The organism is Kordia jejudonensis (genome assembly GCF_001005315.1).
Classification (GTDB): Bacteria; Bacteroidota; Bacteroidia; order Flavobacteriales; family Flavobacteriaceae; genus Kordia; species Kordia jejudonensis.
Genome location: NZ_LBMG01000015.1, coordinates 1 through 57,671, shown reverse-complemented (window position 1 = coordinate 57,671; position 57,671 = coordinate 1). Strand labels below are relative to the sequence as shown.

At 34.4% G+C, this 57,671-nt stretch carries 51 protein-coding genes (1 of these 51 running past the window's edge); 17 read left to right on the top strand and 34 right to left on the bottom strand.

Annotation, left to right across the window (positions count from 1 at the left end):
• Together AA089_RS10050 and AA089_RS10045 are read right to left on the bottom strand one after the other, a co-directional pair.
• Positions 1-1,518 carry the 5' portion of a LodA/GoxA family CTQ-dependent oxidase gene (locus AA089_RS10050; RefSeq protein ID WP_046756812.1) on the bottom strand. Its footprint begins 456 nt before the window's first position, so only the first 1,518 of its 1,974 coding nucleotides appear in the window; its start codon is at positions 1,516-1,518; its stop codon lies off the left edge, out of view.
• 14 nt (positions 1,519-1,532) lie between these two features.
• Entirely contained in the window at positions 1,533-4,199 is a 2,667-nt protein-coding gene (locus tag AA089_RS10045; protein WP_053002321.1) for an FAD-binding protein, read from the bottom strand.
• A 240-nt stretch (positions 4,200-4,439) separates the two neighbouring features.
• Here AA089_RS10045 and AA089_RS10040 point away from each other — a divergent pair, with 240 nt between their 5' ends.
• On the top strand, positions 4,440-5,747 hold the full coding sequence (locus AA089_RS10040) for a DEAD/DEAH box helicase (protein WP_046756828.1): 1,308 nt from the start codon (positions 4,440-4,442) through the stop codon (positions 5,745-5,747).
• Positions 5,748-6,196: 449 nt separating this feature from the next.
• Here the strand turns inward: AA089_RS10040 and AA089_RS10035 are convergent, their stop codons facing one another.
• From AA089_RS10035 to hisG, 10 genes are all read right to left on the bottom strand, one after another.
• Complete coding sequence (locus AA089_RS10035) at positions 6,197-6,982, bottom strand: tRNA pseudouridine synthase A (protein ID WP_046756811.1); 786 nt, start codon at positions 6,980-6,982, stop codon at positions 6,197-6,199.
• A gap of 79 nt (positions 6,983-7,061) precedes the next feature.
• The gene (locus tag AA089_RS10030) at positions 7,062-7,445 is read right to left on the bottom strand and encodes a hypothetical protein (protein ID WP_046756810.1); all 384 of its coding nucleotides are present in this window, start codon (positions 7,443-7,445) and stop codon (positions 7,062-7,064) included.
• A 128-nt stretch (positions 7,446-7,573) separates the two neighbouring features.
• On the bottom strand, positions 7,574-8,173 hold the full coding sequence (gene hisIE / locus AA089_RS10025; RefSeq protein WP_046756827.1) for a bifunctional phosphoribosyl-AMP cyclohydrolase/phosphoribosyl-ATP diphosphatase HisIE: 600 nt from the start codon (positions 8,171-8,173) through the stop codon (positions 7,574-7,576).
• A 287-nt stretch (positions 8,174-8,460) separates the two neighbouring features.
• Positions 8,461-9,216 (bottom strand): imidazole glycerol phosphate synthase subunit HisF, encoded by a 756-nt coding sequence (gene hisF / locus AA089_RS10020; RefSeq protein WP_046756809.1) that lies wholly within the window; start codon positions 9,214-9,216, stop codon positions 8,461-8,463.
• A gap of 69 nt (positions 9,217-9,285) precedes the next feature.
• On the bottom strand, positions 9,286-10,041 hold the full coding sequence (gene hisA, locus AA089_RS10015) for a 1-(5-phosphoribosyl)-5-[(5-phosphoribosylamino)methylideneamino]imidazole-4-carboxamide isomerase (protein WP_046756808.1): 756 nt from the start codon (positions 10,039-10,041) through the stop codon (positions 9,286-9,288).
• Between the two features lie 288 nt (positions 10,042-10,329).
• Positions 10,330-10,911: an imidazole glycerol phosphate synthase subunit HisH gene (gene hisH, locus AA089_RS10010; protein ID WP_046756807.1), complete on the bottom strand. Its 582-nt coding sequence runs from the start codon at positions 10,909-10,911 to the stop codon at positions 10,330-10,332.
• A 186-nt stretch (positions 10,912-11,097) separates the two neighbouring features.
• Positions 11,098-12,234, bottom strand: a complete 1,137-nt coding sequence (gene hisB / locus AA089_RS10005; protein WP_046756806.1) for a bifunctional histidinol-phosphatase/imidazoleglycerol-phosphate dehydratase HisB — start codon at positions 12,232-12,234, stop codon at positions 11,098-11,100.
• Positions 12,235-12,392: 158 nt separating this feature from the next.
• On the bottom strand, positions 12,393-13,469 hold the full coding sequence (hisC, locus tag AA089_RS10000; protein WP_241479993.1) for a histidinol-phosphate transaminase: 1,077 nt from the start codon (positions 13,467-13,469) through the stop codon (positions 12,393-12,395).
• A 38-nt stretch (positions 13,470-13,507) separates the two neighbouring features.
• Entirely contained in the window at positions 13,508-14,794 is a 1,287-nt protein-coding gene (gene hisD / locus AA089_RS09995; protein ID WP_046756804.1) for a histidinol dehydrogenase, read from the bottom strand.
• On the bottom strand, positions 14,794-15,651 hold the full coding sequence (gene hisG, locus AA089_RS09990; RefSeq protein ID WP_046756826.1) for an ATP phosphoribosyltransferase: 858 nt from the start codon (positions 15,649-15,651) through the stop codon (positions 14,794-14,796). The genes hisD and hisG overlap by 1 nt, the downstream gene beginning before the upstream one ends.
• Positions 15,652-15,998: 347 nt before the next feature.
• Here hisG and AA089_RS09985 point away from each other — a divergent pair, with 347 nt between their 5' ends.
• Positions 15,999-16,835, top strand: coding sequence for an OmpA family protein (locus tag AA089_RS09985; protein ID WP_046756803.1), 837 nt, complete (start codon positions 15,999-16,001; stop codon positions 16,833-16,835).
• Between the two features lie 4 nt (positions 16,836-16,839).
• Complete coding sequence (locus tag AA089_RS09980; RefSeq protein WP_046756802.1) at positions 16,840-17,403, top strand: hypothetical protein; 564 nt, start codon at positions 16,840-16,842, stop codon at positions 17,401-17,403.
• Between the two features lie 113 nt (positions 17,404-17,516).
• Here the strand turns inward: AA089_RS09980 and AA089_RS09975 are convergent, their stop codons facing one another.
• From AA089_RS09975 to AA089_RS09915, 13 genes are all read right to left on the bottom strand, one after another.
• A complete protein-coding gene (locus AA089_RS09975; RefSeq protein ID WP_046756801.1) occupies positions 17,517-18,332 on the bottom strand; it encodes a prohibitin family protein in 816 nt (271 codons plus the stop codon).
• A gap of 19 nt (positions 18,333-18,351) precedes the next feature.
• Positions 18,352-20,388, bottom strand: a complete 2,037-nt coding sequence (locus tag AA089_RS09970; protein WP_046756800.1) for a vWA domain-containing protein — start codon at positions 20,386-20,388, stop codon at positions 18,352-18,354.
• Positions 20,389-20,391: 3 nt separating this feature from the next.
• Complete coding sequence (locus AA089_RS09965; RefSeq protein WP_046756799.1) at positions 20,392-20,934, bottom strand: hypothetical protein; 543 nt, start codon at positions 20,932-20,934, stop codon at positions 20,392-20,394.
• A 20-nt stretch (positions 20,935-20,954) separates the two neighbouring features.
• The gene (gene fabG / locus AA089_RS09960; RefSeq protein WP_046756798.1) at positions 20,955-21,701 is read right to left on the bottom strand and encodes a 3-oxoacyl-[acyl-carrier-protein] reductase; all 747 of its coding nucleotides are present in this window, start codon (positions 21,699-21,701) and stop codon (positions 20,955-20,957) included.
• 218 nt (positions 21,702-21,919) lie between these two features.
• Complete coding sequence (locus tag AA089_RS09955) at positions 21,920-24,895, bottom strand: M16 family metallopeptidase (protein ID WP_046756797.1); 2,976 nt, start codon at positions 24,893-24,895, stop codon at positions 21,920-21,922.
• A 270-nt stretch (positions 24,896-25,165) separates the two neighbouring features.
• Positions 25,166-25,420: a hypothetical protein gene (locus AA089_RS09950; RefSeq protein ID WP_046756796.1), complete on the bottom strand. Its 255-nt coding sequence runs from the start codon at positions 25,418-25,420 to the stop codon at positions 25,166-25,168.
• A gap of 153 nt (positions 25,421-25,573) precedes the next feature.
• The gene (gene sucD / locus AA089_RS09945) at positions 25,574-26,446 is read right to left on the bottom strand and encodes a succinate--CoA ligase subunit alpha (protein ID WP_046756795.1); all 873 of its coding nucleotides are present in this window, start codon (positions 26,444-26,446) and stop codon (positions 25,574-25,576) included.
• Positions 26,447-26,533: 87 nt separating this feature from the next.
• The gene (locus AA089_RS09940) at positions 26,534-27,478 is read right to left on the bottom strand and encodes a UDP-3-O-(3-hydroxymyristoyl)glucosamine N-acyltransferase (RefSeq protein WP_046756794.1); all 945 of its coding nucleotides are present in this window, start codon (positions 27,476-27,478) and stop codon (positions 26,534-26,536) included.
• A gap of 80 nt (positions 27,479-27,558) precedes the next feature.
• A complete protein-coding gene (efp, locus tag AA089_RS09935; RefSeq protein ID WP_046756793.1) occupies positions 27,559-28,125 on the bottom strand; it encodes an elongation factor P in 567 nt (188 codons plus the stop codon).
• Between the two features lie 12 nt (positions 28,126-28,137).
• A complete protein-coding gene (lpxA, locus tag AA089_RS09930) occupies positions 28,138-28,923 on the bottom strand; it encodes an acyl-ACP--UDP-N-acetylglucosamine O-acyltransferase (protein WP_046756792.1) in 786 nt (261 codons plus the stop codon).
• A gap of 152 nt (positions 28,924-29,075) precedes the next feature.
• Positions 29,076-30,497 carry a bifunctional UDP-3-O-[3-hydroxymyristoyl] N-acetylglucosamine deacetylase/3-hydroxyacyl-ACP dehydratase gene (locus AA089_RS09925; protein ID WP_046756791.1) on the bottom strand — a complete coding sequence of 474 codons (1,422 nt, stop codon included), beginning with the start codon at positions 30,495-30,497 and terminating at the stop codon, positions 29,076-29,078.
• Positions 30,490-31,518: a UDP-3-O-(3-hydroxymyristoyl)glucosamine N-acyltransferase gene (gene lpxD / locus AA089_RS09920; RefSeq protein ID WP_046756790.1), complete on the bottom strand. Its 1,029-nt coding sequence runs from the start codon at positions 31,516-31,518 to the stop codon at positions 30,490-30,492. The genes AA089_RS09925 and lpxD overlap by 8 nt, the downstream gene beginning before the upstream one ends.
• Before the next feature lie 24 nt (positions 31,519-31,542).
• The gene (locus tag AA089_RS09915) at positions 31,543-32,772 is read right to left on the bottom strand and encodes an HD domain-containing protein (RefSeq protein WP_046756789.1); all 1,230 of its coding nucleotides are present in this window, start codon (positions 32,770-32,772) and stop codon (positions 31,543-31,545) included.
• 89 nt (positions 32,773-32,861) lie between these two features.
• On the opposite strand from AA089_RS09915, the gene porX reads away from it, so the two are divergent.
• From porX to AA089_RS09880, 8 genes are all read left to right on the top strand, one after another.
• Positions 32,862-34,409, top strand: a complete 1,548-nt coding sequence (gene porX / locus AA089_RS09910; RefSeq protein WP_046756788.1) for a T9SS response regulator signal transducer PorX — start codon at positions 32,862-32,864, stop codon at positions 34,407-34,409.
• Positions 34,410-34,499: 90 nt separating this feature from the next.
• Complete coding sequence (tsaE, locus tag AA089_RS09905) at positions 34,500-34,907, top strand: tRNA (adenosine(37)-N6)-threonylcarbamoyltransferase complex ATPase subunit type 1 TsaE (RefSeq protein WP_046756787.1); 408 nt, start codon at positions 34,500-34,502, stop codon at positions 34,905-34,907.
• A gap of 290 nt (positions 34,908-35,197) precedes the next feature.
• The gene (locus tag AA089_RS09900; RefSeq protein WP_241479992.1) at positions 35,198-35,749 is read left to right on the top strand and encodes a hypothetical protein; all 552 of its coding nucleotides are present in this window, start codon (positions 35,198-35,200) and stop codon (positions 35,747-35,749) included.
• Positions 35,750-35,916: 167 nt separating this feature from the next.
• Positions 35,917-36,069, top strand: a complete 153-nt coding sequence (locus AA089_RS25170; RefSeq protein WP_162200433.1) for a hypothetical protein — start codon at positions 35,917-35,919, stop codon at positions 36,067-36,069.
• Positions 36,070-36,166: 97 nt separating this feature from the next.
• Positions 36,167-36,559 (top strand): hypothetical protein, encoded by a 393-nt coding sequence (locus tag AA089_RS09895; RefSeq protein WP_241479991.1) that lies wholly within the window; start codon positions 36,167-36,169, stop codon positions 36,557-36,559.
• 233 nt (positions 36,560-36,792) lie between these two features.
• The gene (locus AA089_RS09890; RefSeq protein WP_241479990.1) at positions 36,793-37,374 is read left to right on the top strand and encodes a hypothetical protein; all 582 of its coding nucleotides are present in this window, start codon (positions 36,793-36,795) and stop codon (positions 37,372-37,374) included.
• A 57-nt stretch (positions 37,375-37,431) separates the two neighbouring features.
• Positions 37,432-38,631 (top strand): alanine dehydrogenase, encoded by a 1,200-nt coding sequence (locus AA089_RS09885; protein ID WP_046756785.1) that lies wholly within the window; start codon positions 37,432-37,434, stop codon positions 38,629-38,631.
• Positions 38,632-38,634: 3 nt separating this feature from the next.
• On the top strand, positions 38,635-39,021 hold the full coding sequence (locus AA089_RS09880) for a DUF4258 domain-containing protein (RefSeq protein ID WP_046756784.1): 387 nt from the start codon (positions 38,635-38,637) through the stop codon (positions 39,019-39,021).
• A 19-nt stretch (positions 39,022-39,040) separates the two neighbouring features.
• Here the strand turns inward: AA089_RS09880 and AA089_RS09875 are convergent, their stop codons facing one another.
• A complete protein-coding gene (locus AA089_RS09875; protein ID WP_046756783.1) occupies positions 39,041-40,207 on the bottom strand; it encodes a proline dehydrogenase family protein in 1,167 nt (388 codons plus the stop codon).
• A 97-nt stretch (positions 40,208-40,304) separates the two neighbouring features.
• Between AA089_RS09875 and aroB the strand changes: the two genes are divergently transcribed.
• The gene (gene aroB / locus AA089_RS09870) at positions 40,305-41,372 is read left to right on the top strand and encodes a 3-dehydroquinate synthase (RefSeq protein WP_046756782.1); all 1,068 of its coding nucleotides are present in this window, start codon (positions 40,305-40,307) and stop codon (positions 41,370-41,372) included.
• 133 nt (positions 41,373-41,505) lie between these two features.
• Entirely contained in the window at positions 41,506-41,781 is a 276-nt protein-coding gene (locus tag AA089_RS09865; RefSeq protein ID WP_046756781.1) for a hypothetical protein, read from the top strand.
• 6 nt (positions 41,782-41,787) lie between these two features.
• Here AA089_RS09865 and AA089_RS09860 read toward each other — a convergent pair whose 3' ends face one another.
• The 4 genes from AA089_RS09860 to AA089_RS09845 all read right to left on the bottom strand — a co-directional run bounded on the left by AA089_RS09860 (position 41,788) and on the right by AA089_RS09845 (position 48,143).
• Positions 41,788-42,300: a DinB family protein gene (locus tag AA089_RS09860; protein ID WP_046756780.1), complete on the bottom strand. Its 513-nt coding sequence runs from the start codon at positions 42,298-42,300 to the stop codon at positions 41,788-41,790.
• 287 nt (positions 42,301-42,587) lie between these two features.
• On the bottom strand, positions 42,588-45,176 hold the full coding sequence (locus tag AA089_RS09855) for a phosphoenolpyruvate carboxylase (RefSeq protein WP_046756779.1): 2,589 nt from the start codon (positions 45,174-45,176) through the stop codon (positions 42,588-42,590).
• 1,260 nt (positions 45,177-46,436) lie between these two features.
• Complete coding sequence (locus tag AA089_RS09850) at positions 46,437-46,916, bottom strand: Lrp/AsnC family transcriptional regulator (RefSeq protein ID WP_046756778.1); 480 nt, start codon at positions 46,914-46,916, stop codon at positions 46,437-46,439.
• An 87-nt stretch (positions 46,917-47,003) separates the two neighbouring features.
• Positions 47,004-48,143 carry a M14 family metallopeptidase gene (locus tag AA089_RS09845; RefSeq protein WP_046756777.1) on the bottom strand — a complete coding sequence of 380 codons (1,140 nt, stop codon included), beginning with the start codon at positions 48,141-48,143 and terminating at the stop codon, positions 47,004-47,006.
• A gap of 307 nt (positions 48,144-48,450) precedes the next feature.
• Between AA089_RS09845 and AA089_RS09840 the strand changes: the two genes are divergently transcribed.
• The 3 genes from AA089_RS09840 to AA089_RS09830 all read left to right on the top strand — a co-directional run bounded on the left by AA089_RS09840 (position 48,451) and on the right by AA089_RS09830 (position 50,110).
• Positions 48,451-48,861, top strand: coding sequence for a helix-turn-helix domain-containing protein (locus AA089_RS09840; RefSeq protein WP_046756776.1), 411 nt, complete (start codon positions 48,451-48,453; stop codon positions 48,859-48,861).
• Between the two features lie 71 nt (positions 48,862-48,932).
• The gene (locus tag AA089_RS09835) at positions 48,933-49,310 is read left to right on the top strand and encodes a hypothetical protein (RefSeq protein WP_046756775.1); all 378 of its coding nucleotides are present in this window, start codon (positions 48,933-48,935) and stop codon (positions 49,308-49,310) included.
• A 2-nt stretch (positions 49,311-49,312) separates the two neighbouring features.
• On the top strand, positions 49,313-50,110 hold the full coding sequence (locus AA089_RS09830) for a TerC family protein (RefSeq protein WP_046756774.1): 798 nt from the start codon (positions 49,313-49,315) through the stop codon (positions 50,108-50,110).
• A 74-nt stretch (positions 50,111-50,184) separates the two neighbouring features.
• Here AA089_RS09830 and AA089_RS09825 read toward each other — a convergent pair whose 3' ends face one another.
• Complete coding sequence (locus tag AA089_RS09825; RefSeq protein WP_046756773.1) at positions 50,185-50,985, bottom strand: alpha/beta hydrolase; 801 nt, start codon at positions 50,983-50,985, stop codon at positions 50,185-50,187.
• The gene (locus AA089_RS09820; RefSeq protein ID WP_046756772.1) at positions 50,986-51,846 is read right to left on the bottom strand and encodes an alpha/beta hydrolase; all 861 of its coding nucleotides are present in this window, start codon (positions 51,844-51,846) and stop codon (positions 50,986-50,988) included. It abuts the gene before it with no gap.
• A gap of 164 nt (positions 51,847-52,010) precedes the next feature.
• Between AA089_RS09820 and AA089_RS09815 the strand changes: the two genes are divergently transcribed.
• Positions 52,011-55,505: a T9SS type B sorting domain-containing protein gene (locus tag AA089_RS09815; protein WP_046756771.1), complete on the top strand. Its 3,495-nt coding sequence runs from the start codon at positions 52,011-52,013 to the stop codon at positions 55,503-55,505.
• Positions 55,506-55,592: 87 nt separating this feature from the next.
• On the opposite strand, the gene AA089_RS09810 is transcribed toward AA089_RS09815, so the two are convergent.
• Both AA089_RS09810 and AA089_RS09805 read right to left on the bottom strand, forming a co-directional pair.
• A complete protein-coding gene (locus AA089_RS09810) occupies positions 55,593-55,856 on the bottom strand; it encodes a hypothetical protein (RefSeq protein ID WP_046756770.1) in 264 nt (87 codons plus the stop codon).
• Positions 55,857-55,949: 93 nt separating this feature from the next.
• Positions 55,950-57,671: helix-turn-helix domain-containing protein (locus tag AA089_RS09805; protein WP_046756769.1), on the bottom strand; the 1,722-nt coding region annotated here is incomplete at its 5' end.

The following is a 57,671-nucleotide window of genomic DNA, read 5'->3' as shown; positions in this document are numbered from 1 at the left end:
AAATGAAGGCAATGGCAAGTATGTTGTAACATCATAACCTGATAAACAACTTGCTTCATCCGTTTGCCAAGGAACTCCTAGCCAACGTGTTAACGAACCTGGACCGCTTTGTTGTAATGGTCCTAACTTTTCGTTACCATCTTTGTCTTGAAGTTTTACTTTTCCAAGAACGATCGCTGGCGATAATAAAGGACCAAAATCTAAATCGGTTGGTTCGCCTTCGTCTACGACATTTAAACGATACGGTTTTTTCCACATTTCTTTCACGCGCATTGGCCAAGTCAATTCAATTCCTGGGTGAAATGGTCCGCCCAAACATTCTTCCATTGGTGCCTGATTTAGCGCATTGATTTGTTCTGCTGGCGATAATTGTTCAAAAGGCACATATTTTTGAGGTTTTCCTGTCGTAAATTCTCCTTTTGCCCATTTTTTCAAACGTCCATATTGTGTTCGTGTAATTGGTAAGTCTACAATGGCAATTTCTTCATATTCTCCAAAACCATCTCCATAAAATGGTGGCACTTTATCAGGCGCATATTCGTTGGCATCTGGATTTCTAAACCATTCAAATACACGTTCACGTAACGTCTTACTTGCATCTGAAGGATCAGAAAGTTGCTTTACAAATGCAGGATTTGAAAAGTCTGACGGAGAATTTTTCCCAAATAACATAAAGAATCCTGAGTTTACCCATTGTGTGTCCGTCATGCGTGCTAACATTGGATAAATATGTTCATAAAACACAACTCCTTTTGCCGCAGGATCAGGATAATTCATTTCACGAATAAATAGATCTTGTACGACATCATTCATGGTAACAACTCCGTACAATCCAGGTCCGAAATTTGGCGGCGTTACGGCTACATTTGCCGGTTCTGCCTGAAACTCTTTTCCATCAATGTTTACTGTTGCGCGTATTACTCCATCGCACGTATCATCATGCCAACCTTCGTTGTTTGCAAATGTAATTGCAGGTTCATTATCTTTTGAAGCCGAATCGCCATCGCCACCAAAAAATAACAATCGTCCTTCTTCATCAGTTTCTACATGACCAAGTTTTACTTTTTTACCAAAGAATTTTCCATCATCGAAATCATATTTTTTTCCTTTGGTATTTTTTCCTGTGATTGCTACTGGACTAGGCAAAATAGCCAATTGATCTCTATCGGACACATCTGAATTACGATATTTAGACGGAATTCCAGCGCCAGATAAATCCAAAGCATTGTTAAACATATACCAAGCCGATTTTACATTGGCAACTTGCAAACGCCAATGAATATTGCTGTCTTTCGTTTCTGTGATTTCGCCTAACACTTTTCCGTTTTTGTCAAAAGCATAGATTCTAAACCGTGCAACTTGTTTTTTTACACGTCCTTTTTTGTCTTTATAACCGCCTTTTGGAGCGAGTTCTACACCTGGAATGTCAGGAGCAAAAAAGTATTTTTTTGAGTTTCCAATACGTGCAATTCCGATTGGCGGATAAATTGCAACACTGCTAATTTCTTTTGTATTCATGGTTTTGGGTTAATTTATATAATGGTTTTTCTAGTTCTGAAATGATTTAATGGATCTTTGGAATAGTCCTTTTTAATTTGAATTAAATCTTCATAATTCTCTCCAAAGTACGTTTTTGTCGGGATTGATGCATCCTTGAAACTGATAAATGCGCCTCCAGAATTTTCTATGGTAAAGTCGCGACATACTTGCATCCAGTCTAAAGCTCGGTTAGTTCTGTTGTAAACTACATTGTCTTGCTCCTGCTCTTTTTGAAGCAATTCCGTATTCCACCATGTTTGATATTGAATGGTATATGCGTTGTTTTTGTAAGGAAAAGCACTTCTTTTCTTTGCTTCTTCTGACATATTATCATAGAATTCTCCAGCAATAGCGCCCAAAGTAATATACGTAAATAAACCATATTTACGATTGTCGTCTAAAATCAATTTTGATGTTAAAGAAGTTATAAGTTGATCAGCACCTTTGCTTCCTAATCCGTTTTTTGCAGCCAAACGTGACGTTATTTTGTGTGGTGCTGGCGCATCAAGGTCTGGTGGTAATGGTTTTTTTGTGGATGAAAGTTCAAATTGATTTGAAACGGTGTCCATTTCACTATTTTTAGCAAAATTCTCTCCTATTTTGTAGATTCTATCATAGGTTTCTGCGTTTGTATTTGTATCATTTTCTGCTATTGTATCAACTTCATCAAAACGGATACTTCTGCTAATTGCGCTGTAAGACATTCGATCCCATTCGCTCATTAAACCATCATCTGCATAGTCTAAACGCTGTCCGCCTTTACCAATGACACGTAATTCTTCTGGCAGTACATTTTTATAGGATGTTTTTACAAAAGGAATTAAACTTTCTTCAGAACCGTCCCAATATCCGTACATAATACAGTTGTGAATTTCTTCTTCAGGATTAAAATCTTCTAAATTTCCCTGTAAATGTTTACCAGAAACTTTAAGATTTGTTCCTATCAGCTGATCGTTTGTAAATTTATCTTCTGGAGATTTTTGCACCTTGTTCATTATTACATTTTCCCAAGCTTGTAATACTTCTTTTGTGCGTTTGTTTCCTCTTAGTACGCAAGGATCATGATCTGCATACGGATTCCATTCGAGTTCAAATTTGATGAGTTTTTTAGGCAATCGGAATACTTTTAGCTCCAATTCGGTTACTATTCCGTAACTCATTCCGCCACCGCCTTTTAATGCCCAAAGCAGGTCTTTTTTATCGCTATCTTCTGCATAAATTTGTACTATTTCTCCATTTCCTAACACAACAGTTGCGCCTACTAATCCTTCACAATTCATTCCGTGTTTACGCGTCCAAGGTCCCCAACCGCCACCAAAGGTAAATCCTGCGACACCAACAGTTGCGCAGGTTCCGTGCGGAATCATGACATCGTTGAAAGCAAGTTGTGGCGTTAAGTCTTTGAAACGAATTCCAGGTCCGATGCGAGCATATTTTTTATCATGACTTACATGTACATGATTGATTCGTGTCATGTCTAATAAAATAACATCTGTTCCTGAGCATTCTGCTTCATGATCGTGTCCGCCAGATCGAACTCTGATTGGTAAGTTATTCGCAATTGCATCTTTGTATACACGTTGCACATCTTCTGTAGATTCACAAAAAATAATTGCAAAAGGTTTTAACTGAAATCTTCGATTGAACACCTGACTTGCTTTGTTGTATGCTATTTGATCGATTAGATTTCCTTCTGGTGTTTGAATTTGGTCACAGTTGAGATAACCACGCAATCCGTTGAGGAAATTATATACATTTCGCATGTTTACAACAACATTATTTTCTCCAATTACTAGTTCGGCTTTCGTTGTTAATGCTACGTTTTCCTTGATGGATAAATCGTCAACAAGGTCTTTTTCAGAGATTGCTGTAAGTACAGTATTAAATCTGTTTAGATTTTTAATGACTTTAATTGTCGTGCTTCCGCTTTTATTTTCATAACAAAATTCACGGTTGATAACAGAAAGTAGTCCGTTTGTTAGACATATAGTTGTTTCTTCATGTACAGGAATTTTTGTTGGAATGTGTTTTGGATAATTTTCTGGATTTTTTAAGTGAAGCGTCTCAAATGAAGTATTTCTAATCTTTATTGTGACTGATAAACCTAAGTTATCGGGCAACACAGTATCTAATAATTTATCTGTGAAATCGACAATGGTAATCAGTCCTTCACTATCTGAAATTTCCTCATTTGTAGCAATAGCCGTTATTTCATGTGCAAGCAACGCTTTATTCCATACGGCTACTTGACTGATATTTCCAGTGAAAAATTCTCCAATTTTGAAAGTATCTTGAATTTGTTTGTTGTATAAGTCATTCGTGCTACTTTCAATATTTAGATCAAAATCATTTATATATAGATATAAAAATCGATCCGTTTTTACGGCTGTTATATGATACCATTCATTATCAAGTACCGAAATATTTGTAGCTGTAATTTTTTGTGCATGTTCTTTTTCAAATACGGTAAATTCAATGTTTCCTTGAGGATTTATGTGTAATGAAAATGAGGATTGATTCGTGTATTTGGAGAGAATTTCGCCATTTTTTTCGGTTTTTATCCAACATTGTAGTGTAAAATCAGAATTTTGAAAGTCATTTGTATTTAATTGATTGTCTGTTTGATAGTCTTGTCCTGAGAAATTATAGGAATGATTCATAGAAGGTTTTGGGTATTTGTTGATTTTAAAGCTCGTAAATTAATAGGATTTTGTAAGATAAGCAATACGTGATAGTACGTGATTTTTGATATACCATAATTTTGTGCTTTGTTAGCCATTTCTGATGATTGTAAATACTAAACTGTTAATTGTAGTTGTTATCTAAAAAATGGTTGTACATTGCGGACTTAACCAGAAATGAGGTTTTACATAGAGATTGTCATTTCACAAACAATTTTTATGTCATTCAAGTCATTAGGATTATCTGATGCATTATTACGTGCTATCAGTAAAAAAGGCTATACAACGCCTTCTCCCATTCAAGCAAAAGCAATTCCATTAGTTTTAGAACGTAAAGATGTGTTAGCATCTGCACAAACAGGAACTGGAAAAACAGCAGGTTTTACCTTGCCAATGTTGCAATTGTTATCACAACAACCACCTTTACGTAGAAGACCAATTAGAGCGTTGATTTTAACGCCTACACGCGAATTGGCAGCTCAGGTATACGCAAACGTAAAAGAATACAGTACGTTTTTAGATATTAGATCTACCGTTATTTTTGGTGGTGTAAATGCAAAACCACAAATAGCAACCTTGCGAAATGGTGTCGATATTTTGGTTGCAACACCTGGAAGATTGCTCGATTTGCAAAGTCAGAATGCATTGTCATTGGCTAAAGTGGAAATGTTAGTGCTCGATGAAGCTGATAGAATGCTCGATATGGGCTTTTTACGCGATATTAAACGTGTAATTGAGCTCGTTCCAAAACGCAGACAGAATTTGTTGTTTTCGGCAACATTTTCAAAAGATATTAAAAAGTTAGCTCAAAATATTTTGAACAATCCTGTTTCTGTGGAAGCAACTCCAGAGAATACAACCGCTGAAAAAGTAAATCAAACAGTTTATAAGGTTGATAAACCGCGTAAAACCGAATTGTTGATTAAAATGATTTCAGAAGGTAATTGGAGTCAAGTTTTAGTGTTTACACGAACAAAACATGGCGCGAACCGATTGACAAAGAAGTTGATTGCAAAAAATATTAGTGCTGCGGCAATTCATGGAAATAAAACACAGAATGCACGTACCAAAGCATTGGATGGTTTTAAGAAAGGAACCATCAGAATTTTAGTGGCTACAGATATTGCAGCGCGTGGTTTGGATATTCCGTTGTTACCGTATGTGATTAATTATGAGTTGCCAAATGTTCCTGAAGATTATGTCCACAGAATTGGTCGTACAGGTAGAGCTGGCGCAAGTGGAGAAGCAATTTCGTTGGTTTCTGCGGAAGAATACGAGTATGTTCGAGGTATTGAAAAGTTATTAGGCGAAAAACTTTCTTCGGAAGAAGTTGAAGGTTTTGAGGCAGATCCAAATTATACGCCGCCACCAAAACAGGAACGTCCACAACGCTCTCGAAAGAAATCAAATTCTTCGCAAAGAGACACTTCTGGCGGAAGTCAAAAAAATAGAAATAGTTCAGATTCTAATTCAAGTAGTAAAAATAGCAAGCGTAAAAGTTCGAATGCTCGAAGACGGAGGAATTAGGGGTTTTGGTCTTGGGTTTTGGGGATTTTGATCTTGGGTCTTGGGTTTTTAGGTTTTGGGTGTTAGAGCTTTGGCTTTTAGGTGTTGTTCTCGACTGCGCTCGAACTGACAATTCGGATACATTTGACGTATTTTTGTTATAAATTCACAACTATTTCGTTTGATTGAATTATTTTTTAATTAGAATGTAAAATACTATAAATCAATTATTTAAACATACTTGATTAACTTTTATTCAACAACTTTAAGAGTAAACGTTTATCGGATTTAACTTTTCTTTTGGTATTCTTTCATTTATTTGATACACATTAACTTTAGAACTTTACCATTATGAAAAAGAAAAAATTAAGTCTTTAAAAACTTAGCACATGGTCAATTCTTAAAGTAATATACCTTAAGCGAACTTCGGTTCGCTTTTTTATGTTTTTGAGAGAAATTGGAAAGAAGTTTTATTCTTTAAACGTCATTTTATTCAACATAAGACCTGAAGCTGGCGCAATGTAGTTGACTTCTAATGTAGAGTTTGGTAAAAGTGATTGTTTGATGAAATCTAAATCGAGTTCATGTTTGCCTAAAAGAATTAGCGTTCCCATCATCATTCGAATTTGATGACGTTTGAATCCTGCGCCTTGTACACGTAGCACATAACTTTTCTCTGGAAAGAAATTTGCCGTGAAGACGTCATTTTCAACAATTTCACACAATTCAATTTCGCCTTCTAAAACCGTATGTTCCGTAGGTTTGTAACAATACGTTTTTAAGTAATGATTTCCTTCGAAGAGCTTTGCTCCTCCTTTCATGAGTTCAACATCTAAATCGCCCAAAATGTTTGTCATATATGGTGCTGCAAACGGATGGTATTTTTCTCCATAAGCAAATAAATAGATGTATTCTTTTACTTTAGGATGCTGAATGATGTTGAATTTCTCATCAGTTTCCGTAATTGCCAAAGCTCGAATGTCTTGTGGTAAGTTGGTATTGAAAAGCGGTAAAAACTCAGGAATATTGAGTGTTTCATTATCCAAAAATAATTCAATAGCGATTTCATTGGCTGAAACTTTCGCATCTGTACGTCCCGAAGCCAACAGCTTGAAGTTTTTATGACCAAATACATATGCCAACGTTCGTTCTGTCATGCGCTGAACCGTATTCACATCAGGTTGTTTTTGCCAACCGTGATAGCGAAATCCTAAGTATTGTAAGGTAATCAGGTAATAATAACGTTTGCGTTTCAATATTGTTGGTTTGTGGATTCGTGGATTTGTTGAGTTGTGAATTTGTTAATTTGAACTACAAATATTTCAAAGCTAATTTTTAAGTTGCTTTTAGTAATATGAAGCCTAAACCAACTATGACCAAAGGAATTGCCCAAAGTTTCCAGATTTCAGTAGCTGTGACTTTGTCTTTGATGGCTCTATTTTTGATTTGTAGTAAGCGTTTTCCATTGAAATACATGGAATTAAATATGTATAGCACAAATCCTGCTAACGCTATATAAAATATGAGTGTGTACGCTTCATAAAATAGAAAAAAACTACTGTTCGTCGCTCTGACTAATACAATACTTAACACACATAGAATGCTCAATTCTAAGAAGGAAATGTACGCTGTTGCCAACGAAACAATTTTGGTATGCTTTCTTTTTTTCGATTGCGCTTTGTAGCTAAGAATTGCTTTGTAAAATAGTTGTTCGAACATGGTTTTCTATTGAATACTTTGCAATAATAGGCTAAAATTTACAAAACGCGTAATTTTGCTGTGAGTTTGCTTGTTTTGAGTTATGAGAAATTGAAATTCAACATTTAACATGCAACATTTCCAATTCACTATTTCTCACGAGATTTCAAAACATTTACAATATCATTGAGTTTGTAGCCTTTTGCTTGCAATAAAATTAGGTAATGAAATAGTAAATCTGCACTTTCGTCTAAAAATAAATTATCATTATCATCTTTGGCTTCAATGACTACTTCGACCGCTTCCTCGCCTACTTTTTGTGCAATTTTATTGATGCCTTTTCGGAATAGTGAAGCGACATAACTTTTTTCATCTTCTTTGTTTTCTTTGCGGTTTTGAATTGTTTCTTCAAGTTTGTCTAAAAAGCCAAAAGAAGTTGTGTTTTCTTCATTCCAACAAGTGTCTGAACCTTTGTGACATGTAGGACCAACAGGAGTTACTTTGATGAGTAAAGTGTCTTCATCACAATCATTTTGAATACTTACGACATTAAGAAAATTTCCACTTTCTTCGCCTTTTGTCCACAAACGCTGTTTTGTTCTGCTAAAAAAGGTTACTTTATTTGTTTCCAATGTTTTAGCATGTGCTTCTTCATTCATATAACCCAACATTAACACATTTTTTGTTTCGTTGTCTTGAATGATGACAGGCACTAATCCGTCGTTATTTTTATTGAAATTGATGTTCATTTTCAAGTATTGAGATTTTAGCATTGAGATTGCTAGTTGTTTAGTTGTTTAGTTGTTTAGTTGAAAATAATTTTTTTACATTCAACATTCAACATTCAACATTTAGCATTTTACATTTATAATTTCAACATTCGTTAATCTTTGTTCTATGTTCTATGTTCTATGTTCTATGTTCTATGTTCTATGTTCTATGTTCTATGTTCTATGTTCTATGTTCTATGTTCTATGTTTAGTTGAAACTAATCTTTCACATTTAAAATTCAACATTTATAATTAACATTTAGCATTTATAACCTCACATTGATTCCGTTTTCTTTTAGGTTTTGTTTGAGTTCAGGAATGCCAATTTCTTTGAAATGAAATACGCTTGCTGCCAATGCTGCATCAGCTTTTCCAGCTACGAAAGTATCCGTAAAGTGTTGCATATTTCCTGCGCCACCAGAAGCTATTATTGGAATGTTGACGATTTCTGATAGTTTCGCCAACGCTTCATTGGCAAATCCGTCTTTTGTTCCATCATTGTCCATCGATGTAAATAAAATTTCTCCCGCGCCACGTTGTTCCACTTCTTTTGCCCAATCGAATAGTTTGATGTCCGTTGGCATTTTTCCACCAACTAAATGTACAATCCATTCGCCATCAATTTGTTTTGCATCAATAGCAACAACAATACATTGATTTCCAAATTTTGACGCCAATTCGTTGATGAGTTCAGGACGTTTTACGGCGGCCGAATTGATAGAAACCTTGTCTGCGCCCGCTTTTAATAAACGATCTACATCTGCTACTGCTGAAATTCCGCCACCAACTGTAAATGGAATGTCAACCTGTGAAGCTACATCTAAAACCAACTTTTGCAATGTTTTTCTGCGTTCCTCTGTTGCCGAAATGTCCAAAAAAACAAGTTCGTCAGCACCTTCATCAGCGTATATTTTCGCCAATTCTACAGGATCGCCAGCATCACGAAGATTGACAAAGTTGACACCTTTTACCGTGCGTCCGTTTTTGATATCTAAACACGGAATGATTCTTTTTGTGAGCATTTTATTTGATTTAAAAATTCAATGATTGAATGATTGTGAATTCCTGCCTACGCAGAAATGACAAACATATTATAGTAAGGTTTCAAGTTGCTTGAGTGAGATTCTGTTTTCGTAAATAGCTTTTCCGATAATGACACCTTCACAACCTAATTCTTTTAGTTTTGGCAATTCATCAAAAGTTGAGATTCCGCCTGAAGCGATGAGTTTTATTGAGTTTGATTGCATCTCGACAGCGCTCGATGTGACATTTTGCGTACAGTTTTTTAAGATTTTTTCATATAAATCAAACGATGGACCTTCTAACATGCCGTCTTTAGCAATGTCTGTACAAATAACGTATTGAATTCCTTTTTGCTGATATTTTTGAATAAACGGAATCAATTCTTCCGTACTTTCTTCTTGCCAACCGCTGATGGCGATTTTTTCATCCATTGCATCTGCGCCCAAAATGATTTTCTGACTTCCGTATTTTTGAATCCATTTTGTGAATGTTTCTGGATTTTTTACAGCAATACTTCCGCCCGTAATTTGTTTGGCACCACTTTCAAAAGCTACGTGTAAGTCTTCATCCGTTTTTAATCCGCCACCAAAATCAATTTGTAAATTTGTTTGCGTAGCCATTTGCTCTAGCACTTTATAGTTGACAATGTGTTTTGCTTTTGCGCCATCCAAATCTACCATATGTAAATACTGAATTCCAGCATCTTCAAATTGTTTAGCCACTTCTAAAGGACTTTCGTTGTATATTTTTTTTGTGTTGTAATCGCCTTTGGATAATCGGACACATTTTCCATCGATGATATCTATTGCGGGAATTATTCTCATTATATCGTATTGAGGTTTTAGTATTGAGATTTTAGATTGCTCGTTTTACTCGCTTTGTTGTTTAGTTGTTTAGTTGTTTAGTTGTTTAGTTGTTTAGTTGTTTAGTTGAAATTTACTTTTTTACATTTAAAATTTAGCATTCAACATTTATAATTTCAACATTCTTGGGTCTTGGCTCTTGGCTCTTGGCTCTTGGCTCTTGGCTCTTGGCTCTTGGCTCTTGGCTCTTGGCTCTTGGCTCTTGGCTCTTGGCTCTTAAAAAGTATCTTTTTTAATTAAATTGTCGCATTACAGTTTCAAAAAGTTCTCAAGAATTTTACTTCCAGCTTTGCTACTTTTTTCAGGATGAAATTGTACTCCGTAAAAGTTATTTTTTTGTAAAGCAGATGCATATTTGATGTCATATTCACTTTCTGCGATCATTTCACTTGATTTTTCAGCGTAATAACTGTGCACTAAATACATGTATTCATTTTCTCGAACGTCATTAAACAAAGGACTTTCTAGATTTTGAATTGTATTCCAACCAATTTGTGGCACTTTTACATTCTCTGAAAAACGAACGACATCTGTGTCAAATATTCCCAAACCTTTTGTATTTCCTTCTTCTGAAGCATTGCACATGAGTTGCATTCCTAAACAGATTCCTAAAACTGGTTGCGTAAGTGTTGGAATTACGCGATCAAGTTTGCTTTCACGAAGTTTCTTCATGGCACTACTCGCCTCGCCTACACCTGGAAAGATGACTTTGTCGGCATTTCGAATTTCCTCCACATTGTTACTCAAAACTGCTTCCACGCCCAATCGTTGCAATGCAAATTTGATGCTTTGAATGTTTCCTGCGCCGTAATTTATGATGACTGTTTTCATTTATTAGCTTTTGGGTATTGGGTTTTGGCTGTTAGGTTGTTTTTATTCAACATTTATAGTTTCCGAGTACTTCTCGATACAATTTTCTGCGAAAATCACTCGAAATGACGTTTCTAAATCTTGACATGTATTCGTTTCAGAGTCCACTTTTACATTTAAAATTTAGTATTCTACATTTATAATTTCCTAGAGCATTCCTTTGGTTGATGGCAATATCATTTTTTCCACATCGCGTTTTACAGCAGCTTTGATGGCTTTTGCAAATGATTTGAAAATAGCTTCAATTTTGTGATGTTCATTTGTTCCTTCTGCTTTGATGTTTAGGTTTGCTTTTGCTCCGTCTGTAAACGATTTGAAGAAGTGATAAAACATTTCCGTTGGCATTTTTCCAATCATTTCACGTTTAAAATCTGCTTCCCAAACCAACCAGTTTCTTCCGCCGAAGTCAATGGCTACTTGTGCTAAACAATCGTCCATTGGTAAACAGAAACCGTAACGTTCTATGCCCAATTTGTTTCCTAACGCTTCCGCGAATACTTCGCCTAAGGCAATTGCTGTATCTTCAATCGTGTGATGTTCGTCAACTTCTAAATCGCCTTTTACCGTAATGTCTAAATCTAATTGCCCGTGACGTGCAATTTGGTCTAACATGTGATCGAAGAACGCAATTCCTGTTTCTATGTTTGATTTTCCTGTTCCGTCTAAATTCAAATCGATTTGAATTTTCGTTTCGTTCGTATTACGTGTCAACGAAGCTGTACGTTCTTTTGCTTTTAGAAACGCGTAAATTTCATCCCAATCGTTCGATTCTAAACCTATATATTCATCTAAATCTGAACGTTTTACCGTAATTTCATCTGTTCCTAAAAACGTTTCATCATTGATATAGATTCCTTTTGAACCTAGATTTTTTGCCAATTCAATGTCTGTTAAACGATCGCCAATTACGAATGAATTTTTCAAGTCGTATGTTTCCGAGAAATATTCCGTTAGCAAACCTGTGTTTGGTTTACGTGTCGGTGCGTTATCTTTTGCAAATGTTCTATCAATGACAATTTTATCAAAAACAATTTCTTCGCCTTCAAGCGTTTGCAAGATAAAGTTATGCACTGGCCAAAATGTATTTTCAGGATATACGTCTGTTCCCAAACCATCTTGATTGGTAATCATAACCAACTCAAAATCAAGTTCTTTTGCAATTTTTCGCAATGCAGACAACGCTTTCGGGTAGAATTCTAGTTTTTCAAAACTGTCTATTTGTTCGTCTGCTGGTTCTTTGATGATCGTTCCATCACGATCTATGAATAGTACTTTTCTTTTCATAATGTTTTGTTATTCCTGCGAAGACAGGAATCTATTTTTAGTTTTTTATGTGATACTGAATCAAGTTCAGTATGACGTATTTTGTGTGTTTTTATACTGAACTTGTTTCAGCATTCTATTCTTTATTTTTTGAATTCCTGCTTTCGCAGGAATGACATTCATGATACATTAATAGCAATTAACTCCTCGATTAATCTTTGATTTTCAATGGCAGTCCCAACCGTAAATCGTAAACAATTTTCACATAAAGGTTGTGTCGTTCGGTTTCGAATTACAATGCCTTTTTGTATGAGTTGCTCGTATCGTAAATTTGCGTCATCTACTTTTACGAGTATAAAATTTGCGTCAGAAGGATATATTTTTTTTATAAAATTTACTTCTTTTAACGCATTTTCAAGTTGTATTTTGTTTTGTTTGAGTTTTGCAATTTCAAGTTCTACCGTTTCTTGAGCTAATATCCGTTTTAAAGCGTGTGCTTGTGTGAGCAAATTTACGTTATATGGCGGTTTTATTCTATTTAAAATGTCAACAATAGTGAGCGAAGCATAACAGATTCCTAGTCTTATACCAGCCATTCCATACGCTTTTGACAGCGTTTGTGTGACAATAAGATTTGGAAATTCTTCCAGTCGATTCAACCAACTTTCATGACCAGAAAAGTCTATATATGCTTCGTCTATCACTATAATTCCTTTAAATTCTTTGAGTAATTTTTCAACCGTTGCGTTGTCAAAACTATTTCCTGTTGGATTGTTTGGCGAACATAAAAACAAGATTTTACTGTTTTCATCTGCTACGTTCAGTATTTCCTCAGCTTTGGGTTGAAATGATGTTGTCAACAATACTTCTTTGATGTCTATATTGTTGATGCCTGCCAACACTTTGTACATTCCGTAGGTTGGTGGCAATATGATGATATTGTCTTCTTTTGGCTCACAAAACGCTCTGAAAATCAAATCGAGAATTTCATCACTTCCATTCCCTAAAACAATGTTTTCTGGATTGCAATTTTTTACATTTCCAAGCGCAATTTTAACGTCTTTTTGTTTTGGATCTGGATAACGATTGACACCATTTTCATACGGGTTTTCGTTAGCGTCTAAAAATACCATATCGCTTCCCGAAGCTTTGTATTCGTCTCTAGCAGATGAATATGGTTTGAGTGATTTTATGTTTTCTCTGATGAGATTTTCTATGTTGACCATTTGATTGTTACTTTGTTGTTTCGAATGCATCTCGACTGCGCTCGATGTGACACGCAGGAATGACAGTTTTACTTTTTTAGTTCTTCTAATCTGAGTGTAACTGCGTTTTTGTGCGCTTGTAAACCTTCGGCTTCTGCCATGAGTTCAATAGCGTTTCCAATGTTTTGAATTCCTTGTTTTGATATTTTTTGAAACGTGACACTTTTTTGAAAACTTGCCAAATTTACTCCCGAATAGGCTTTTGCATATCCGTTTGTTGGCAAGGTGTGATTGGTTCCAGATGCATAATCGCCAGCACTTTCGGGCGTGTAATTTCCAACAAAGACAGAACCTGCGTTTTGAATTCCGTTTGTGTAGAAGTTTTCATCATTTACACAGATAATAAAGTGTTCAGGACCGTATTCGTTGATTAAATCTAGTGCGATTTCATCATTTTCAACATAGATTAGTTTTGAGTTTTCTATTGCTTTTGTAGCAATTTCTTTTCTCGGTAATGCTGCTAATTGTGTTGCGATGGCGTTTTCCACTTCCGTGAGAAAGTTCTCGGATGTAGTCACCAATACTACTTGACTGTCCGTTCCGTGTTCAGCTTGACTTAGTAAGTCGGAAGCTACAAAGTCTGCATTGGCCGATTCGTCTGCGACTACCAATAATTCACTTGGTCCGGCAGGCATGTCGATAGCAACTCCGTATTTGGTTGCCAATTGTTTTGCGACAGTTACAAATTGGTTTCCAGGTCCAAATATTTTGTACACTTTCGCGATGGTTTCTGTACCAAACGTCATTCCTGCAATGGCTTGAATTCCTCCAACTTTGTATATTTTGGTAATTCCACACAATTGTGCCGTGTACAGTATTGCTGGATTTACATTGCCTTCTTTGCTTGGTGGCGTGCACAAGATAATTTCGTTACAACCAGCAATTTTTGCAGGAACTGCCAACATTAAAATGGTTGAAAATAATGGCGCAGTTCCACCAGGAATGTACAATCCGACTTTTTGGATGGCTCTTTTTTCTTGCCAGCATCGAACACCTTCTGTCGTTTCTAGTTCAACTTTTGGAGTTTGTTGTGCTTCATGAAATTTGGTAATATTTGCTTTCGCGACGGCAATTGCATTTTTCAATTCAGCAGAAACTTCAAGGCTTGCAGCGTCAATTTCAGCTTGACTGACAACCAGATTATCTAAGTTTACATTGTCGAAAAACGATGTATATTTTTTGATGGCTTGATCGCCGTTTTTTTGTACTTCCGAAAAGATTTGAGAAACCGTCGCTTCGATATCGTCGACAGTTTGCGTTGGACGTTCTAAGATGGTTGCCCAAGTGGATGGTTTTGGATTGAATATTTTGTTCATTAGAGGACCATTTTTTCGATTGGACATACTAAAATTCCTTCTGCACCATTTCGTTTGAGTTCGTCAATAACATCCCAGAAGTCTTCTTTTTTGATTACAGAGTGTAATGAACTCCAGCCTTCTTGCGCCAATGGTAGTATTGTTGGACTTTTTAAGACTGGTAATATTTTGCTGATGGCATCAATTTTATCGTTTGGCGCATTGAGCAATATGTATTTTGAGGAACGCGCTGTTAATACCGACTGGATTCGGAATTGTAGTTTTTGAAGTATTTGCTTTTCTGCTGCTTCAATTTTTGGAGAAACTGCCAAGACAGCTTCACTTTTTAGCATTACTTCTACTTCTTTGAGATTATTTTTGAATAATGTGCTTCCACTAGAAACGATATCGCAAATGGCGTCTGCCAATCCGATATTTGGCGCAATTTCTACAGAACCATTGATAATGTGCAAATCTGCTGTTACGCCTTTTTCTTTTAAATATGCTTTTACCGTTTCTGGATAGGAAGTCGCAATGCGTTTCCCTTCAAAGTCTTTTACCGAAGTGTAAGTTTCGTTTTTTGGAATGGCGAGTGAGACTTTACATTTGGAGAATCCAAGTTTTTCGGCAACGGTAATGTTGTTTCCTTTTTCGATGAGTACATTTTCTCCAATGATGGCAATATCTACAACGCCATCGCGTAAATATTGAGGAATGTCTCCATTTCTAAGATAGAAAACTTCTAGTGGAAAGTTTCGTGCGGCAGCTTTGAGTTGATCTTTTCCATTATCGATAGAAATTCCGCAGTCTTTTAAAATTTTGAGCGAATCTTCATTGAGTCGTCCCGATTTTTGAATAGCAATTTTTAACTTCTTCATTTTGTTTTTTTGTGCTTGAATACAAAAATTGGGCATTAAAAAACCCGCTTGATGTACTCAAACGGGTTTTAAATATATTTTTTGAATTACTTCAATACATTCTCAGCTCGCTTGATGGCAAGTATGGAAATGATGATGATGTAATTGTGTAAAAGTCATTTTTTAGTTATTTGATGCAAATGTAATTAATAATTTTTATTGCTTCCAACTATTTTTGAAATATTTTTTTCGAATGTTTTATGCAGTTTATCGAAAATATGATATGATTTTATTGATTTTTAATTTTTTAGATTGTGATATCAAAAATGAATTCCTATTTTTAGAAACGTTAATAGCTAGCCCACTCTATGAAACATTTTTTTATTGCTTTTGTCTTGTTTTGCACATGGCTTTACTTTGGTTTTCAGTATTATGAATGTAAGGTAAAGAATTTGTGTGAAGACACTACGGTTGTTATTGAAGAGCCAAAAGCAATACCTCCAAAACCTGTAGAAAAACCACTTACTTTTTTACCTTTTTCTATAGAAAAAAACGTTGCAAACGTATCGATTATAGACAGCACTTTAAATCCGTTACAATCATTTTATGATCGCTTGAATGCAAATCAAGATGAAGAATTAGTGATTACTTCTTTTTTTAGTAGAGCTGAAAACGGAACAATTGCACTTTCACGTAGTGAATCTGTAAAGAATGCATTGGCAGATTTTGGTGTAAATACCGATCGCGTTGTGTTTCAAACTAAACAAACAGATTTGACATTTTCTGATGAAGACGTCAATTTGAAAGGATTTGCATATGAGTTTCAAAAAATGTCCAAAGAGCGCATGCAAGCTATTGATAAAGGAATTTCCTCTAAGATTTTGTATGCTGGATTTGGTTCAAAAACATTTAAACCAGATAATACCTTGAATGCATACGCACTTGAATTGAAAAGTTATTTGGAAAAACATCCTACGAAAAAGGTTGAAATTATTGGACATACAGATAGTAACGGCGATGCAGCAGCTAATTTATGGTTTGGAAAGGAACGCGCAAAAAGTGTGATGGACTATTTTATTTCGCAAGATATTGACGCTTCTAAATTAACGATTTCTTCAAAAGGAGAAACTGCCCCAATAGCTCCAAATTCGACTTTGGAAGGACAACGATTGAATAGACGAATTGAAATTAACATAACGAATTAAGTATATGACACTTTTATTTTTACAAAACCTTGCACCTGTTTCTAGTTGGGAATATTTTGTCGTATTCTTACTAGGATTTGGATGTTTTTTGATTGGTTGGATCTTTTCAAAACGCAGCACGAAACGCAAGTACAAAAAGCTACTTGAAGAGTGTGAATCGAAAAAGGCTGAGATTATTAATACGAATTATGCACCATCTGAAGGTGTTCGTGCACGAAAGACTAGAGAACGTTCTGGAAAAGCAGTAGATTCAGGTAATTCAGGCGTTATTGATACTGAAAATTCTCCATTAAATTTTGATAGTTTTGGTGTCGCTGATGCTTCACAGAAAGACGATTTGAAACGTATTAAAGGTGTTGGACCATTTATTGAGGAGAAATTGAATCTGATTGGAATTTTTACTTTTGATCAAATTAGCAAATTTACACCTGAGGATATGCAAACCGTTACAGAGTTGATTTCTTTTTTCCCAGGACGTATTGAACGTGACGACTGGAAAGGTCAAGCAGCCGTTTTGAAAAAAGGTGGCGATACTGATTTTAGCAAACGATTGAGCTCGAAAGGGTAATTTGGATTGTTGGATTGTTGGAAGAAATGGTTTTTTGATTACTACATATATATTTACAGCATAAAAAAAGGGAAACGTAATTGTTTCCCTTTTTCAATTTTATGTGTATTTTATTATTGATCTCCAAGAATGATTGGTAATCCACTATCTCCAGAGCCAATTACAATAACTTTACTGTTTGACGATTCTGAAAGTTTTATGGTTGCTTCAATTCCTTTGTCTTGTAGAATTTTATCTGTAAGTGATGCGCTTAATATTTTGTTTGCATCTGCTTTACCTTGTGCTTGGATGATACGTTCTTCTGCTTGTTTTTGAGCTGTTACTAATTTGAATTCATATTCTAATGATTCTTGCTCTTGTTTTAGTTTACGTTCAATAGCTTCTTTGATCGGAACTGGCAATGTAACATCTCTTACTAATACTCTTTCTAGAAATACGTATTGATTTTCTAAAATTTTCTTTGTTTCTGTAAATATTTCATCCTGAATGGCATCACGTTTACTAGAATATAGTTGTTCTGGTGTATAACGTCCTACAACACTACGTGCGGCACTACGAATCGCTGGTTTTATTACACGATCTAAATAATCTTGTCCGAGTGTTTGGTGCAGATTTCCTAATTGATCAGGAACTGGCTTATACCAAGCAGAAGCATCAATTTGGATTTCTAATCCATTAGATGATAATACTTTCATTTTTTCGAAAAGCTCTTGCTGTCTTACTTCATAGATGTGTACTTTATTCCAAGGTGCTATGATTTGAAATCCTTCTCCTAGTGGTGGCTCATCTGTTACAACTCCGCCGTCAAATGTTTTGTATAATACTCCTGCTTCACCAGAGTTGATTGTAATTGCCGATTTCGCAATTAATACAATAATAGCAATTGCTAGTATTAGCAATGGTATTCCAATTTTAGGTACTTTATCCATGTTCTTTATTGTTTTTTTGTTAAATGAGTCCGTAATATTTTCTTGAAAACCACTCTAAGGCAAGGCAAATTACGATGAAAGCCAATAAGTATTTCCAATCTATCAAAGATACGACCTTTTCGTTACTTTTCTCTATGGTTTTGAAGCGTGAATCGTTAATTAATGCTAAAATTAGCTGTTCCGAATTGTCATTTACATGAAACGTTTTACCATTCGATTTTTCGGCAATAGCTTGCAAACGTTGTGTGTCCGCGTTTAAGAATTGTTTTTCAATGTCGAATTCTAAGATTTTGAAACTGCCCGATTTGCGTATGTTCTTCCCTTCTGCTCTAACTGTAAAATCGTATGTTCCAGGTGGCAAACTATTGAGATCAACCGTGTAAAAACCAGCATTTAACAGCATTGGATACGTCGTTGTTATTTCAGTGTCTTTATTTTTGATGATTGCTGTCAGATTAGCATTTGAATCAAATTCATAGGAAGGATTGAAGTATTGCGCTGTGATTTGAATTTCTCGATTTCCGTAGTAGAAAGATTCGTATCCAAGCGTTAAGCGTTCTCGTTTTTTGTTTGATGCCAGATATTGTATGAGTTTCCCCAGAAATGTATCAAATTCAATGAAGTTTTCTTGTGCTAAGAAGCTTTGAGCGCGCCATTTCCAAATGTTTTCTCCCGCTAAGATTGCCGCACGAATGTTATTGTTGGTGTATGTTGCCAGTAATGGACTATCTGTAGAAACGCCAGAAATGGTTTGCATTAGAATTGCTTCATTTGCAACGTTGAATTCCACATCTCCAAAAGTGTTTTCTAAAGGTGGATAGTCTGAAAAGTCAATGTTTTCAATTAAGAAGTTGTTATAATTTGTGTTCAGTCGTCCTTGGACTTCTTCCGTTTCAGGAATACTTACTTTTTTGAAACTTGTTTGTATATCGTTTAAGAAATTCCAATCTGTTTGTGTTCCTGTTATTGTGAATGTATTTTTTTGTAATTGCTTGCTTGTTTCGAATACTTGTTGAAATTTTCGCGTCGGTTGATAGAAAATAATCAATTGATAATCATTGAGTTCGCTTGAAGCTTCCGTGGGTTTTAAAATTTCAACACTTCGCAGTTCGTTACTTTCCAAACTCTTTTTCAACGCGCCTAAATCTGGATGAATGATATCTGATATGAGTGCAATTTTTACTTTTTGATCGATGACTTCAACCGCAAAGTAGCGTACATTATTTTGTTTGTTTTTTTCAATGTTTAAAGGTGTCAACGTAGCGCGTAAAGTTTGTACACCAATTTTTGTTGCCGCGATGTTGAGATTGATCACTTTAGAGTTTTCCGTTGGCGAAAAGGTGACTTCCTGACTTGCCAAGCGTTTTCCGTTTGAAGAAAGTATCAAATTGGTTTGAACCGTTTCGTTTCCTGTGTACGTTGCAATGACTTCTACTGGAAATTTATTTTTTAGGTACGCATATTTATTCGCGTTAAGCTGATTTATTTTTAGATCAATATATGCTGTGGTATCTCCTGCAATGACAGGAAAAATCGGTTGTTTTATTTTTGAAGAGAGAAATTGGTAATCGTTTCCATAGGTTTGATTTCCGTCTGTTATTAGAATTGTTGGCGCGATGGCATCTTTGTACAGATTGTTTAGGTCTTTTAAGGCTTTTCCGATGTTGGTTTGTTTGCCATTAAACGTAACTGAATCATTTTCAATTAATTCGTTTGAGAAAGTATAGGTATCAACATCAAATTTGCCTTGCAATTCCTTAGAATTTTGTAATGCATTCAATACGTTTAGTACTTGTGTATTGTAACCTAGTTCGGCTATTGAAGAAGAGTTATCAACGGCAATGTTAAGGTTTGGTTTTTCCGTGTAATAACTTTTTTGTTTGAATTTTGGGTTGATGATTAAGAGTAGTAATGAAAATACACTTAAGAATCTCAAAAACGAAAAAAGCACTAATTTTTTAGTGCGTTTTTTCGTTTTGTAGTAGTAATGAAATAGCGCCACAAGCGCCGAAATTACTACTGCTATACTGATATATACTATCGTTGTAGTTTGCAATCGTTAGTCTTGTTTTATTTTTAAAATGTCAAATGAGTTTAAAAATCGTTGAATACTTGCATTTTTATCATTCGCTGTTAAACAAATAACCTGCGTAATAAACATTGTATTTTCAACTAAATACGCATTAATATAAATAAATCCGCCTTGCATTTGGATTTTGATGCTTCTTCCTGGATATCCGTTGAATTTGACTTTTTTATCAAATATTAATTTTCCTTGAACATTTTTAACAGCTCCTTCTACAGCGCCATCTAATACGTTACTGTTGTAGTCAGCGTCTGCATCTTCGAATTGTTCTTCTGGATAGTCTGAGCGAATTACAGAATATACCGCATTGTCGTCGCCAGATTCAGGAGCATGCATGATCATGTGCATGTCTAATTCGCCAACAGCTGTACTTACTTTTTGAACTGTTCGTTTGGGTTCTTGAGGAAAGGTAGCAATGAAAGCTAGGTCTTCAGATTTGTACGTTTTCCAATCTTGTGCATTTACAGCACTGAATGACAGAAAAAGTACCGTCATTACTAAAAATGCTTTTTTCATATGTGATTATTGTTATTGGGTTAGGTCAACATTCCACCGTCAACATTTAATACTTGTCCAGTAATGTATGCAGACATATCGCTTGCTAGAAAGACACATACGTTTGCTACATCTTCAGGCGTTCCACCTCTTTTTAATGGAATTGCTTCTCGCCAACTTTTGACAACATCTTCTGCTAATTTTCCAGTCATTTCAGTTTCTATGAAACCTGGTGCAATTACGTTGCTACGAATATTTCTTGAACCGAGTTCTAACGCAACTGATTTAGAAAATCCGATGATTCCTGCTTTTGAAGCCGCATAATTTGTTTGTCCCGCATTCCCTTTTACACCAACTACAGAACTCATGTTGATGATAGAGCCTTTGCGCTGTTTTAACATCGTACGTTGTACCGCTTTTGTCATGTTGAATACAGATTTTAGATTGACTTCAATGACTTTATCGAAATCTTCTTCAGAGATACGCATTAATAGGTTGTCTTTAGTAATTCCTGCGTTATTGATTAAGACATCTATGGAACCAAATTCTTTTAATACTTCAGCAGCTAAGTCTTGTGCTTGTTGAAAATCGGCTGCATTGCTTTGATATCCTTTTGCTTTTACGCCTAATGCATTTAATTCTTTTTCTAATTCGTTTGCTGCGTCTACTGACGAGCTGTATGTAAATGCTACATTAGCACCATGTGCTGCAAATACTTGTGCTATTCCTTTTCCTATTCCTCTACTCGCACCTGTGATGATGGCTGTTTTGCCTTCTAGTAATTTCATGTGTTTCTTTTTAGGTCTTTGTCAATTGCATTAATTGTTCTGCAATTGTTTATATGACTTTTTTGGTCATATATGTGTTGAATTGGTTATTTGTTTTTTACTGTTTGTAGTGTAATTACAGAACAGTATTGTGTTGATACTTCAAATATAATTTTTTTAGTGCGAGATAGAAAGCTATTGGTATAAAAAAAGCGCTTCGTAGGAAGCGCTTTCGTTTTTTATTGTTTTATTTCTTTAGCTTTTTCATAATTGAAAAGGTAATCGATGTCCATTTCTTGAATTTTCCCAAGTTTGGACAGCGCGTCCATATCAACATCTTTTTTGTTTCCAATAACCATTACGTTGTATTGTTCGCCTTTAATGTTTTGATCGAAGAACGCTTTTAAGTCTGCAAGTGTCATTTTCTCAATGGCTTTGTACATTGCTTCTCTGTGATCATTTTCAATTCCTAGTTTTTTAAGTCGTTCGTTTGTCCAGAAAATATTAGATTTTGTGATACGTTGTGCCGCAAGTTGCTTTAGTGTTGATTCTTTAGCAGCATTGAACTGTTCTTCCGCTTCTGGCATGTTGTTCATGAGTGTCATCATGGCATCAACTGCTTGTGGCATTTTGTTGGCTTGTGTTCCAATGTAAGCCATTACGTAGTTTGAATCATTTTTGTCAGCTGCTTGTGCATAGAATGAATATGCAGAGTATGCTAAGGATTTAGATTCTCTAATTTCTTGGAATACTATTGAAGATAAACCAGATCCGAAATAGGTATTAAATAATCGTGAAGCCGCCATATTATCAGGAGAAAAAGGACTTCCTTTCGCTAAGAATAACATTTCTGCTTGTACCATATCATAGTTTACAAAGTATACATTTCCACCAGTTTCTAGCTCCGTATATTTTGTAGCTTCAGGATATGATTTTAGTTCGTCTGCTACTTTATGATTTTTATTTAGTGCTGCTACAGCCGCATCAATGTCTTTTCCGTAATAGAAAATACGTTGATCAAAGTTTTTAAGGTCTTTTACCAAGTCAACTAGCTCTTGCGGATTCATTCCTTCTAGTTCAGATCGGCTGTATATGTTACGTAAACGTGAGTTTTCACCATATTTAGCATAACTCATCAAGCCTCTTTGTAATATGCTTCCTTTTCGCAATTTGTTGTCTTGTCTCTCTTTTACAATTTGAGCCACATATTTGTCATATGCTTCTTGGTTTGGCACAGCATTGTTCCATAAATGCGATAATAATTCTAGTCCTTCTGGCAAGTTTTCTTTTAAACCATTTAAACCTACATATGATTTTTCAGATCCAGTACTTACATAGTAACTAATTCCAAGTTTGTAGAATTCTTTCTTTAATTCTTCCGCAGAATATTTGTCTGTTCCTAAGTATTCCATGTAGCCAACTCCAAGATCAAGTTTTTTGTCGTTGTCGCTTCCCATATCAAAAATGATATTCATATCGAATAAATCGTTTTGTTCATTTTCAATGTAAGAAACCTTGATTCCGTTGTCTAGTTGAGTTTCTTTGATAGCCGATTTGAAATCAACGTATTTTGGTTGTAATGGCGTTGGTTCAATTTTATTAAATTCTTCAATGAATTTAGAGTTTTTTCCTCTGTTTAAATTTACAGGTGTAATTCCTGGATTTTGAACTTTTACGATAGAATTGTCTTCTCCTTTACGCTTGTATGTGATTACATAATTGTCTTTGTAGAAGTTGTTTGCAAAATCGACTAATTCTTGTTTTGTAACCGTTTTTAGTTCGTCTAGAAATTTTATTTTCTCAGCCCAATCTTGTTGTTCTATAAACGCATCTACATAGGCGTTTGCTAGTGCTGTGCTTCTTTCGTATCGTTTTGTTTGTGTTAGTTTTAGATCATTGATTACTGCTTCTAGCATCCAATCTTCAAATTCTCCTTTTTTTAGTTTTTCTATTTGTTCTAATAATAAGTTTTTTACTTCATCAAGTGTTTGTCCAGATTTAGGATATCCTGTAAAGGTATGGTAGCCATAATCAATTAAGAATCTTGGCGTACAGCCTGCATATTGTACAACTTGTTTTTGATTTAGATTTAAGTCGATTAGTCCTGCATTTCCATTGGCAAGAATCATATCTGCTAGCGTGACCATTTTTTTATCTTCTGATTTTACGCCACCTGAACGGAAAGAAATTTCAATGTTTTCCGCCGTTGGTCCAAACACTTCTTTAACTACTGGCGACGTTATTGGTGCTTCTTCTGGTAATGTTGGATGCGTTACTTCTTTTCTTTCCATTTTACCAAAAGAATTGTTTATACTTTTGATCGTTTCATCAAATTCAAAGTCACCCACTAATATAATTGCCATGTTATTTGGTACATAATATTTGTCAAAATAGTTATGTATTGAAATCATGGATGGATTTTTTAAGTGATCTGCCGTTCCAATTGTTGATTGTTGTCCGTAAGGATGATTTGGAAATAAACCATCTAAGGTGGCAAAGTAAGATTTCCAACCGTCATTGTCTTGACTTCTGTTGAATTCTTCAAATACAGCTTCTAATTCAGTATGAAATAAACGCAATACTAATTGACTGAAACGTTCATTTTCAAGCTTTAACCATTTGTTGAATTCGTTTGTTGGTATTTTATTTGTGTAAACTGTTCGCTCAAAAGATGTGTATGCATTTGTTCCTGTGGCACCTAAAGAACTTGTCATTTTATCATATTCATTTGCAACACTGTAGTTAGAAGCTTCTAGTGATACTTCATCAATTTTTTTGTACAGTTCATTCTTTTTTTCAGGATCTGTTTCCGCTTTGTGCGCTTCGTACAAGTCTGAAATTTGTTTTAGGTATTCTTTTTCTTTTTCCCAATCGATGGTTCCAATTTCGTCAGTTCCTTTGAATACCATGTGTTCTAAGTAGTGAGCTAATCCTGTAGATTCTTTCGGATCATAGTTTGAACCTGCTCTTACGGCAATGTAGGTTTGAATTTTTGGTTCTTCACTATTTTTACTTAGGTATACTTTTAGTCCATTTTCTAAAGTATATAAACGCAATCCTGTTGGATCGTTGGTGACCGTTTCATAGGAGAGTCCATTTGCGTCTTTTTGTTGTTCTACTTTGATGACATTTGCATCAGAACTGCCATCTTTTTGTTTACAACTGAAAATCGCAAGTGTAGACACGATCAGCAGTAACAGATTAATTTTTTTCATTATAATTTAGATTAGTTTATAGTAGTTTAAACGTTAAATGTATCATTATTATATATATAGAATGATATTATATCTTTTTTTAACATTTAATGAATTCATTGGACAATACGTCTAATTTTTTGGCTATATGTTACAGATTCAGAGTTAATTTTTGAAACTATTTTTTTTAACCATCTTTTACTTATTTTTTGAAAAGAAAATACTATTCTAAAGTTTGTGTATAAAAAAAGCGAACCGAAGTTCGCTTATTGATCTGTAAGTTTTTGAAATTTAGCAAATTCCTAAATCTGGACAAGAGATTGTTCGTTCTCCACAAGGAAAATCTACGGTTTCATTTCCTGTACCAGTTCCCGTTCCTGTACCAGTACAATCGTGTGTTGGGCAAGCAGCATCGTGTGTTGGACAACAAATTCCTAATGGTACACAAGATTCTGTTTTGAATCCACCAACAACTCCATTTTGAGCTGCAAGGTTAGAAATTGACTTCTTGTTTAATGTTAGATTGTTTAGATTTCTTTTTTTCATGGTTAATGTATTTTAAATTAATTTTTCGAATCTAAGCTACACATGAAATTATTTTATTAAAAGAAACTATACTTCAAATTCATAAATTATAAGCATAAAAAAACGCATTATCAATACGTTGACAATGCGTTTTATATATATTTTAAAATGATGTTATCCCATCACTTCTGCTACTTTTTTTCCAATTTCTGCTGGCGAATCTACTACGTGAATTCCACATTCGCGCATGATTCGTTTCTTAGCTTCTGCTGTATCATCAGCGCCACCAACAATTGCTCCGGCATGTCCCATTGTTCTTCCTTTAGGGGCAGTTTCTCCTGCGATGAAACCTACAACTGGTTTTTTACTTCCACTTTCTTGGTACCATTTAGCCGCGTCTGCTTCTAATTGTCCTCCAATTTCTCCGATCATTACTACACATTCTGTTGCTGGATCGTTGATAAGTAATTCAACAGCTTCTTTTGTTGTAGTTCCAATAATTGGATCTCCTCCAATACCAATTGCAGTGGTGATTCCCAATCCTTGTTTTACTACTTGATCGGCGGCTTCGTATGTTAAGGTTCCTGATTTAGAAACAATTCCTACTTTTCCTTGTTTGAAAACAAATCCTGGCATGATTCCTACTTTTGCTTCTCCTGGTGTTATTACGCCTGGACAGTTAGGACCTACTAAGCGACAGTCTTTGTTTGCAATGTATGCAGCAACTTTTGTCATATCTGCAACAGGAATGCCTTCCGTAATTGTGATAATTACTTTGATACCTGCATCCGCAGCTTCCATAATTGCATCTGCAGCAAATGCTGGCGGTACGAAAATGATAGTTGTGTCTGCTCCTACTTTTTCAACAGCTTCAGAAACTGTATTAAAAACGGGTTTGTCTAAGTGAGTTTGTCCACCTTTTCCTGGAGTTACACCACCAACTACGTTAGTTCCGTACTCAATCATTTGACCTGCATGAAATGTTCCTTCACTTCCTGTAAATCCTTGAACAATTATTTTTGAATCTTTGTTTACTAAAACGCTCATTTGATATTTGTTTTTTGGCTGAACAAAAATAGTTTTTTATCTACTATTTATAAAGTATTTTTTGAGTTTTATCAATAATTGATCTAACTATTTTTTTTCTAGCTTTTCTATTCGTTCGATCAATTCAGGAATTTGGCGAATTGACGCAATTTCTTTGTATTTTTTTCTAAAGTCATCTGCTGGAGTTCCAAAGTAGCTTTTTCCTGCATCTAATCCTTTGCTTACGCCAGATTGTGCCGAAATTACCGCCTTTGCTCCTATGGTAATTCCGCTTGTGATTCCTACTTGTCCCCAAATGGTTACTTCATCTTCAATGACAACGCAACCAGCAATTCCTGTTTGAGAAGCTATTAAACATTTTCTTCCAATTACCGTATCATGTCCAACATGTACTTGGTTGTCTATTTTTGTTCCTTCTTTTATGGTCGTATCGCCTGTAACACCTTTATCAATGGTACATAACGAACCCAAATCTACATTGTCTTCCAAAATCACTCTTCCGCCTGAGCGCAATTTGTCAAAACCTTCAGGACGTTTTTTGTAATAGAAAGCATCTGCTCCTAAAACCGTTCCTGAGTGAATGGTAACATTGTTTCCAATGACGGCATTGTCATAGATGGCAACATTGGCATGAATCAAACAATCATTTCCAATAGTAACATTATTTCCTATGAAACAGTTGGGTTGAATAACCGTTCTTTCTCCGATGGTTGCTGTTGGCGCAATAGATGCCGAAGCACTTACAAATGGTCTGAAATGATTGGTTAGCGTATTGAAATCTCTAAAAGGATCGTCGGAAATTAATAATGCTTTTCCTTCTGGGCAAGTTACTTCTTTGTTGATTAATACGATTGTCGCCTTTGACTCTAGCGCTTTGTCGTAATATTTTGGATGATCTACAAAAACGATATCTCCAGCTTCAACTACATGTATTTCGTTCATTCCATGTACAGGAAACGAAGCGTCTCCAACATACGATGTATTGATAATTGAAGCAATTTCTTTGAGTGTGTGTATTCTTGGGAATTTCATCTGTGATTTTTTATGTATTGAATCAGCTGTGTTGAAATTAAAAAAAGCTCAATAATTGACTATTGAGCTTTTCGTAGTGTTTATTCTTTTATACGTTCCATGTAGGAACCTTTTTCTGTTTCTATTTTGATTTTGTCGCCTTCATTGATGAATAAAGGAACATTGACGCGTGCACCTGTTTCTACTGTTGCAGGTTTTGTAGCATTTGTTGCTGTATTTCCTTTTACACCTGGTTCCGTGTGCGTTACTTCTAGAATTACACTTGCTGGCATGTCTACTGATAACGGCATGTTGTCTTCCGAATTGATCAGAATTTTTACATTTTCGCCTTCTTTTAGTAATTCTGGTGCGTCTAAGGCAGATTTTTGAAGTGTAATTTGATTGTAATCCGCTGTATTCATGAAGTGGAATGTATCTCCATCATTGTATAAGTACTGAAACGTATGTGTTTCTACACGAACATCGTCAATTTTGTGTCCAGCAGAAAATGTATTATCTATCACTTTTCCTGTAGTTACACTTTTTAGTTTTGTACGCACAAATGCAGGACCTTTTCCTGGTTTTACGTGTAAAAATTCTATGATTTTAAAGATGTCGTGGTTGTAACGAATGCACAATCCTTTACGAATATCTGAAGTACTTGCCATGTTGTAAGTTGTTTAATTTGATGTAATATATCCTTTCATGATTCCTCTGTGTGAGTTTTTGATGAATTGTAAAATTTCATCGCGCTCTGTAGTGGCTTCCATTTCTGCTTCTATGATTTCGGCAGCTTGTGTGTTGTTGTAGTTTCTTTGATAAAGAATTCTAAAAATGTTTTGAATCTCGCGTATTTTTTCGGTTGTAAATCCACGTCTACGCAATCCAACAGAGTTGATTCCGACGTAAGATAATGGTTCACGCGCAGCTTTTACGTAAGGCGGAACATCTTTACGCACTAACGATCCACCAGTAACGAAGGCATGGTTTCCGATAGAGCAAAATTGATGTACGGCAGTCATTCCCGCAAGGATCACATGATCGCCTACCGTAATATGTCCGGCTAAGGTACTATTGTTGGAAAATATACAATTATCACCAACTATACAATCGTGTGCTACGTGGCAATATGCCATGATTAGACAGTCTTTACCTATTTTCGTTTTCATACGATCAGAAGTTCCTTTGTTAATGGTAACACATTCACGTATGGTGGTATTATCTCCTATTTCAGTGATGGTATCTTCTCCTTGGTATTTTAAATCTTGTGGTGGTGCAGATATGACAGCTCCTGGAAATATGTTACAATTTTTTCCGATTCGTGCTCCTTCCATGATGGTCACATTGGAACCAATCCAAGTTCCTTCGCCAATGATCACATTGTTGTGAATGGTTGTAAATGGTTCTACGACCACATTCTTGGCAATTTTTGCACCTGGATGAACGTATGCTAAAGGTTGATTCATCTACTAATTTTTAGTTATTTCTATGATTCGACTCGCTATTCGAGTTTTAAATACACTGACACTTACGTCTGTATATTTTTACTTTTTTTAATACCTTGAAATTTCTTCTAAGATAGTTTATCTGTAACAAAATACACTTTTTATAGGAAGCGTTATTTTTTTACAATGTCTTCTTCTTTTTTACGTGCGATTTGTGCCATGAGTTCTGCTTCTGCAACGAGTTTACCATTTGCATAGGCATAAGCTTGCATGTGACAAATTCCTCTTCGAATTGGCGTAATTAAATCTGCTTTGAATATTAATGTGTCACCAGGAACTACTTTTTGTTTGAATTTTACTTTGTCTATTTTCATAAAGAAAGTTAAGTAGTTTTCAGGATCTGGAACCGTACTTAGTACTAAGATTCCTCCTGTTTGCGCCATCGCTTCTACTTGTAAAACACCTGGCATTACTGGTGCGCCTGGGAAATGTCCGACGAAAAATGGTTCGTTCATCGTTACATTTTTTACACCAACCACATGACTGTCAGATATTTCTAATATTTTATCAACCAATAAAAACGGTGGTCTGTGTGGTAACATCGTCATGATTTGATTGATGTCCATTAACGGAGTTTTGTGCAAATCGTATGTTGGAACGTTGTTACGCTTTTCTATTTTGATGATTTTTGCTAGTTTTTTAGCAAATTGTGTGTTTACAAAGTGTCCTGGTTTGTTAGCGATTACTTTTCCGCGAATGCGTGTACCCACTAAAGCCAAATCACCGATTACATCTAGTAATTTATGACGCGCTGCTTCGTTTGGATGATGTAAGGTAAGATTGTCTAAGATTCCATTTGGCTTTACCGCAATGTCGTCTTTTCCAAAAGCAACACGTAGTTTGTCCATTGTTTCTGGTGATAATTCTTTATCTACATATACAATGGCATTGTTTAAGTCGCCACCTTTTATTAAACCATGTTCTAATAACATTTCTAATTCATGTAAGAAACTGAATGTTCTAGAACTTGCAATGTCTTTTTTAAAGTCAGAAATGTGTTTTAAAGTTGCGTTTTGTGTTCCTAATACTTTCGTACCGAAATCTACCATTGTGGTTACCTGGTATTCATCAGAAGGAATTACGGTAATTTCGCTTCCTGTTTCTTCATCTATATATGAAATAACGTCTTTGATGATGTATTCTTCACGCGGTTTGTCTTGCTCAATAATTCCTGCTTCTTCTATGGCTTCTAGGAAAAATTTTGCCGAACCGTCCATGATTGGAGGTTCAGATTCGTTTAGTTCAATAAGAACATTGTCTATTTCTAAACCTACCAACGCAGCTAAAACGTGTTCGCAAGTTTGAATTTTGACACCTCTTTTTTCCAAAACTGTTCCACGTTGTGTGTTTACCACGTAATTAGCATCTGCTTCAATGATAGGATTTCCTTCCAAATCTGTTCGCATGAAAGCGTATCCGTAGTTTTCTGGTGCAGGTTTGAATGTTAGTGTAACTTCTTTTCCTGTATGTAATCCGACACCTTTAAGAGATATTTCTTTGGCGATGGTTTTTTGTTTAACAATAATTTCACTCATTGTTGTTTATTTTTTTTTCTAGTTGATTGATTGATTTTGCAAGTTTAGGAAGATTTTTGAAGTATACATACGATTTGTTGTAATCTCCATAGTTTAGTGCTGGCGAACCTTGTAAAGTTTCGTTGTCTTTTATGTTTCTTCCGATTCCTGATTGTGCTTGAATTTTTACGTTGTCACCGATGGTAATGTGCCCTACAATTCCAACTTGTCCACCGATCATACAGTTTTCTCCTATTTTGGTTGAACCTGCAATTCCTGTTTGTGCAGCAATGACCGTATTTTTACCAATTTCTACATTGTGTGCAATTTGGATTTGATTGTCGAGCTTCACGCCTTTTCGAATGATTGTTGAACCAAGCGTTGCTCTATCAATCGTAGTTCCTGCGCCAATGTCTACATTAGCTTCCAGAATTACATTTCCAGTTTGTGGTACTTTTTGATATTCTCCATGTTCATTCGGCGAAAAGCCAAAACCGTCTGCACCTACAATGGCTCCACTATGAATAACACAATTGTCGCCAATGACTGATTCTGAGTAAATTTTAGCGCCAGCGAAGATAACCACATTGTTCCCAATAGTTACATTATCGCCAATGTATGCGTTTGGATATACTTTTACGTAATCGCCAATTATAACATTATCGCCCATATATGAAAACGCTCCAAAGTAGAGTTCTTTTCCATAGGTAGCCGATTCTGAAATGAATGCTGGTTGCTCTATTCCTACTTTGTTTAGTTTTACCTTATTGTAGTATTCTAGTAGCTTTGAGAACGATTTGTATGCATCATCAACCTTTATGAGTGTGGTTGTGATTTCTTCTTCCGCACTGAAATCTTTATTTACAATGGTAATGGACGCACGCGTACTATAGATGTACTGTGTGTATTTCGGATTTGCTAAGAAAGTTAGAGAACCTTCCATACCTTCTTCTATTTTAGAAAGTTTTGATACTTCGGTGTTTGGATTACCTACGATATCTCCTTCTAAAATACCTGCTATTTGTGTCGCTGTAAACTTCATTGCCGCAAAAATATAAAAAAACTCCTAAAGTTTGTGTTTTGGGTAACATATATAATATTTTGTCACAAGTTTTGAGAGCGCTTTTAGGTTTAATTGGTCTGAAGCTTTGACAACATCTTGCACTTTTCCAGTTTTCATGAGGATGTTTATGTTCTGACTTGTGGTTTTGTATGCTTGGTTCGAAATTTCCCCTGAGAACACAAAATACGCCGCTTCTTCTTGGATAATGTTGTGTTTTTTCATGAGTGATTGTGTTTCGCTTTGAAGTTTTTTCTCAGAAATCTTTTTGTTTTTGACTTTGATTCGTAATAAATCACGATTGATGATCATTTTACAAAGATTTGATAGTATAAAGTCATCTTCATACATCCATTCTTTCATGGCAGAAACGACATCATAATCATCTAGTTTTGCAAATGTGTCCAAAACTTCAAAGTTAAAATCCTCTATTGATATTTCATTTTGAATAAAAAATGATAACGCGCCACTTGCTTGTAATTGTGCTCCTTGAAGCGTAAGTTCTTTGGCTCTTTTTAATACTCTGATCAGCAATTGTTCAGCAACTAAACTTGTTTTGTGTAAGTATACTTGCCAATACATTAATCGTCTGGCAACGAGGAATTTTTCAACCGAATAGATGCCTTTTTCTTCAATGACCAATTCATCATCAACCACATTTAGCATGGTAATAATGCGTTCCGAATTGATGTTTCCTTCTGCAACTCCTGTGTAAAAACTATCACGCTTTAAATAATCGGCTCTGTCCATATCTATTTGACCCGATATTAACTGATACATAAACTTTCGAGGATAGTTTCCTTTGAATATTTCGATAGCAAGCGTTAAACTTCCGTTAAATTCTTTATTTAATTGTTCCATCAAAAGCAACGAAATTTCTTCATGATGCACACTATTTACAATACTGTGTTCCATAGCGTGCGAAAAAGGTCCGTGACCAATATCATGTAACAATATTGCAATGAGCAAGGCTTGTTTTTCATCTTCAGAAATGTCAACTCCTTTAAAACAAAGCACTTGAATTGCTTTTTGCATCAGATGCATACATCCTAGCGCATGATGAAAACGTGTATGATGCGCACCAGGATACACTAGGTATGACATGCCCATTTGTGAAATTCGGCGTAAGCGCTGAAAGTATTTATGTTCAATTAAATCAAAAATGAGCGGATTGGGAATTGTAATAAATCCGTAAATTGGGTCGTTTAAGATTTTAAGCTTATTTCTAGTATTCAATGTGTAGTTTTTTATACTTTTTTAGAATAAGCACAAATATAAGTACATTACAAGACACCTTACTAACAATTTACTAAATAAAGACATACATGAGTGCATTCAAGATTCTTTGGGTTGATGATGAAATTGATTTATTAAAACCACATATTCTCTTTTTACAGAAAAAAAATTACGACGTTACCACATGTACAAGCGGAACAGAAGCGATTGAAATGATTGATGAAGATCGTTATGATATTGTGTTTTTGGATGAAAATATGCCTGGTTTGACGGGAATTGAAACCTTAGCAGAGTTAAAAGAGAAGCAAAATAATCTTCCTGTGGTAATGATTACGAAGAGCGAGGAAGAATATATTATGGAAGAAGCTATTGGTTCTAAAATTGCAGATTATTTGATAAAACCTGTGAATCCGAACCAGATATTATTGAGTTTGAAGAAAAATTTAGATCATTCTCGATTGGTTTCGGAAAAAACGACTTCAAACTATCAGCAAGAGTTTCGAAAGATTGCTATGGAAATGTCTATGGTCAATTCGATTGAAGAATGGATTGAGTTGTATCAGAAATTGATTTATTGGGAACTACAACTCGAAGATATTGAAGATACAGGCATGTTTGAAATTCTAGAATCTCAAAAGAACGAAGCCAATGTTCAGTTTGGAAAATTTATTGATAAAAATTATCCTGATTGGTTTGGCAATGAAGATGCGCCGATAATGTCGCACACGTTGTTTAGAGAATTGGTTGTTCCTGAAATTAGCAAAGCGCAACCTACTTTATTGGTTGTCGTTGATAATTTACGTTACGATCAATGGAAAGCTTTTGAACCTATTGTAAATACGCATTATAAAAAGGAGAAAGAAGTTCCGTTTGTGAGCATACTTCCGACAGCAACACAATATGCTAGAAATGCTATTTTTTCAGGATTAATGCCTTCTGACATGGAAAAACTACATCCTGAATATTGGAAGAATGATACGGAAGAAGGTGGAAAAAATTTACATGAAAATGATTTCTTAAAAGCTCAATTGAAGCGTTTAGGACTCAATATTAAACATGAATATCACAAGATTACTAGCTTAAAAGGTGGACGAAAGCTTGCTGACAACTTTAAATCGCAAAAAGATAATGATTTAACGGTTGTGGTGTACAACTTCGTAGACATGCTCTCACATGCTAAAACCGAAATGGAAGTTGTGAAAGAATTGGCTTCTAATGACAAAGCGTACAGATCGCTGACACAAAGTTGGTTTAAAAACTCTCCTTTATTAGATATCATTCAGCAATCGCAACGTTTGGGTTTCAAATTAATTATCACAACTGATCATGGAACTATCAACGTAAAACATCCTTCAAAAGTAGTTGGCGACAAAAATACAAGTTTGAATCTTCGCTACAAAACAGGAAGAAGTCTCACCTATGAGAAAAAAGATGTATTGGCTGCTAAAGATCCAAGAACCATTCATTTGCCAACTATAAACATGAGTAGTTCCTTTATTTTTGCTAAGACCGATTTGTTCTTCGCATATCCAAATAACTACAATCATTACGTAAGTTATTACAGAAATACCTACCAACATGGTGGTGTTTCTTTGGAAGAAATGATTATTCCTTTTGCCGTTTTATCGCCAAGATAATGTCATAACAAACAGGCGCAATAATAGATTTTATAAGGAATTGGAGAATTTTTATTAATTTTGGAGAAAAGCTCTTAAATAAAAATACTAGTGCAAAAAGAATACACGCTTTCGCAAATTGAAGAGATTGCTGAAGCTATTTTAGCGAAATCTGAACATAAAATAATTGCTTTTCATGGGGAAATGGGTGTTGGAAAAACTACACTTATAAAAATATTGGCAAAGCAATTAGGTGTAAATGAACTTACTAACAGTCCAACATTTTCCATTGTAAACGAATATCGCACGCAGAATGATATCATTTACCATTTTGATTGTTATCGGATAGAGGACGAAGTTGAAGCCTATGATATAGGTATAGAGGATTACTTATATAGTGATGCTTGGTGTTTTATAGAATGGCCAGAACGCATTGAAAATTTATTACCAAATGACATTACCCAAATACATATTAAGAAGATAAATGAGCAATTGCGTACAATTCACCTAAAAAATTGAACGCTTTACCGAAAAACAAGAACTATTAACCTAAAATAAACTAAAAGACTGACAAACAAATGACTTTTGTAGTATCTTGAAGAAAATTCTTATAGATACATAAAAAACAGAAAAACTGGTAAAAATACGTAGAAAATAAAATATGGTAATTTCTTAAAAATCACTTGTTTAAATGGATAAGTTTGCATCATCGTAAAACTAAAACCTAAACAAAATGAAATTAAGAAATTATGTATTCGCAGCAGTAGTATTAGCATCGGTAACATTTGTGTCTTGTAACCCAGATAGCATTGCAGACGAAGACAACCCATACCAAACAGAAGAAGGACTTAAAAAAGAGAAAAGCAACAAAATCCCTACTAACGGGTAGTATCATTGCTCTTCTTCTGGTTATATCTCCATATTTATTCTATTTATATGAAGGTGTACCTGATGAAAAAATATGGAAAACTCCGTTTTTCACATATAATAGTAATTATTTTGAAAGTGCTCAATTAGCAATTTGGCATATTACAAATAAATTAGCACCACTACTTTTACTTATATTGTGGTTTTTAACATGTAGGAATTGGTGGTATCATGCAATTTTAATACCTATTGCGCTACTTTCATTTCAATTATTTAGTCTATTAAATGATGATACTGAATATTTTGATGCTTTTGAAATATATTACATCATACCCATAATGATGATCATAACTCCTATTGTATATTTAATAAGAATAAAATTATTCGATAAACTTATACACGGAATTGATCTCAAAAAAATAGAGGCAGAATTAGAAGAATATGAGCGAAAAGAAAAAGAACAACAAAGTCTATTAATTAACAAACAGGAATAGATAAGTTCATTGAAATAAATAAGATATACTATTTTCTATGTATTGCGTTAAGTTTAGATAAAACTAACAAAAGTACATAGAAAATATATTATGCTATTTTTAAAGGTAACTGTTGGTTATTCAATAAGTTTGACCCATCGTTAAACTAAATAATCTAAATTAATAAGATGAAAACTAAATTCTACCTTTACCTATTAGCTGCTGTATCAACAATTTTATTTGTATCTTGTAATCCAGATAGCATTGCTGATGAAGACAACCCATACGAAACAGAAGAAGGAATCAGAAAAGACAAATTACCAAGAACGTCAAACGGATAAAAAGACTTCTTTACTTTATGGATCCATAGCTGCAGTTTTAATTGCTATATCTCCGTATATATTTTATTTATATACTAGTTTTCCAGAAACTGAAACAATGGAGACTTGGTTTTTTACTTTTAAAAGTTATGGATATAAAAATTTAAATGATTTTGCTTGGTTATTTACAAGTAAGCTTGTGCCAATATTATTACTAATTGTATGGTTTATTACCTGTAAGCATTGGTGGTATCATGTTATTTTAATCCCAATTGCTATGTACTCATTTCAATTATTTACAGTAATAAATGATGACAAGCAATACATAGATGAAGTTGAAATTTATTGGATGATACCAATCATGATGGTTGTAGTGCCGATAGTGTACCTCATAAGAATAAAATTATTTGACAAACTGGTCCTAGGAATCGATTTAAAGAAAATTGAAGCAGAACTAGATGAGTATGATCGTAAAGAAAAAGAAGCTCAAAACATAAATGAACTAAAATAAATCTGTATATTCGCGAAAATACTTACGCTAAAATACAAGAAAACTAAAATTCTACGACTTTTGTTGGATTAACCCAAATTCAACAAAAGTACGTAGAAAATTTATATACATAATTTTCTGATAATTAGTTGTTTATTATATAAGTTTGACCCATCGTTAAACTAAATAAACCTAATATCAAATGAAAACTAAATTCTACCTTTACATTTTAGCAGCCGTATCAACAATATTATTTGTATCTTGTAACCCAGACAGTATTGCTGATGAAGACAATCCATACCAAACCGAAGAAGGAGTCAGAAAAGACAAAATTAAGCTTCCGAGGAACAACTAAAAATAAATTAATAAAATCTACTATAGTCGCTTTTTTAATTGCGATAACACCATATATATTTTATTTATACGAAAGTTTCCCTAAAAATAGAACTTGGGAAACTTTCTTTTTTACTTTTGAAAGTAACTATTATGAAAATGTAAGAATGGTTGGTTGGGTTTGTATGAATAAAATTATACCCTTATTTTTACTTATATTATGGTTTTTTACTTGTCGAGATTGGTGGTATCATGTGCTTTTAATACCAATAGCCATGTTTGCATTTCAGTTGATACAAGCAATTAATGATGAATCAGAAAATTTTGATGAATTAGAAATCTATTGGGTAATTCCGATCATGATGATAATAGTACCAATTGTATATTTCATAAGAATCAAACTTTTTGATAAATATGTTTACAATATCGATTTAGAAAAAATTGATGCAGAACTCGCCGAATACGAACGAAAAGAACAAGAAATGCTTGAAGAAAATAAATAGTGTTTTTTAACTTCATATTTATTTGTAACTTCATTATTCTAATCAATACAAAGCTTCATGGCGGAATCTTTATCACCATTTACCAAACAACAATTACTTCCACAAGAGGAAACGCTTGAAATTCTGAAACATAAACAAGAATTGTTTATCGGAATTCCAAAAGAAACTTCGTATCAAGAAAAACGAGTATGTCTTACACCTGATGCGGTTGCCGCGCTTGTTGCTCACGGACATCGTGTATTAATTGAAAGTTGTGCCGGGAAAGAAGCTAATTTTTCCGATAAAGATTATACCGAAGCTGGTGGTGAAATCACAAATGATACACAAAAAGTATTCTCCTGCCCTATTGTTTTAAAAGTTGAACCGCCAACGATTAAAGAACTGGAATTACTAAATCCACAAGCAATATTAATTTCCGCTTTACAAATCAAAATTCGATCAAAAAAGTATTTTGAAATGTTAGCCAACAAGCGAGTTACCGCACTTGCTTTTGAATATATTCGTGATGAAGACGGAACGTATCCAGCAGTGCGTTCATTGAGTGAAATTGCTGGAACTGCTTCAGTGTTAATCGCTTCCGAATTGATGGCAAATGTCAATAATGGTAACGGATTGATGCTAGGAAATATCAGCGGCGTTCCACCAGCAGAAGTTGTCATTGTTGGCGCTGGAACTGTTGGAGAATTTGCTGCTCGTTCAGCTTTAGGTTTAGGTGCAAATGTAAAAGTTTTTGACAATTCGATAACGAAATTGCGTTGCATTCAAACCAATTTAGGCAGACCTATTTACACATCTACCATTCAGCCAAAAAATTTAATGAAAGCTTTGAAACGTTGCGATGTTTTAATTGGCGCCGTTCGTGGAAAAAACAGATCGCCTATTTTGGTTACAGAAGCAATGGTGGAACATATGAAAAAAGGTGCCGTAATTATTGATGTCAGCATTGATATGGGCGGTTGCATAGAAACTAGCGAAATTACTACGCACGATCACCCAACGTTTGAAAAATTTGGCGTAATCCATTATTGTGTACCAAATATTCCAGCTAGATATTCCAGAACTGCTTCAGTATCAATCAGTAATATTTTTACTCCTTATCTATTAAAAATTGCCGAAGAAGGTGGTTTAGAAAATTCACTACGTTTTGATAAAGGATTGAAAAATGGTTTGTACTTTTACCACGGAGTTTTAACAAATAAATCTGTAGCAGATTGGTTCAATCTTCCACATACAGATATTAATTTTCTAATTTTTTAGAATATGAACAGTAGTCTTTTAAGACGTATAGGATTTTATTTAGGAGGTGTTGCCATTGGAATGATTCTTTTTGCGTTCCTTATTCGTGGACGTGGCGTACAATGTGAATTCAACTATCTTCCAAATGCACGTACACTGAGTAATATACGAATGAAAGCACGTCAATTTTCTCCTGAAATAAGACAATTGATTGATAATAAAGAGATTGACACTACAGAAATATCTAATATATTAGAATATGGCGATGTAGACTTTTCTAGAAGTAAGGTAAAAGTTGATAGCTGTAAGCTTTATATTATTGAAGGAATGCTTCGCAACAAAGAAATTGAACTTTCAGTGTTAAACTGCGATAGAACAGCCATTATTCAGAAAATTAAAATGGTGAACTAAAAAAAGTAGCGTATTTACGTTACAATTTTCTTCTTTTCTTTTCTTGTTTTAACAAACTTAATTCTCTCGAAGTCTGACCAGCTACAGAAGTATTCTCTTCAGCTCTTCGAATCAAATATGGCATTACATCTCTCACGGGACCAAATGGCAAATATTTAGCAACATTGTATCCTTCAGCAGCTAAATTAAAACTAATATGATCGCTCATTCCATATAATTGACCAAACCAAACACGTGAATCACTATTTTCAATTTGCTTAGCTTTCATAATTTCGGCAACTTTATATGAACTTTCCTCATTATGCGTTCCTGCAAAAATTGCCATACAATCCAAATGATCTAACATATACGCAACAGCCGCATCAAAATTTTCGTCCGTTGCTTGTTTTGATATACATATTGGCGATTTGTATCCTAATTCTTCTGCGCGAGTATTTTCTTTTTCCATATACGCGCCGCGCACTAACTTCATTCCAATGTGAAATCCTTGCGCCTTTGCATCAATATGTAATTGCTTTAGATAGTCGAGACGATCCCAACGATACATTTGCAACGTGTTATAAACAATGGCTTTTTCTTTATTATACTTTCGCATCATATCTGCAACTACTTCATCTGCTGCATCTTGCATCCAACTTTCTTCGCCGTCAATTAATAAAGCAACATCCATTTCATGCGCCCTTTTACAAACGACATCAAAACGTTCTACTACTCTAGCCCATTCCTCTTGCTCAGCTGTAGTGAGTGCTGTTCCTTCGCCAACTTTTTGATACAATGAAATTCTGCCAAAACCCGTAGGTTTAAAAACTGCAAATGGAATGGCTTGTTTTTCTTTAACGAAATGTAAAATCTTCAATATTTTCTCCAGCGTCGCATCAAACTGTGCTTCTTCTTCTTTTCCTTCTACAGAATAATCTAATACGCTACAAACACCTTTTTCAAACATTTTATCTACAACTGGCAAACATTCTTCCTCTGTTGTTCCACCACAAAAATGGTCGAAAACAGTAGCTCTAATTAGGCTTTCTACAGGCAAATGTGCTTTAATAGCGAAGTTAGTTACCGCAGTTCCGATACGAACAAGTGGTTGGTTTGCAATAAGTTTGAATAAAAAGTAAGCTCTTTCGAGTTGAGAATCTGTTTTTAGCGCAAAAGCATTCTCCGTATTATTGAAAATTTGATCCATTTGTAAATAGTTACGATCACAAATATAGTTATTGAATTATTATTTTTTTGTGTAAAAAAGGCTTTATTTTGTGATGATTTAAAGTTTTTTTTAGTTTATGAATTCCATTCAAGCAGCGAATTATTTCGTTCATTTCAATTCCAATTGTTACACGAAACTCCACGAGCATTTACAAGATATTAATTATTCTAAGATTTTTATCTTGGTTGATACGCATACGCACGAATATTGCTTGCCGAATTTCTTGGCAGTTTTGGCTACGGAAACTCCTATAGAAGTGATTCAGATTGATGCAGGAGAAATTCATAAAAATATTGAAACCTGTACAGGCGTTTGGAATGTGCTTTCAGAATTAAATGCCGATCGCAAAAGTTTGATGATCAATGTTGGCGGCGGCGTAGTGACCGATCTTGGTGGATTTGTAGCTTCTACATTTAAACGCGGAATTTCATACATAAATGTTCCAACTTCTTTATTGGCAATGGTTGACGCTTCTGTTGGTGGAAAAACGGGAGTTGATTTAGGAACACTAAAAAATCAAATTGGCGTGATTAACATTCCTGAAATGGTTTTGATTGATACAGCATTTTTGAATACGTTGCCTGCTAACGAAATGCGCAGTGGATTAGCTGAAATGCTAAAACACGGTTTAATTTATGATGAAGCCTACTGGAAAAAAATGATTGATCTTTCAAATTTTACTATTGAAGATTTAGATATTTTAATATATGAATCTGTTCAAATAAAAAATCAAGTTGTTACTGAAGATCCAACTGAAAAAGGACTCCGCAAGATTTTAAATTTTGGACATACACTTGGTCACGCTATTGAATCATACTTTCTAACACACGAAACCAAAAAAGCACTTTTGCATGGAGAAGCGATTGCTATCGGAATGGTCTTAGCTGCTTACATTTCTAATAAACAAACGCAATTTCCTTTGGAAAAATTAACCGAAATCAAGAAAGTGATTTTAGACATGTATGGAAAGGTAACATTTGAAGATTCTGATTATGAACATATTATCGACTTGATGAAGTATGACAAAAAGAATTCTCATGGAAATATCAATTTTGTTTTATTAACTGACATTGGATCGCCAGTTTTGGACAAAATTGTGCCAAATGCAACCATTATTGACGCGTTCAATTTTTATAATTCTTAACATAAAAAGACGTTAAGCTGGCATTTTATTTTTCTTTTCAAAAAAAATAGTTGTACTTTTAGTATAATCTAACTCGTAAGAGATTCCCACTATTTAACTATGACCGTAGTATTAATTTTAAACAATTATTCCTATGAGAAAAGCAATCATAGACTATAAGAAGGTAACACCTGAAATTCTTCAACTTTTACAAGAACGCTATCCAGGCGGCTACAGAGATCGCGATATTATTATTTTTGACGATCACCGAAATAACACCATTGAAGCTGTAGAAGTCAAAACTAACGACACCATTTATTTAGTAAAAGTCAGCAGTAAATTGCATTATACTATGACAAATATTGCTACTGAATCTGATGATTTGGAAGAAATTGTGCCTGATGTTATTGAAGATTTTTCAGAAGAGTGATCTTTCTTATAAATAACGCTCGTTGATAACGTTCATGTGGTGACGCTCATGTCCGGCAAGTACATGTGCAATAGCACGAACAGACATATTACTTGCACTAGCAATACCAACTCTACTTAGCATTTCATCTGAAAACCCTTGAAACATCGTAATGGTCGCTTGACGAATGGCATTGTATTCGCGAAGCATTTCCATACTATTACGTTCGTTTGCTCCAGAAAACGGCACATAATCATCTTGTTCAAAACCTGGCAATTCTGTTTTGTCATTTCGCGCAAAGCGTAACGCTCTATTGCAAAAAATACGTTCTGTATCCATAATGTGCTGCAACACTTCTTTTATGGTCCATTTTCCTTCTGCATACGCACTTTGTAACTTTTCTTCTGTTAAAGATGCCATTAATTCATTCACATCTTCTACGCCTTTAGCAAGTGCAACCAATACATCTTTTCCTTGTAAATGTTGTATATATTGCGTGTAATAAGGATTGTATTCTATCGTTTCAGGAAATGATATCATGGGAATTACGGAATTAGGAGTTATGATTTTTTGATTTTCGGGATGAAGATACTATTATTTGATTAAAAACTGAAAAGATTACATGATTCAATCATTAAAACTAAGTTGTTGCTAGCACAAGTAAAAACTCGTGCTAGCGGAGACTGTTATACGTGTAAGTACTAGGAAAGACGTTCCTAGAAATTTAAGGTTTCACGCAAAGCGACCCAAAAGCGAAGCGACCCAAAAGCGAAGCGACCCAAAAGATTCCCGACTTCGCGAGAACAAGCCCAAAAGCAAAGCCAAAGCTATGCTGAATTACGACTCGCATTTATATTTCCAAATAACGAACGTGTTACCATTTTTTCATAGGTTTTGAGTTCGTTTTCGTCTGCATTTGGATCTTTTTGTAATTCTTGAATTTTACGCAAAGCAAATTGTTGAATCGTAAGTAACGGTAATACAATCTTTTCGCGTGCGTGAATTGAAGCTTTTCCTGCTTGTTCGTTTTCCATCAAGGTTTCGTAACCCGTTAATTTTAAGAGCATTCGTTTTGTACGTTCATATTCTTCAAATATAATGGTCCAAAATTCGCCATATTCCTCATTTTCTTTCATATACGCCGTTAACTTAAAGAATGACTTCGTTAAGCTCATCATACTATTTTCAAGCAATGTGCGGAAGAAAGAAGAGTTTTTGTATAAATTTTCTACTTGATCAAATTCTCCATTTTTCTCCATGAATTCTAGTGCTGTTCCTACACCATAAAAACCTGGAACATTTTGCTTCAACTGACTCCAACTTCCCACAAATGGAATGGCACGTAAATCTGAGAAATTGAACTCTTTAGACTTCGAACGTTTTGATGGACGACTTCCAATATTGGTTTTGGCGTAATATTTCAACGTACTCATACGCTCCAAATACGGCAAAAACATCGGATGCTTTTTAAAAGCTACATACGTATCATAACTTACTTTTGCCAATGTTTCCATCGTCTTTTTATCATCTGTAGAGAATTCTGCTTTAGCTCCTGAAAATATTTCATTTGAGATTCCTGAACTCAACAATTGCTCTAAGTTGTATTGACACGATGCTACAGTACCAAAGTTAGAACTAATCGTTTGTCCTTGTACTGTTAGCTGAATTTCTTCATCTTCTACAGTACTTCCCAATGATGCATAAAATTGATGTGTTTTTCCGCCTCCGCGTGCTGGTGGTCCACCTCTACCGTCAAAGAAAATCACTTTGATATCATAGGCTCTAGAAATTGCCGTAAGCTCTTCTTTTGCTTTAAAAATACTCCAGTTTGCCATTAAATAACCGCCATCTTTTGTTCCATCAGAAAATCCTAACATAATGTATTGTTTGTTTCCTCGTCGCTTTAAATGTGCCGCGTATGCTTCATTTTCATATAATGTTTTCATTACAGTTTCCGCCGCTTGTAAATCAGGAACCGTTTCAAACAATGGAGAAACATCAACATCGGGTTGTTTCCAATCGCACAAGCGCAACATTGCAAAGGCTTCCATAACGTGTACTACCGATTGATTGTTGCTAATTATGTAACGATTGGCGCCACGTTCGCCATTTCGCTCTTGTATGGTTTTCATCGCGTAGATCGAAGAAATTGTGGCATTTGTGATTTCTTCCGTAAAGTATTCTGGCTGAACAACTTCAGTTATATGTGTTAGCAATTGTACTTTTTCTTCTGGTGTAGCATTTACATAATCAACTGAAAATAAAGGATTTCCTTTTGCTTTCATCACATCAACTATGTTTTCAAATACACCTTCATGCACTCTAGAATCTTGTCGAATGTCTAACATGGCAAAGTGATATCCAAAAAGTTGTACTTTGTTAATTAGTTCTTCCAACTCAGCAACAAATAACGACTGATGATCTGCTATGATAACGTCTCTAATAGCTTTTAATTCAGCTTCAAAATCTACTAAAGACAACATGCCTTCTTCATTGCGCAGGTATACATTGTTGTACAACATGTGTTCTAAACGCACCAAGCGCTTCTCTACGCCATCAAATGTGAGTCTACGCTTCAGTTCACGTATGTCACGGTAATAGTTGACTAAAATGGTGTTTCTGAGTCGATCTGCTACTTTTAACGTAATTTCAGTTGTAACAAACGGGTTTCCGTCACGATCGCCACCAGGCCAAAAACCTAAATCGATAACTTGATTATCAAATTCTTGTCCTTCAAATATATTTTCTTTGATGTAATTGTAAATTTTGCTCGCGGAATGATAGAATACATTTTGCAAATACCAAATTAGACTTACCGCTTCATTGTACGGCGTTGGTTTTTCTTTTTTGAAGAAAGGTGTTTTTCCAAGTTGTGCCAATAGTTTTTTGATGGTAAGTAAGTCATCTTTTTTGATGGCTTCCGCCAAATCAGTAATGATTCCTAAGACTTGCCCAGGATAAAACTGCGTTGGATGCGCCGTTAATACAGGACGCACTTTGAAACGTTTTAAATGTGCTTTTAACGCTTCTAGCTGATTCTTTTCTTGTGCTTCTTCTCGTATGTTTCGCAACGTACCACGACCTTCCATATTGTTTACAATGGAGAAAGCGGCATCTTCCACGGCATCAAATAATACAACTTGTCGTTCAATGTATTGAATAAAACGAAATAATAAATCTACTTTTTCTTTCTCTGTTTTGTTTTTATTTACATAACGTTCAAAAAACTTTTCTACGATTTGTGTTGGATTTCGATCCAAGTCGTACCCTTGCTGACAAGTATCACTAAATAAAGGCAATAACACACCTGTATTCGAGATTCCATCGAAGGGCAAGGTCATGAAAATACTGTTGTAGATTTGATATTTTGAGAAAACATTTTCTTGAAAACGTTGTAATTTTGGCTTGCGAGACATGGGTTTGGTCTTTTTATTGGTTGTTAATGCATGGAAACTGTATGTAATATGCAGATTTCAATACTTTTATTTAGTTCAACTAACAATTTTTAGTGCGTCTTTTAGACTTCTATAAATTGAGTCATAAGATCCTGATTTTCATCAGGATTAGTTCAACTAACAATTTTTAGTACGTCTTTCAGACTTCTATAAATTGAGTCATAAGATCCTGATTTTCATCAGGATTAGTTCAACTAACAATTTTTAGTGTGTCTTTAAGACTTCTATAAATTAAGTCATAAGATCCTGATTTTCATCAGGATTAGTTCAACTAATAATTTCTAGTGCGTCTTTCAGACTTCTATAAATTGAGTCATAAGATCCTGATTTTCATCAGGATTAGTTCAACTAACAATTTTTAGTGCGTCTTTCAGACTTCTATAAATTGAGTCATAAGATCCTGATTTTCATCAGGATTAGTTCAACTAACAATTTTTAGTGCGTCTTTCAGACTTCTATAAATTGAGTCATAAGATCCTGATTTTCATCAGGATTAGTTCAACTAACAATTTTTAGTGCGTCTTTCAGACTTCTATAAATTGAGTCATAAGATCCTGATTTTCATCAGGATTAGTTCAACTAACAATTTTTAGTGCGTCTTTCAGACTTCTATAAATTGAGTCATAAGATCCTGATTTTCATCAGGATTAGTTCAACTAACAATTTTTAGTGCGTCTTTCAGACTTCTATAAATTGAGTCATAAGATCCTGATTTTCATCAGGATTAGTTCAACTAACAATTTTTAGTGCGTCTTTCAGACTTCTATAAATTGAGTCATAAGATCCTGATTTTCATCAGGATTAGTTCAACTAACAATTTTTAGTGCGTCTTTAAGACTTCTATAAATTAAGTCATAAGATCCTGATTTTCATCAGGATTAGTTCAACTAATAATTTCTAGTACGTCTTTCAGACTTCTATAAATTGAGTCATAAGATCCTGATTTTCATCAGGATTAGTTCAACTAACAATTTTTAGTGTGTCTTTAAGACTTCTATAAATTAAGTCATAAGATCCTGATTTTCATCAGGATTAGTTCAACTAATAATTTCTAGTGCGTCTTTCAGACTTCTATAAATTGAGTCATAAGATCCTGATTTTCATCAGGATTAGTTCAACTAACAATTTTTAGTGCGTCTTTCAGACTTCTATAAATTGAGTTTCACTAAAAAACCCTTACACGGAAAATGCAAGGGTTTGAATTGTATTTTCGTTTCGTTTCTATAAATCATTAAAAATAGAATGCATCAAACGGTTTTTGTCGTTGATACTTTCTTCTAATGAAATCATTGTTTCTGTACGTGATACACCTTCAATATCATCAATCATAAAGATGATATCTTTTGCATGTTTTGTATTTTTTGCACGCACTTTACAGAAAATATTGAATTTCCCTGTAGTAATATGTGCTACGGTAATATACGGAATTTCGTGAATTCTATTGAGTACAAACTTTGTTTGCGATGTTTTTTCTAAAAATATTCCAACATACGCAATAAAAGAGTATCCAAGTTTTTGATAGTCTAACGTTAAAGAAGAACCTCTAATAATTCCTGCTTCTTCTAGTTTTTTCACACGTACGTGAACAGTTCCTGCGGAGATTAAAAGTTTCTTTGCGATGTCTGTAAATGGTATTCTAGTATTCTCTATCAGCATGTCTAATATCTGATGATCCACTTCATCTAACCTAAATTTTGCCATGATTATCTTATATTATTTATTAAAGATAATGCAAAAAAAACAAAAAAAAGCGAATAATAATGCATAAAAAGCATGAAGATATGTTAACTAATTGTCAATTTTATTGAATTTTCTTAAAAATTCCATAACCTGAACATCTAACGAAAACGATTGAAATATAGAAGTCTGAGCGATTGTGTTCTGAAAATCAATTACTTTATGTGCGAACGATTTTTTTAACATTTTTTTGTCCTCAATTTGCGCTTCAAAGTCAATTTTACCATTTTTTAGGATTTCTTTGTACATGACACCAATATCAAAAGTGTCTTTTTCTTCGGTTTGCACATTTTTTAAAATCACATCATAATGCTGTTTTTCATTTTCAGGAATGTCAAAATAGCTGTCTGTATATTTTCCTGTGATTTCTGTTGTAGCGATGTAATGAATTGCTTCCACTAATGAATAGAATAACAACTCGCGTGTGTTTTCGCGTTGATAATCGTCAGGAAAGTGTCCTGCTTCAAATAATAGTGTCGGTGTTCCAAGTGATTGAAATGTATCGCCAACACAGTTTATATTGAATCCGTCATCATAACGACTCACGTGATTTGGAATGAGCTTTTGTAGCATTTCGTTCATTTTCACAATGATTTCCATGCTTTTCATACGATTTGCTGTTACTGACCTTTCTTTGTCTTCTGAAGGCGTCAAAAACGACAGTATGGAAGATTTATCAACGTTTCCAGCACTAAATATCGTCCGTTGTCCGTGCAAATTGAAACAATAATCAGGTTTAAAATCGTCATAACTATTTTTTAACACTACACTTTCAGGTTGTGTTAACGCTTGTGCATCTCTATTGAGATCGACTTCGTTCGCATTTACACGTGTATATGCTTCAGCGCCATCAGGATTTAATATTGGAATGATACAAAGTGTACATTCGTTTAATATGGTTTCTACAAGCTCCGAAGATGTTTGTAAAAAGTGAAACAAGTCAAAAATTGCTTTTGTGGTCGTCGATTCGTTTCCGTGCATTTGTGACCACATCAATATTTTTTTTTCTCCATGTCCGATGGTTACGGAATGAATTGCTTTTCCTAAAACCGAAATGCCAATTTGTTTGACATTGAATTTTTTTGGCAATTTTTCCAGCAGAGGAGAAATATGATTCAACGTAATGTAACGTCCATATAAAGACGCTTCAAAATGTTCACGATACCAATTCGCTAAGTGATGTGTATGCATTATTTATAGTGTTACGAGTTACAAATGTAAACACTATTTATTTTACAATTGTAAACATAGTAAATCCGCAAAGTTGTATAGAATTGTAAACATTATTCATTTGAACTAGCTATTAGTTGCGTACCTATAATCGCATTTATTTACTCTGAATGATTTACAATATTTAATACATTAATTTTCAATTATTTAAATAGCACTACTTAAAGTAATTTATAGCGCATTTTTTCGATTTAACACTGTTTACTTGTATAAATCAACCGAACGATTTACTTTTGTAAACACAATTCTCTGTTAATAATTGTTTACAATGATAAACACTTCTGATTTTACAAAAAGACTACGAAAAATACTTGAGTATTACGGACTTTCCGCTTCTGCTTTTGCGGATAAATTGAGCGTGCAACGTTCTAGTATTTCACATATTTTATCAGGTAGAAATAAGCCAAGTTTGGAGTTTGTCATGAAAATTTTGAACGCTTTTCCAGAGGTAGAATTGTATTGGTTGTTGAACGGAAAAGGAAGTTTTCCTAAAAAAGTTGTTACAGAAAATGTTGCCACTTCTACTCCGATAACGACACCAAAAATTGTGCATGAAGAAACTTCAAAGTCATTTCCTTTGGAAGAAAGTATCATTTCTAAAAGTACAGCTCAAGGAAAAAAAATTGATAAGATTGTAATTTTTTATACCGACGGAACTTTTGAAGCGTATCAAAAATAGCTGGATTCTTTTTTAGCCAACTTAAATTTTTAGTTTCTTTGTATTCATATTCACTTTTAAAATCTATTTCAGTGAAAAACTTCTTTCTTATTGCTTGTATTGCCTTATTGTTGAGTTCTTGTTATTCTGTGGAGCGAAATTGCAAAGATTTTCAAACGGGAACTTTTGAATTTACATATGAAATCAACGGAGAAACAAAAACTGGACGTTCTATTCGTACAGATTCGTTGAGCATTGATTATTATGATAATAAAATTGATACATTTACGATTCGCTGGGTCAATGATTGTGAGTTTGTGGGCAGAAAGTTGCATCCTATTGATTTTAGAGATGGAAAACCGATTCAGATGAAAATTATTTCCACCAAAGAAAACACCTATTTACTAGAATATTCATTGCTAGAAGATCAAAAGAATAAAAAACGTGGTACTGTTACAAAAATTAAATAAATATGTTTGAACTTTTTTCAAATCCAGATGTTTGGGCAGCAATTATAACGCTGACATTGTTAGAGATTGTTCTTGGAATAGACAATATTATTTTTATTTCAATTGCCGCTGGAAAGTTACCCGATAATTTACGCAAGAAAGCCACGAATATTGGGTTGGTATTAGCTATGGCAATGCGTATTATTTTGTTATTCGGAATTTCGTTTTTAGTGGCGATGAAAGCTCCTTTTTGGCATATTAATAAGAGTTGGATTTCTGGCGGAATCAGTTGGCAAGCCTTGATTTTATTCTTTGGAGGAATTTTTCTTTTGTATAAAAGCACGAAAGAAATTCATGAAAAAGTTGTGGATCGTGAACATGATGAACGCGAAGTAAAAAGTCATCGCTCTACAACATTGACAAAAGCAATTGTGCAAATTACCATGATTAATATTGTGTTTTCATTTGATTCTATTTTGACAGCGATTGGAATGACAAACGGAATTTCTTCAAATCCAAACGATGCGCTAATCGTAATGATTATTGCTGTTGTGGTTTCCGTAATTATCATGATGCTATTTGCAAATCCTGTGGGAAGTTTTGTAAACAAAAACCCATCAATTCAGATTTTAGGATTGTCATTTTTGATTTTGATAGGTTTTATGCTGATTGCAGAAGCGGCGCATTTATCACATTTAAAAGTGTTTAATCAAAGTGTCGGATCGATTCCTAAAGGATATTTATACTTTGCCATTGCCTTTTCACTCATGGTAGAATTTTTGAATTTGCGTATGGCAAAGAAAAAAGTAACTCAATCTTAAGATTTTGATTATTAAGTTTTTATTAAGTATTTTGAAGCGATACTAAAGCGAAGTGTGTCTAAAAATCTAAATTCCTATTTCAAAATTTCGTTCAATGCTTCAAAATATTCAGGATAACTAATCAAATCATTGTGCAGTCCATTTTGAATGGTATAGATTTTTTTGTTGCCACTACCCGACTTTTTATATAGTTTTTGCCCGTGTTCATAAGGAACGATGGCATCTTCCGTTCCATGAATGATAAATGTTGGCATCGTAATTTGTTGAATATTTTGATCGTTTTGAAAAGGATATTTTAACAACCATTTCAGCGGTAAAAACCAGAATCGTTTGCTTCCGATATCATACACACTTGTAAATGTAGATTCTAATAATAACTGTTTTGCGTTGGTTTTGGTTGCCACATGTGTCGCAAACGCGCCACCAAGCGAACGCCCAAATATGGTAATGCTGTCTTCTGAAAATTTAGTTTTGCAATATTTATAAAATAGCATTCCATCGGCTAACATACTGTCATAACTGCGTTTTCCTGTACTTTTTCCATAACCGCGATAATCCATAATGACCACATCGTACTGATAATCTTGTGATAATTTTTCTGCCCATTTGCCCCAATATTCTAAGGTTTGTGCATTTCCATGAAAATATAACAAAACACCTTTTGGATGTTCTTGTTTGTAGTGTAATCCGTTTAAAATAGCGCCATCCGAAGCTTTCAAGAATAATTGTTCAAACGGAACATCTGACGTAAACACATGGTTTTGTGGCAACGTTTGGCTTCGAAATATAAGTTGTTCTTGAAAATTAAGTAACATAAGTGAAATTACTATATAGAATGCAATGATAACAATACCTATTGTCTTTAAGCGCTTCATTTACTGTTTTTTTCGTCTAAAGTTTAAACTTGAAGTTTGCGGATCAATTTCTTTTGGCAATTCTGAATATAAAATTTCTTCTAAAAAACGATGGTATTGAGGAAATGTATGCAAATTGTTATGTCCGCCATCAATTACTGGATATAATCGTGTCCATTTTGAATTTATTTTGGATAATTTCACGCTTGTTTTAAACGGAATTAGCTTATCGCTGGTTCCATGAATTATTTTTATCGGACATTTTACATATTCAATCCAACGATAGGTTTTTACTGGAAACCGTAAAATTAACGACATTGGCATGATCGGTAAAAAACGTTTAGTGATGTGTTTTACACTGTAATATGGCGCATCTAATATTAACAAACGCGGATTGTTGTTTGAAGCCAATTTAGTCGCAAAACCCGAACCTAACGATCTTCCATACAAGGTAATAAACTTTTCGTCTACTTGCTCTTTTAGCCGATCGTATACATATTGCAAATCTTTCTTAATACCAGCTTCTGTGCGCTTTCCCGTGCTTTTTCCATAACCGCGATAATCCACCATCAACACATCAAAACCGTGACGTGTAAAATCGACCGCAAACTTTCCCCAACCTTTAATGCTTCTCGAATTTCCTTTTAAATACAATACTACACCTTTTGGGTTTCGTACTTTAAAATGGATTCCGTTAATATTTACACCTTCATCAACTTCAATATTATATTCATCAAAAATCTGATTTTCATAATCAAATTTAAAATTACTTGGCAGCTTTTCGGCTTTAAAGATGAAACGTTCTTGTAGGAAGTATAATACTATATTTGCAATAATATAAATTATAATAAAAACTACGATTCCAATTGCCCAATATGACATGTATTGTTATGATTTTAGATGTTTAAGATAGCAAAAGTTTCTGATTTTACCTTAAACTAGACACACATTACAAGGAATTCTTATAAAAATATAGTAACTTTATCTCGTCCCCTAAATAAACATTGAATCATGACCGCATAATATACTTTTTTGAATAATACTGTATGAAAAGAAAATTTTTACTCCTAGTTTTTATAACATTTAATATTTTTCATTGCTTTTCGCAAGGACAAACGAACATATGGTATTTTGGGGAAAATGCCGGTCTTGACTTTAGCAGTGGTACTCCTGTCGCTATATTTGATGGACAAATCGATACAGATGAAGGTTGTGCAACTATTTCTGATGAAAATGGTAATTTACTACTTTACACTGATGGAATCACGGTTTGGGACACGAATCATAATATAATGCCCAATGGGCAGTTTTTGCAAGGAAATTCTTCGAGTTCGCAATCAGGGATCATTGTTCCGTTTCCAAATGATACAACTAAATACTATATATTTTGTGTAGATCACAACGCAAGTGATGGTGGTTTGTATTACAGTGTCGTTGATTTGACCCTAAATGGAGGAAATGGAGATGTCGTTCCAGGACAAAAAAATATTTTACTCCTTGCTAGAAGTGCAGAAAAAATTGCCGCTATTAGTGATGGAAACGACGGATTTTGGGTTGTTAGCTATGCTTCTCCTACAGGAAATACAGGTACGTATGATACTTTTCACGCGTATCATATCACAAGTACTGGGATTGACACAAATTCAGTTAGATCAACCTATAGTGGTTGTGCTACAAACGACGGAAGAGGTTATTTAAAAATTTCTCCTGATGGCACCAAAATTGTAATTTGCAATCAGGAACAAACACATGTTTGTCTGCATAATTTTGACGTTACTACAGGAGATGTTAGTCCTGAAATATCACAACTAAACACTATAAATTCTCCCTATTGTGCTGAGTTTTCTGCTAGTTCAGACAGAATGTATGTGTCTGCTGGGCAATTTTCTACCACAACAACATATTTACATCAGTTCGATTTAACAGCGCCTAACATTAGTGCTACGAGAGTACAATTGCATTCAGCCGTTGAGCAAAGAGCTGCATTACAATTGGCTATTGATGGTAAAATATATTTTGCCAGACCAAATCGAAATTTCTTAGGCGTTATTAATAATCCAGAAGCTTTAGGAACAGCCGCTAACTATGTAAATAATGGAGTTGATTTGGGTACACGAACTTCCACACAAGGATTACCACCGTTTATACAATCGTTATTTTTAGTAGGAATTGAGTTTGAAGGCACTTGTTTAGGAGATGCTACACAATTTGTAATGAATACAAACTCAGAAGATGTTACGGCAATTCTATGGGATTTTGGCGATGGAAATACATCTACGCTAGAAAATCCTTCGCATACGTATGCTACAGTTGGTAGTTATGATGTAACGGTTACATTAACAACGCCTTCCTCCACAACTTCTAACACAGCAACGGTAATCATTAGCAATCCCCCAATTGTAAATACTATTTCTGATTATTTAATTTGTGATGACACGGTAAATGATGGAATTACACTTTTCGATTTAACGACCAAAGAACCTGAAGTATTAGCTGGGCAAGCTGTTGGAGATGTGTTTAATTTATCTTATCATATAAATTTAGATGATGCCGATAACAGCAGCAATCCATTACCTACCGCCTATACAAATGCAGCCAATCCTGAAGAGGTTTTTGTGAGAATTGAACATGCTGACAATCCTGATTGTTATGCTGTTACAAGTTTTAATTTGATTGTATTTGAAAGTCCAACAACGGAAACTATTGCAGACATTAATATTTGTGATGACCTGAATGATGGCGAGGAATTGATTGATTTGTCACTCTTAACAGATCAAGTATTAGGAACACAAAGCAATACCGTTTTCGAAGTGTTTTATTATGACGATCCAACAGATGCTGATATGGATATCAATCGATTGCCAACGAATTATTTAATTCAAAATACTTCACAGACAATTTATGCCAGAAAAGAAAATATGCTGCATGATACTTGCTTTTCAATAATCAATTTTACCGTATTGTTACAAACACAATTTACCGCAAATCCTGTAAACGATTTGATTGTGTGTGATGATGTTTCTAATGACGATTCAGAAGTATTCGATTTAACAGTACAAAACAACCTGATTACAAACGGACAAACTGGTTCATTTACAATTCGATACTACAGATCGCAAGCGGATGCAGATGCACGAACGAATGAAATTGCCGCAAATTTTGCCAACGAAACGAATCCGCAAGAAATATTTGCGCGAATTGAAAATACCGTAGAAACTGATTGTTATGATACTACGAGTTTTAATTTGATCGTTTTTGAAAGTCCAACAACGGAAACTATTGCGGACATCAATATTTGTGATAATTTAAATGATGTTCAGGAATTGATAGACTTATCACAGTTTACAGATCAGGTTTTAGGAACGCAAAGTGACACACTTTTTGAAGTATTTTATTATGTAGATCCAACAGATGCTGCAAACGATACCAATAGATTATTAACTAATTATTTTCTTCAAAATACTTCGCAAATAATTTATGCTCGTAAAGAAAACAATCTAAATACGGATTGTTTTTCGGTAACAAGCTTCACACTATTTTTACAGACTCAATTTACGGCAAATGCGGTAGGCGATTTAATTGTGTGTGATGATGTTTCAAATGATGGCACGGAAGTGTTCAATTTGGCCGTTCAAAATGATTTTGTAGCCAATGGACAAACAGGTTCATTTGCGATTCGATATTACACTTCACAAGCGGATGCAGATGCACGAACGAATGAAATTACCGCTAGTTTTTCTAACGAAACTAATCCGCAAGAAATATTTGTGCGAATTGAAAATACGGTAGAAACCGATTGTTACGACACTACTTCGTTCTTTATTGAAGTAAAAGATGTACCAAATGTAAATACGGACGAAATTATCGCCTATGTATGTACCAATGAAAGTGTAGTCATTAGCGCCGATGCTGGATATGACGAATATGTTTGGAGCACAGGAGAAACCACACAAGAAATTACCGTAACAGAAGCAGGCATATATACCGTTACTGTAATTACAAATTACAATTCATTGCCTGCGGTAAGCTGTAGCAATACACAAACAATTCGTGTCATAGAATCTGATGAAGCCATTATTACCAATGTAGAAATTCAAGATTGGACACTAAACAACAATCAAATTGAAATTTTTGTAGAAGGAATTGGCGATTATGAATATTCTATTGATGGTTTTAACTATCAAGACAGTCCCGTTTTTACAAATTTATTAGTGGGAAGCATGGTTGCGTATGTACGCGATAAAAATGGTTGTGGAGTTGTAACACAAGACGTAAACCTTCTCTTCTACCCAAGTTTCTTTACACCAAATAATGATGGATTTAATGATTATTGGCAGATTATTTCTTCGGAATTTGAACCTGATTTAAAGATTCATATTTTTGATCGATTTGGAAAGTTACTGACAATTTTAAAACCAGAATCACAAGGTTGGGACGGAACATATCACGGAAGACGATTGCCTTCAACAGATTATTGGTTCATGGTAGAAAGACCAAGTAATAATGAGCGTTACACAGGACATTTCACACTAAAACGATAACATACTTTATAACAAATCATAAAAAAAACACGAATCATGACGATTCATGTTTTTTTGTATGTATACTTTTTAAATTACATTAAAAAATTAGCAACCCAAACTCGCTAATCCGACACAATCGCAAGTTTCCTCAAAGGTATTATCTGCTGCTGTTCTCGTTGTTTGACAAATATCTGGATTAATCGTAGGACAAGTATAGGTGTCATCACATGTAACCATTGTTGGCATACCAGGAACAGTTGTAAAAGCCGTATTTGTTTCTTCATCATTTCCTCCATAATTAGTTAACAGATTCAAATTAGAAATACTATATTTTTTTAATGATAATACTTTAAAGTTTCGTTTTTTCATAATGTATTTGTTTTAATGTTATGTGACAAATTAAAGACAAAACCCAGTGTTTACAAAGCGTAACAGTTGATAGTTTATGAACTATCAAAGAGTTTATGCCTGATTTCTTATTTTTTTAAGATATTGAGAAGGATAAATTCCAGTGTGTTGTTTAAAGGCTTTAGAAAAGGTTTCTTGTCGTTTAAACCCAAACTCTTCGGCAATCGCTTTTATAGTGTATGAATGTAGTCTAGCATCGTTTTTAAGCTGAATTAATGCGGTATTGATACGCAATTCTGTAATGTATGTTTTGAAACTTTTGTTTTTGTAATTATTGATCACATTAGAAACATACGAAGTATTTGAATCTAAGTGTTCAGCTACAAAACTTAAACTACAATCTGGCAACAGATAGACTTTTTCTTCTTCAAACTTTTGCAACTTTTGCAATAATAATGCAGCTTTAGTATCTGTAACTTTTTCAGAAATAGAATTACTACTTGGCTTTTTAGAAACTTGCTCATTTTCCAATTCATTAACTTTTTGCAATACGGACGTGATGCGTTTTTTTAGCTTTTGTGCATTTTTCTGATACCAGATTATTCCAGTAACTGCAAGTAAAACTAGAATTCCTACAATGTAGTATAATCGCTGTTTTTGTCTTTTTTCAGACAGCATAATTGCTTTTAATTCTTTCAATTCTTCCCTAAGTTCTGCGATATCGTTTCTTATATATACTTCTTTGATTACTTTAATATCTTCTTCCAGTTCAGTTTCTACCAGTTTGGCATATTTCTCAAAGTATTTTTGTCCTTTTTCAATGTCTCCGAGTGCGGTATAACTTTTTGACAATTCCTTCACAAGCAATCGTTCAATGTAATATTTTTTCTCTGATGTTAGAATAATTTCATTTCCCTTTTCTAAAAAAGCAATTGCCTGTTTATAGTTTTTTAGTTTTGCGTAGTTTTTACCCAAAAATACATACACAGTACATAGCAAATTTTCATCTTGATTTGCTATTCCCAAGTGTTCTGTTTCTGTAGCCAATGCAATACTTTCATTAATTTTTCCTTCTTGATATAAAATTCTCACTTCGTTAATCAATAGAAATGCATATGAAACGGTATCATCTTTTTTGGAGCATTTTTTAAAGCCAATACCATTGTAATTACGTGCTTCTTTTGTGTAGTTTTCCGAAGTCATTTCTCCCATTCGTAAATACGCATCGGCAATATTTGCCAATTGATAAACTTCGTCTTTCACTTTTTGTGATGCTGGTACAGTTAATTTTTTAAGCAATTCTAAGTTTTCCTTAAAAATCCGAATGGCTTCTTTAAAATCTTTATGTTCTTTTTTGATGAAGGCAATATTTGTTGAAGCTAGAATTTCATTTCGTATTTTTTTTCCTTCTCTAGCATATATTTTAGCTTTTAGATAAGCGTCTAACGCTTCCGAATTTTTTCCGATGTCCGTTAATATAGTTCCTTTTAAATTATATGCTTGAAAAAGTAATCCGCTACTTTTTTTTTGTTCTCCCAATAACAAAAGAATCACATTTTCTAAATCTTCAAGTGCTTTTATGTTATTGGTTAACAGATAATTAGCATATGAAATTCCGTAAAGCGTTTTTGCAATTTTTCTCGTATCATTTCCTTCTGATACAAGTTCGTACGCTTTTGTAATATAGATTTTTGCAGCGGCTGGTTTATTTCCTGCTGTAGATCGATACAATTTTACAAGTTCATCATACGACTTATTCGCTAATGAATCTGTCTGAGCAAAAGCACTAGAAACGCTAACGAAGTACATAATAATAACGAAAAACTTGAAAAATGG

Coding starts and splice junctions, on each gene's coding strand:
- AA089_RS09830 (WP_046756774.1), top strand. CDS start 49,313: ATGTTTGAACTTTTTTCAAATCCAGATGTTTGGGCAGCAATTATAACG.
- hisIE (WP_046756827.1), bottom strand. CDS start 8,173: ATGAACATCAATTTCAATAAAAATAACGACGGATTAGTGCCTGTCATC.
- hisC (WP_241479993.1), bottom strand. CDS start 13,469: ATGCATTCGAAACAACAAAGTAACAATCAAATGGTCAACATAGAAAAT.
- AA089_RS09985 (WP_046756803.1), top strand. CDS start 15,999: ATGAAACATTTTTTTATTGCTTTTGTCTTGTTTTGCACATGGCTTTAC.
- fabG (WP_046756798.1), bottom strand. CDS start 21,701: ATGAAATTACTAGAAGGCAAAACAGCCATCATCACAGGTGCGAGTAGA.
- AA089_RS09955 (WP_046756797.1), bottom strand. CDS start 24,895: ATGAAAAAAATTAATCTGTTACTGCTGATCGTGTCTACACTTGCGATT.
- AA089_RS09980 (WP_046756802.1), top strand. CDS start 16,840: ATGACACTTTTATTTTTACAAAACCTTGCACCTGTTTCTAGTTGGGAA.
- AA089_RS09975 (WP_046756801.1), bottom strand. CDS start 18,332: ATGGATAAAGTACCTAAAATTGGAATACCATTGCTAATACTAGCAATT.
- efp (WP_046756793.1), bottom strand. CDS start 28,125: ATGGCAAGTACTTCAGATATTCGTAAAGGATTGTGCATTCGTTACAAC.
- AA089_RS09820 (WP_046756772.1), bottom strand. CDS start 51,846: ATGTCATATTGGGCAATTGGAATCGTAGTTTTTATTATAATTTATATT.
- AA089_RS09855 (WP_046756779.1), bottom strand. CDS start 45,176: ATGTCTCGCAAGCCAAAATTACAACGTTTTCAAGAAAATGTTTTCTCA.
- lpxA (WP_046756792.1), bottom strand. CDS start 28,923: ATGAATCAACCTTTAGCATACGTTCATCCAGGTGCAAAAATTGCCAAG.
- AA089_RS10045 (WP_053002321.1), bottom strand. CDS start 4,199: ATGAATCATTCCTATAATTTCTCAGGACAAGACTATCAAACAGACAAT.
- AA089_RS09925 (WP_046756791.1), bottom strand. CDS start 30,497: ATGAGTGAAATTATTGTTAAACAAAAAACCATCGCCAAAGAAATATCT.
- AA089_RS09815 (WP_046756771.1), top strand. CDS start 52,011: ATGAAAAGAAAATTTTTACTCCTAGTTTTTATAACATTTAATATTTTT.
- AA089_RS09865 (WP_046756781.1), top strand. CDS start 41,506: ATGAGAAAAGCAATCATAGACTATAAGAAGGTAACACCTGAAATTCTT.
- AA089_RS10040 (WP_046756828.1), top strand. CDS start 4,440: ATGTCATTCAAGTCATTAGGATTATCTGATGCATTATTACGTGCTATC.
- AA089_RS09840 (WP_046756776.1), top strand. CDS start 48,451: ATGATAAACACTTCTGATTTTACAAAAAGACTACGAAAAATACTTGAG.
- AA089_RS09850 (WP_046756778.1), bottom strand. CDS start 46,916: ATGGCAAAATTTAGGTTAGATGAAGTGGATCATCAGATATTAGACATG.
- AA089_RS09950 (WP_046756796.1), bottom strand. CDS start 25,420: ATGAAAAAAAGAAATCTAAACAATCTAACATTAAACAAGAAGTCAATT.
- AA089_RS09825 (WP_046756773.1), bottom strand. CDS start 50,985: ATGAAGCGCTTAAAGACAATAGGTATTGTTATCATTGCATTCTATATA.
- hisA (WP_046756808.1), bottom strand. CDS start 10,041: ATGAGAATAATTCCCGCAATAGATATCATCGATGGAAAATGTGTCCGA.
- AA089_RS09885 (WP_046756785.1), top strand. CDS start 37,432: ATGGCGGAATCTTTATCACCATTTACCAAACAACAATTACTTCCACAA.
- hisB (WP_046756806.1), bottom strand. CDS start 12,234: ATGAAAAGAAAAGTACTATTCATAGATCGTGATGGAACGATCATCAAA.
- AA089_RS09875 (WP_046756783.1), bottom strand. CDS start 40,207: ATGGATCAAATTTTCAATAATACGGAGAATGCTTTTGCGCTAAAAACA.
- lpxD (WP_046756790.1), bottom strand. CDS start 31,518: ATGAAGTTTACAGCGACACAAATAGCAGGTATTTTAGAAGGAGATATC.
- porX (WP_046756788.1), top strand. CDS start 32,862: ATGAGTGCATTCAAGATTCTTTGGGTTGATGATGAAATTGATTTATTA.
- hisD (WP_046756804.1), bottom strand. CDS start 14,794: ATGAACAAAATATTCAATCCAAAACCATCCACTTGGGCAACCATCTTA.
- AA089_RS09810 (WP_046756770.1), bottom strand. CDS start 55,856: ATGAAAAAACGAAACTTTAAAGTATTATCATTAAAAAAATATAGTATT.
- sucD (WP_046756795.1), bottom strand. CDS start 26,446: ATGAGCGTTTTAGTAAACAAAGATTCAAAAATAATTGTTCAAGGATTT.
- AA089_RS09845 (WP_046756777.1), bottom strand. CDS start 48,143: ATGCATACACATCACTTAGCGAATTGGTATCGTGAACATTTTGAAGCG.
- hisG (WP_046756826.1), bottom strand. CDS start 15,651: ATGAAGAAGTTAAAAATTGCTATTCAAAAATCGGGACGACTCAATGAA.
- aroB (WP_046756782.1), top strand. CDS start 40,305: ATGAATTCCATTCAAGCAGCGAATTATTTCGTTCATTTCAATTCCAAT.
- AA089_RS09860 (WP_046756780.1), bottom strand. CDS start 42,300: ATGATATCATTTCCTGAAACGATAGAATACAATCCTTATTACACGCAA.
- AA089_RS09895 (WP_241479991.1), top strand. CDS start 36,167: ATGGAGACTTGGTTTTTTACTTTTAAAAGTTATGGATATAAAAATTTA.
- AA089_RS09880 (WP_046756784.1), top strand. CDS start 38,635: ATGAACAGTAGTCTTTTAAGACGTATAGGATTTTATTTAGGAGGTGTT.
- hisF (WP_046756809.1), bottom strand. CDS start 9,216: ATGCTCACAAAAAGAATCATTCCGTGTTTAGATATCAAAAACGGACGC.
- AA089_RS09965 (WP_046756799.1), bottom strand. CDS start 20,934: ATGAAAAAAGCATTTTTAGTAATGACGGTACTTTTTCTGTCATTCAGT.
- AA089_RS25170 (WP_162200433.1), top strand. CDS start 35,917: ATGAAAACTAAATTCTACCTTTACCTATTAGCTGCTGTATCAACAATT.
- hisH (WP_046756807.1), bottom strand. CDS start 10,911: ATGAAAACAGTCATCATAAATTACGGCGCAGGAAACATTCAAAGCATC.
- AA089_RS10030 (WP_046756810.1), bottom strand. CDS start 7,445: ATGTTCGAACAACTATTTTACAAAGCAATTCTTAGCTACAAAGCGCAA.
- AA089_RS09940 (WP_046756794.1), bottom strand. CDS start 27,478: ATGAAATTCCCAAGAATACACACACTCAAAGAAATTGCTTCAATTATC.